Genomic DNA, 57,671 nt, shown 5'->3' on the forward strand with positions numbered 1-57,671 from the left:
CGATAGCCATCACTCGGTCCAAAGCCTTACCCCGCCCTTAAGCAATATCACTGCGGCTGAACTCCTCCCCGAGAAAATCGATCAACGTGCGCACCGAAGGCAACAGGCCCCGACGCGAGGGGAAGATCGCATGGATGACACCGCTTTTCGGTGCCCAGCCCGGCACCAGTTCCACCAGTTGCCCGGCAGCGATTTCATCGCGCACCACCACACTGGGCAGGTGCACGATGCCGATCCCGGCAACCGCCGCATGGCGCAAGGCCAACAGGTCATCGGTGACCATGCGCGGTGCATGCCGGATCATCGCGGTGCTGCCATCGGCCCCGAACAGTTCCCACTGATATTCGCGCTGCGCCGCGCCCCAGTGCAGGCTCGGCAAGCCGCTGAGGTCGGCCGGGGAGGCCGGTGTCGACAGGCGCGATAAAAAGGCCGGGCTGCCGACCACGCTCTGGGTGCTGTTGCCCAGCACCTTCATCACCATGTCGGTGTTTTCCAGCGGGGGGAAACGTACCCGCAGGGCAATGTCGAAGCCCTCATGGATCAAGTCGACCCGGCGGTTGGTGCTCTCGATGAACAACTCCACCAGCGGGTACTTGAGCATGTAGCGGGTCAGCATCGGCCCGACCCAGGAATTGAGCAGCGCCGTCGGGCAACTGACACGCACCAGGCCCTGAGGCTCGGAGCGATTGCGTTCGATCAGTTCGGCGGCGCTTTCCGCCTCCACCCGCATGGCCAGGCAGCGCTGGTAATAGGCCTGGCCGATTTCCGTCAATGAGCAATGCCGACTGGTGCGGTGCAGCAGGCGCACGCCGAGACGTTCTTCAAGCTCGGCAATGCGTCGGCTGAGCTTGGACTTGGGCATGTCCAGTGCCCGGCCGGCCGCGGCGAAACCGTGATGCTCCACCACTTGGGTGAAGTAGTAGAGGGTGTTGAGGTCTTCCACCATCGTTCTCCAGATAGAACGCTAAAGCTGATTTTTGCAGTCTAGCGCAGCAAAGGTCACGGTTTTAAGCTTTGTCCATGGCTTCACTCACCTCACCAGGAGACACCATGAAAAACATCATCGGTATCTACACCAGTCCACGGACCCATTGGGTTGGCGACGGTTTTCCGGTTCGCACGCTGTTTTCCTACGACAACCTGGGCAAACACATCAGCCCGTTCCTGATGCTGGATCATGCCGGCCCCGCTGAATTCACCCCGACCACCGAACGGCGTGGCGTTGGTCGGCATCCTCATCGTGGCTTCGAAACCGTGACTATCGTTTACAAGGGCGAACTGGAGCACCGGGACTCCACCGGCAGTGGCGGCAAGATCGGCCCTGGCGATGTGCAATGGATGACCGCAGCCTCGGGGATCCTGCATGAAGAGTTTCACTCCGAAGGTTTCGCCAAGAGCGGCGGCACCCTGGAGATGGTGCAACTGTGGGTCAACCTGCCGGCCAGGGACAAAATGGCCGACCCCGGCTACCAGACGATTCTCGACCGTGACATCCCGACCATCCCCTTGAAGGACAACGCCGGCAGCCTGCGCCTGATCGCCGGCGAGTTCGATGGTCACAAAGGCCCGGCGCGCACCTTCACCCCAGTCGACGTGTGGGACATTCGTTTGAATGCCGGCAAGTTGCTCACCCTTGACCTGCATGAAGGACGCAATACCGCCCTGGTGGTTTTGCGTGGCACGGTTCAGGTCAACGGCCTGGAATCGGTGCGCCAGGGGCAATTGGCCCTGTTCGACCGCAAGGGCGATCAGGTGAGCCTCGAAGCCAGCGAAGACGCGGTGGTGTTGTTGCTCAGCGGTGAGCCGATTGACGAGCCGATCGTCGGTCACGGGCCGTTCGTGATGAACACCGAGCAAGAAATCCACCAGGCCTTCGCCGACTTCCAGTCCGGTCGCTTCGGCCGGATGCACGCTTAATTCGCAGCGCTTTAACACCCGACTCTACACAGGATGAGTAGGCCGGTTTTCAGGCCAGGGATGGCTATTGCCCAAAAGAAAGAGGAAACGCACATGAGCACTGTCTACGCGGCCAACTTCAACGGCCAGAAACCGACCATCGACCCCAACGACAGCGCAATGCTGTTGATCGATCACCAGAGCGGGCTGTTCCAGATCGTCAAGGACATGGACGTGCCCCAATTGCGCGCCAACGCCATTGCCCTGGCCAAGGCCGCGACCCTGCTCAAGATGCCGGTGATCACCACCGCTTCCGTTCCCCAGGGGCCGAACGGGCCGTTGATCCCGGAAATCCACGAGGCCGCGCCCCATGCGCAGTACGTGGCGCGCAAAGGTGAAATCAACGCCTGGGACAACCCGGAGTTTCACGCGGCGGTCAAAGCCACCGGCAAGAAAACCCTGGTGATCGCCGGCACCTTGACCAGCGTGTGCCTGGCGTTCCCGTCCATCGCCGCCGTGCATGAGGGCTACAAGGTGTTTGCCGTGGTCGATGCCTCCGGCAACCACTCGAAACTGGCCACTGATCTGACCGTTGCCCGTCTGGCCCAGGCCGGGGTGGTGCCGATCGACATCATGGCTACGCTCTCTGAGCTGCAAGGCTCGTGGAACCGCCCGGACGCCGAGCAGTGGGCCGCTGTCTACGCCCAGGCCATGCCGCATTATCAATTGCTGATCGAGAGCTACCTCAAGGCCCAGCAAGTGGCGAACGAACACGAAGCGCTGGACTCCCAGCGCTAACCGGTTACCCCACGCCGATTTCCAATCGGCATCGATAACATGCGAGGACTACTGCAATGACTTCTTCCTACAAGCGTCTGGACAAGGACAACGCCGCGGTTTTGATGGTCGATCATCAGGCGGGCCTGTTGTCTCTGGTGCGCGACATCGATCCGGATCGATTCAAGAACAACGTGCTGGCGCTGGCTGACCTGGCCAAGTACTTCAAGCTGCCGACCATCCTCACCACCAGTTTCGAAACCGGTCCCAACGGACCGCTGGTGCCCGAACTCAAGGCACTCTTTCCGGACGCGCCGTACATCGCTCGCCCGGGCCAGATCAACGCCTGGGACAACGAAGATTTCGTCAAGGCGATCAAGGCCACTGGCAAGAAACAACTGATCATCGCCGGTGTGGTGACGGAGGTGTGCGTGGCGTTCCCGGCGCTTTCGGCGCTGGCCGAAGGTTTTGACGTGTTCGTGGTCACCGACGCGTCCGGCACCTTCAACGAACTGACCCGCGAATCGGCGTGGCACCGTATGACCGCTCAGGGCGCGCAACTGATGACCTGGTTCGGCCTGGCCTGTGAACTGCACCGCGACTGGCGCAACGACATCGAAGGGTTGGGCACGCTGTTCTCCAACCATATTCCGGATTACCGCAACCTGATGACCAGCTACAGCACACTGGCCAACAGCAAGTAACTTCGGCATCACTCATCCCCCCTGTGGGAGCGAGCTTGCTCGCGATAGCGGCCTGACAGTCAGTACATCAGTGACTGTTTTGCCGCCATCGTCGGAACGCCGCCCGGAGCAAGCTCGCTCCCACATTGGTTTTGTGGTGTTTTTGGGAGGGTGTTCATCCCGCCAAATCAAATGCTCCTACACTGAGGCCAATCCATGCGATCTTCGCGTTATTGGCCCTGGCTGGAGTTGCTTGATGCTGTCATTGCTCACCGAACACCCGCTGATTTGCGCGATGGCGCTGATCCTGATCGATCTTGGGTTGTGGTACTTGCTCAGTGCACTTGGCAGCGCCTGGCGGCTATTGGTACGGGTGGTGATTTTTTCGTTGTTCAGCCTGCTGTTGTTCAACGAAGGCTTGAACCCGATGGAGCCGCCGCCCTGGGCTGACAACGTACCCTTGCATCTGGCGGCCACCGGCTTGCAGATCGGCTGGTGGTTGTTCGGCGCGCGGACCCTGACCGTGCTGATCGGCGCGGTGATGATGCAACGGGTCGGGCACACCGGGCGATTGCTTCAGGATCTGCTCGGTGCGGTGATTTTCCTGATCGCGGTCATTGCCGCCCTGGCCTATGTGCTCGATCTGCCGGTCAAGGGCGTGCTGGCGACGTCCGGTGCGTTGGCGATCATCGTCGGGCTGGCCTTGCAAAGTACCCTCAGTGACGTGTTTTCCGGGATCGTCCTGAACACCACCAAGCCCTATCAACTCGATGACTACATCTCCATCGATGGCATGGAGGGCCGGGTCACCGACATCGACTGGCGTGCCACGCGCCTGCAGACCTCCCAGGGTTGCATGGCGGTGATTCCCAACTCCCTGGCAGCCAAGGCCAAGATCATCAATTTCAGTCGGCCGAGCGATATGTTCGGCATTTCCGTCTCGCTGGAAGTGAGCCCCCACGCGCGGCCGAACACGGTGATCGATGCTTTGGAGCGGGCCATTCAAGGTTGTCGTGCGTTGCTCGATAAACCGTCGCCAAGCGTTGGCCTGAAAACCGCTAGCAACACCGGAGTGGTCTACGAAATCAGCGGCTTTGTCGCGTCGATGGACGAGAAACGTTCAGTGCGCAACCAGCTGTACGATCTGGCCTATCGGCACTTGCAGGCATCCGGGGTCAGTTTGTTGTCGAGCGTGGAGCCCAGTCCGCCGGTCAACTCGACTCGCAAACGCGCGTTGCTCGACAGCTCGCCGATTTTCTCCACCTTGCGCCAGGAAGAGAAAGACACCTTCAGCCAGAACATGACCCTGCAAACCTTTCGCGCCGGGGAGGTGATCCTGGAAGCGGGGCAGGTCAGCGATCACTTGTTCATTATCGAATCCGGCGTGATCTCGGTGACCTTGATGCGTCATGGAGCGCCATTTGAATCCGGCCGCATGGGGCCGGGCGAAGTGATCGGCGAGGCTGGCATCCTGGAAGACAGTTCGGTGCCCGCCGCGTTTGCGGCGAAAACTCCGTGCGCGCTTTACCGCATTGAAAAGGAATACCTCAAGCCGTGCCTGGCTGCCCGTCACGACATCAACGATGCCATGAAGACCTTGCTGGATTTCCGTTTGCACAAGGCGCAGACACTGACGCAGGAGGTGCCGGTGGTCGTACAGAAGAAAGGGTTTTTGCGCTGGTTGCTCAAGCGGGCGTGAGGGCGTGTGACGAGCCGCTACGAGGATTGCGAGCAAGCATATTTCGGTTCAGTGGAGTGTAGTGTGATAGTACGATATTTCCTTTATAACCGCGTATGTAGTGTTTTGCGATGCATGTAAATTATTGATCTAAGAAACTGTCATTTCTGTCAGTATGCTGTGCTGCTGATCGTGTGTAGATTCATTTCAGATATTTTTCTGACAGGGTGAATGCTATGTATGATCAAAGTGTTTTCTCGGTTGTATTGCCATACTTCAGTCTAGAGCGTCCTGACTGGTTCATTAATGCAGGTCTGGATAAGGGGCGTCGTCACGATCGGAAAACATTGAGTATTATAATTGCGCCCGGGGCGACGATTCGATTTCGACAGAAAGCTCCAGGCTCCAGTGTCGGCCATGTGTTGAGTTTGCTCAATGATGACAGCAGAACTGAACTGCAAGCAGAAATAAATAACGAATGGCGCGAGTTGGTTTCAAGTGTACCTTCGGTACCATTTGTGAGTACGCGGTATACGGATAGCGCAGGTGAGTTGACTGAGGTTGAGGTTGAAGTAAAAGGAGGGTGGAGTTTTCTTCCGATCTATACGCAGGGAGTGGCGGATTCAGAGTTTATTGGGTTGTGGGATTCGTTAGATGCTGAATATGCATTGTTTAATTGCAAGTATGCGAATATTTTAATTCCAAAAAAAGACAAAGAGGTTGTAAGAAATTTGCAAGTGGAGCGTGGCTTGCAGAGCGTGACCGATTACTATGAGACTGTGTTCGAATATTTTAATGGTCTCGTAGGTATTTCATTTGACTCGGCAACGCCAGAGAATAAAAATATCCCCAATCGCTATTTTATGAAGGCTGATAAAACTGGTGCAGGTGCTGCTTATTATGGCGAAAGCTGGACCGCCGAATCCTCGGACTCCGTGGCTGCATTCTGGCTTGATCCTGAAGCTACAAACTGGGGTTGTTTACATGAGATAACTCATGGTTATCAAGGTAAATTCTTCGGGTATAGTTCGGTAAGTATGGGTGAGATCTGGAACAATGTTCTGTCTCATTTGTTTCAGGAAAAATTTATGGGGGACGCTGTTTATCGCGAGGGGTGGCTGTTTAGTCCGGGGGTGGTTAAGGAGGAAAAAGTCTACGAAGATGCCCGGCGCGTATTTGCTCAAGGACTTGATACAGTTGGAAGTGATGGGCATTTAATAATGTTTTTTTATCTGCTAATCGTCTGGAGAATGGGCGAGCGTGGCGTTGCCGAGTTTTATAAGCGCTATCGTCGACTCAGTAACGAAGCTGGGTTTAACCCTCAAGACTACCCGACTATGGATTTGTTGAGCAGTGTGGTGGCCGACATCGGAAACTCGGATATTTCTGCGTTTATGGAATACGTTAAGGCACCTCTTTCCAGGCGGCAATTTTTCGAGAACGCATTTAGTGGTTCAACACCCGTTTATCCGCTCTATTTGATTGCTCCATATTTAGTGAAGCCACTTCAGGAAATGCTCGGGGTCAGGAGTCCGTTGCATTTGATAAGTACAAGTCAGTTGTTGATTGCGGGGATGAAAGGGGGAGTTATATTTAATTTCAATGCGGATATTTTTGATAAGGTTTTCGGAAAGATTTTTGTTTTAAGTTCGGGTAGCGATAAGGTCAGGGTTGTAAGAATTGATGCAAGACAGATTTATTTGCGAGATTTGCCGGTGGGGATTTACAGGTTGCATCTACCGTTTGGCGGAGAGGGGACATATCAAGGGGCAATATCATATGTGGTGGTCTCACCAGTAACTAAAGTAGTTGATTGTATTTATGATGAAAAGATGGGTAGCGGCCTTGTTGATCAGAGCTTGTATTTAAGGGGATTGGGTTCTACAGTTTTTTTGTAGTGTTCAGGTAAATCTATCTGCAGGTCGTCTGATAATTGACGTAGTGCAAAAAAAACCACATGCCTATTTTGTCGGCGTTGTTTATGCTGCGCTGACGGTTAAAAATGCGCAAGGTAATGTTGTTTTTAATTTGCAAATGGTGGGCGATAATACCGAGTTGCTTCATCGTGAGTTGGCGATTTCTCCGGGTTTTACTATCGAAATAATGCACAAGGAAATGGGGGTTGATGTGTCAAATAGTTCGGCCTCTGCGGTGTTTGATGTTAGCGCTGTGAATAATGTTCTTAAAATCACTGAGCGCGGTCTTGTCAATGCGGTTATAGCCACCGACGCCGGTGAGAACTTGAAGGTAGAGATGGAGCGAGTGGCTGCAATTTTTGAACGCTCTCCTCATCTTGTTCTTCGTGACGATTTTCCATTGAAAGAGGATTTTAAAAAGGCGATAAATTTGTTTGCGGGGCCAGTGCGGGAGGAACTACTAGAACGCTATAAGAAAATTGAATTTATTCGTCCCGCAGTTAATGATGGTGTCGGTGGGTCGAGAGTTACCTGGTCACTAAATGGCATTTCAGATCAATCAATCGGCTACGTAAAATTTGATTTCAATGATAGCACAGTTAAATTTGAAGTCTTTCAGATCATCCCTCACCCATATTTTGCTTCTGTGTACTTGTCTGTAGTGTTGACCTCGGCCAGTGGTGAAATCCGTTATCTTCGCGAGCTCCGTGGCGATGTTTTGGCGGAATCGGAGTCGATAGTGTTGCCGTTGAATTTTGGCGATACCGTCAGTGTCATGCACAGGGAGCCTTCGCGTAGCAATATCGAGGCGGACGGCAACGGTCGATGGATTCAAACGGGACTTGTACAGCATGCGATCCACAATGAGCCGCGTAGATTGAGTCTGGCCAGCTACTGGCCGAAGGTTGCGGCGGAGTCCTGAGCCAGATGTTGCCAAAGATTGTGGGCAGTTGCAGTTTCTCCTGACGTAGTGTTTCTGGGCCGACAATCGATGGTCCTTCCGCGGATTACGAGCGGGCTCGCACAACGAACGCGTGAACAATGCAGAGTTGATGTGTGCGAGCCCGCTCGCGAAAGCGATATAGGCGGTGCTGCAAATACAGGCTCCATCAGAACCCACAGTTACCGAAACCACATCAATCTGACCGCCTAAGATCCTCGGCTCGACCGACAACCAATACCGCGTCATGCGGCTGATGTTCAACGGCCGAGTGTCGCTGAGCAGGCGCAGGCTGGCGTCAGTATCACGCAAAGCTGCAGCCGGTCGTGGTGTTCGCTGTAAAGGTTATGGACTTGCTGGTTTAAAGGTTGGTCGGCGGACGACATGGCGAGCAGATACTCAAATCGGGCATCCTTGGCCTGAGTGCAATTAAGAAATGATCGCAATCCAGTGGTCGTGACCTAGTGCCGGAAATTCTCATTTCACACTTTTTCACGCCTGCCGTCAGTGGCCTCCTCGACTTCTGAAAGATTGGCTATTTGTGTATACCGGTCGGGGGACTAACGTAGTGACACACCCACCTGCCCTGGAGCACGCCATGCAACCCCGTATCGATTTCTACACTGCCTCCCCTGATGCCCTCAAAGCGATGATCGCCCTGGAAACAGCGGTGTCGAAGCTGCCGCTGGAAAAAAACCTGATCGAACTGGTCAAGCTGCGCACCTCGCAAATCAACGGCTGCGCCTTCTGCCTGGACATGCACAGCGCCGATGCACGCAAGGGCGGTGAGTCCGAGCGTCGCCTGGCGACACTGTCGGCCTGGCGCGAAACGCCGTTCTTCACCGAGCGTGAACGCGCCGCACTGGCCTGGACCGAATCCCTGACCCTGATCAGCCAGACCCATGCCCCGGACGAAGACTATGAACTGGCTACCGCGCAGTTCGATGCCAAGGAATTGGTCGACCTGACCGTCGCCATCACGACCATCAACGCCTGGAACCGCCTGGCCATCGGCTTTCGCAAAATGCCTCAGGCCTGACCCGAACAAGCCTCAATGAGCATCGGCACTCGGCGCGGCCGGTGGTTGTACCTTGCGCATCAAAGGCACCATCGCCGTGGCGATAATGAAGCAGACCATGATCATCAAGAACGCGTCGCCATAGGTTTGCGTCTGGGCTTCGCGGTAGGTCAGCAACCATAGTTGATGCAGGCTGGCGGTGACCCCGGCATCACCGCTCTGGCCGAGGGCCGCGAAGTTGTTGCCGACCTGGGACAGCCATTGGTTGAGCGCCTCGTTGGTGCTGTTGAGGTTCTCCGCCAACCGGGTGAAATGCAGGTTGGTGCGGTCGTTGAGGATGGTCGCGCACGCGGCGATGCCGATGGCCCCGCCCAGGTTGCGCATCAGGTTGAACAACCCTGACGCATGCTTGAGCCGTGCCGGCGCCAGGCCGCCGAGGGTCAAGGTCACCGCCGGCGGCACCGCCAATTGCTGGGCAATCCCGCGCAAGGCTTGCGGCAGCATCAACTCCTTGGCCCCCCAGTCATGGGTGATCGGGCTGAAATCCCACATCGACAAGGCGAACAGCCCAAGACCGAACATCATGATCCAGCGCAGGTCGACGCGATTGGCCAGAAAGGCATACAGCGGAATCGCCATGATCTGGAACACTCCGGTGGAGAAAACCGCCAGACCAATGTCCAGCGCTCCGTAGCCACGCACCCGACCGAGGAATAGCGGCGTCAGGTAAATGGTGGCGAACAGGCCGATGCCGGTGACGAACGAGAAGAAACAACCGAGGGCGAAATTGCGGTCCTTCAAGGCGCGCAGATCGACAATCGGGTTGGCCACATGCAAGGTCCGGCCGATGAACGCCAGCCCGGCCAGGCCACTGATCCACGCGGTGGTCAGGATCGTGCGGTCGCTGAACCAGTTCCAGCGCGGGCCTTCTTCGAGGGTGTATTCCAGGCAGCCGAGGAACAGCGCCAAAAACACCATGCTCAAGTAATCCGCGCCTTTGAGCAGCGACAGTTCCGGCTGGTCGATTTTTACCAGCATCGGCACGGCCACGGCGACGAAGATGCCGGGGACCAGGTTGATGTAGAACAGCCAGTGCCAGGACGATATGTCGGTGATCCAGCCGCCGATCACCGGCCCCAGGGTCGGTGCCAGGGACGCCACTGCGCCGATGGTCGCGGCGGCGATCACTCGTTGTTTGCCGGTGAAGAACACGAAGGCCGTGGTGAACACCAGCGGGATCATCGAACCGCCCAGAAACCCTTGCAGGGCGCGGAAGGCGATCATGCTCTGGATGTTCCAGGCTATGCCGCACAGCAGGCTGGCCAGGGTGAAACCCACCGCCGATGCGCAGAACAGCCAGCGCGTCGAGAACACCCGCGACAGCCAACCGGACAGCGGGATCACGATGATTTCGGCGATCAGGTAGCTGGTTTGTACCCACGCGGTTTCGTCGGTGCCGGCGGAAAGCCCGCCGCCGATGTCACGCAACGAAGCCGAGACAATCTGGATGTCCAGCAGGGCAATGAACATGCCGATGCACATGCTGGCGAAGGCGAAAACCTTGGTCGCCGTCGCCATGTTCGCGGCATTGAACGGTTGCGCCGGGGCGGCGAGGGCACGGCTCATGGCGCGCTGGCCACGGCTGGCGCTTGAGGTTCCTTGCGCGTGTCCACTTCAGCGGTGACCGACAACCCGGGACGCAAGTGGCCGAGCACACTGTCGGCGGGGTCGAGGTGAATCCGCACCGGCACCCGCTGCACGATCTTGGTGAAGTTGCCGGTGGCGTTTTCCGGTGGCAACACACTGAATTGCGAACCGCTGGCGGGGGCGAGGCTGTCCAGGTGACCGTGGAATTCCTGCCCCGACAGCACGTCGGCACGGATCACCACCCGTTGCCCCGGCACCATGTGCGCCAGTTGGTCTTCCTTGAAGTTGGCATCGACCCACAGACCGCTGGTCGGCACCACCGAGAGCAATTGCGAGCCGGCCTGGGCATAGGCGCCGACCCGTGCCCGGCGATTGCCGATCACACCGTCAACCGGTGCCTTCAGTTCGGTGTAGCCGACATTCAAATGCGCCAGGTCGCGCTCAGCCTTGGCCTGGATCAAGGCGGCCCGGGCTTGTTGTTTCTGGGTGTCGATCACATTCAACTGGCGTTGCGCGGCCAGCAATTCAGCCTGGGCGCGGTTGCTTTGGGCCTGGGCCGTCTTGAACGTGGTATTGGCCCGCTGGGCACTTTCAACCGAGACGGCGTTGGTGATCACCAGTTTTTTGTAGCGGGCATCGTCATCCCGCGAACGGACGGCTTCGGCACCGGCGGCGTCGATGCCGGCACGGGCCTGGCCGATGACGGCCTGTTGCAGTTGCTCGGTGGCGTCGAGGTTGGCGAGCAGGGCCTGCTGGGCGGCCACTGCGCCTTCGGCCTTGGCCAGGTGGGCGCGGTAATCGCGGGAATCGAGACGGATCAGCACGTCGCCGGCCTTGACCTTCTGATTATCGGTCACCAGCACTTCGTCGATGTAGCCCGCCACTTTCGGCCCGATCACCGTCACATCGCCGCCGATGTAGGCGTCGTCGGTTTCCTCGATGAAACGTCCGGCAGTCCACCAATGCGTGCCATACACACCGGCCAGCACCAGTGCCGCGATGCCCAGTGTTGGCAACAGCAGGCGTTTGAGCAGGGGAGGTTTGGCGGCAGTCACCGGGGCAGCCAGGTCGGGTTCAACGGTGGGCATGCTGGTCATGGAGGATTACCTGTGGGTGCGGCAGTTAATTATGATGATCATAATATGACGAATGTAATATTTTGTGGCAAATGGTTTTTGCTGCCAGTCGTCAGGTGGTTTGTTCGGCGAGAATGGGATTTTATTTGCGCTAGAGAACCCCTGTGGGAGCGAGCTTGCTCGCGATAGCGGCCGTCCAGTCAACAATGACGGTGCCTGACACGCCGCAATCGTCGGAACGCCGCTCGGAGCAGGCTCGCTCCCACAGGGATTCGCTACTGGTCTGCTGGAATGAAAAAGGCCGGTGATCTGCGCGATCACCGGCCTTTTTTACAGCTATTGCTTAGACGCGCTCGAAAATCGCCGCAATCCCCTGGCCACCACCGATGCACATGGTCACCAGCGCGTAACGGCCGCCGGTGCGGTGCAGTTCGTGGATGGCCTTGGTGGCGATGATTGCGCCGGTCGCGCCCACCGGGTGGCCCAGGGCGATACCCGATCCGTTCGGGTTGACCTTGGCCGGGTCGAGGTCCAGTTCCTGGCTGACGGCGCAGGCCTGGGCCGCGAAGGCGATGTTGGCTTCGATTACGTCCAGGTCGGCGACGGTCAGGCCGGCGCGCTTGAGCGCCAGGCGGGTGGCCGGAATCGGGCCCAGGCCCATGAATTCCGGTTCGACGCCGGCGTGGGCGTAGCTGACCAGGCGGGCGAGGGGTTTCAGGTTATTGGCCTGGACCGCGTTGCCACTGGCCATGACCAGTGCGGCGGCGCCGTCGTTCAGACCCGAGGCGTTGCCGGCGGTGACCGAACCGTCCTTCTTGAACGCCGGCTTCATTGCTGCCAGCTGTTCCAGGGACGTGGCGCGCGGATGTTCGTCGACGCTGAACAGTTTGACGCCTTTGCGATCCTGGATCTCCACGGTCGCGATCTGCTCGCTGAAGTAGCCGTTGGCAATCGCGTGGGCCGCGCGTTGCTGGTCTTCGAAAGCCAGGGCGTCCTGCATTTCGCGGGTGATGCCGTTGCGCGCGGCGACGTTCTCGGCGGTGATGCCCATGTGGATACCATGGAAGGGGTCATGCAGGATGCCGAGCATGTAGTCGATGACTTGGGCGTTGCCCATGCGCGAACCCCAACGGGCGGCCGGCATCAGGTACGGGCCACGGCTCATGGATTCGGCACCGGCACCGACGACGATGTCGGCATCGCCGAGCATCAGGGTCTGGGCGGCGTTGATGATCGCTTGCAGGCCCGAACCGCAGAGGCGGTTGACGTTGTAGGCCGGGGTTTCCTTCGGGATGCCGGCGTTCATCGCCGCGACGCGGGAGATGTAGGCATCGCGGGTTTCGGTCGGGATCACGTTGCCCATCACCAGATGGCCAACGTGCGCCGGGTCCACGGCGGCTCGCTCCAGGGCGGCTTTCACGGCGGTGGTCGCGAGGTCGGCCAGCGGCACGTCCTTGAGCGAACCACCGAAGGTACCGATGGCGGTACGGGCGGCGCTGACGACGTAGATTTCTGGAGTGTTCATGGCTGGTTTCCTTTCGGTGGATTCTTATCTGTACTGCGATTGAGCAGGGCGTTCAAGGCGGTTTTCGCCTCGTCGGTATTCAGGCGTTGAATGAACAGCGTGTTTTCTTCGCGCAGAGTGGCTTCCAGTTCGGCCAGGCAAGCCTGTTTCATCAGCAGCCGGGACTGGCGCAAGGCTTGCTGGGGCATGGCCAGAAAGCGCTGGGCGATTTTTTTCGCCGCCGCCAGGCATTGTTCGCCGTCATCGAAGGCTTCGTTGGCCAGGCCCCAGGCCACCGCTTCGTTGCCGTCCAGGCCGTTGCCCAACAGGAGCAGGCTCGCGGCACGGGCATGGCCGAGCCGGCGTGGCAGCAACAGGCTGGCGCCAAATTCGGGGCACAGGCCGATGTTGACGAACGGCATGCGCAGCTTGGCGTTGCGGGTGACCAGTACTTGATCGCAATGCAGCAGCAATGTGGTGCCAATACCGATGGCCGCACCGCAGACTGCCGCGATCAGCGGTTTTTGCAGGCGCGTGACGACCTTCATCAGGTGGAACGCCGGGGCGTCCAGATGAGTCGGCGGGTGCTGGAGGAAATCCACCAGGTCATTGCCGCTGGTAAAGCACGCCGGGCCACCGGTGATGATGATCACGCCGGTCTGCGGGTCTTCGTCGGCGGCCAGCAACAGCTCGGCCAGTTGCGTGTACATGGCGTTGTTCAGCGCATTGAGCTTGTCCGGGCGGTCGATGGTCAGCGTCAACACGCCGTCGCGTTGCTCGTGTTTGATCAGGTCGGTCATCGCAGGCTCTGCAGGGTCGGTTCAGGGCTGCCACTTTAAGCGCCGGACAAACCCCGGATCTATGGCAAAACGGGTCAACTGTACTGCCGCTTTTTGCCATGCCGGTATGCCCAAAAAGCGACACACACCCATTCGGGGTATGGCCGCGCCCGGCGAATCCACCAATAGTGGGGGCATCCGCTCATCCAGAGCCGAACTCGCTATAAGGTGCATTTGCTATGGGCAAGACGCTGCTTAAGGTGATTTCCAGTCTGTTTGTTGTACCGCTGACATTGAATGCCTACGCCGCTCAAGTGGACGACAGCCATACGCTGAGGTTGTACAACTGGGCGGATTACATCGGTGAAAAAACCGTGGCCGACTTCGAAAAGGCCACCGGCATCAAGGTCATCTACGACACCTTCGATGCCTACGAAACGGTGCAGGCCAAATTGCTCACCGGCCACTCCGGTTATGACCTGATCGTGTTGAACGCGTCCCTGGCGCCACCGCTGATCAAGGCCAAGGTGTTCCAGCCGCTGGACAAGAAACTGCTGCCGGGCTGGACCAACCTGGACCCGAAAGTCCTGGAGGATCTGCAAGGGTACGATCCGGGCACCACGTACTCGGCGCCTTATACCTGGGGTAGCAACGGCGTCACCTACAACGTCGACAAGATCAAGGAACGCATGCCCGACGCACCGATCGGTTCGCTGGCGATGATCTTCGATCCGAAGATCGTCTCGCGCTTCGCCGACTGCGGCGTGACCCTGCTCGATGCCCCGACCGAAGTCATTCCCATGGCCCTGAAGTACCTGGGACGTGATCCGAGAAGCGCCGCACCGGAAGATCTGAAAGCCGCCCAGGACTTGCTGTTGTCCGTGCGGCCGTACATCCGCAAGTTCGACTCGGTCAATTACCTGACCAGCCTGCCCAATGGCGATGTGTGCATGGCCATGACCTGGTCCGGCGACTACGCCACCGCCATGGCCCGCGCCGCAGAAGCCAAGAAGAAGATCGACCTGGCCTACTTCATCCCCAAGGAAGGTTCGCTGATCTGGTTCGACAACCTGTACATCCCGGCCGACGCGCCCCACGTCGCCAATGCCCACAAGTTTCTCGAGTACCTGATGCAGCCGCAGGTGATGGCGGACGTGAGCGACTTCATCAATTACGCCAACAGCAACGCCGCGGCCACGCCGTTGTTGAGCGCCGATGTGCGCAACAACCCGGCGATTTACCCCGACGCGCAAACTCGCGAGCGGCTGTTTCCGCAGAAGACCCAGAACGCCAAGGACATGCGGGCGATTACCCGGGTCTGGAGCACCGTGAAAAGCGGCATCTGATTTGTTCGAACGTTAGTCAATTCGGTTAGAGGTTTATTTATGGCGACGCCAACACGCACCGTTTTTTCCCCTGCGGACGAGTCCCGGCTGGTCAAGGCCGACAAGGCTCACCATATGCACGGCTATCACGTGTTCGACGAACACGCCGAACAGGGCTCGCTGAACATCGTCGCTGGCGATGGCGCCTACATCTACGACACCCAGGGCAACCGCTTTCTCGATGCGGTGGGCGGCATGTGGTGCACCAACATCGGCCTGGGTCGTGAGGAAATGGCCGAGGCCATCGCCGACCAGGTGCGTCAGCTGGCCTATTCGAACCCGTTTTCCGACATGTCGAACAACGTGGCGATCCAGTTGTGCGAAAAACTCGCCAGCCTGGCCCCCGGCGACCTTGACCATGTGTTCCTGACCACCGGCGGCTCCACCGCCGTGGACACTGCGTACCGGCTGATCCAGTACTACCAGAACTGCCGAGGAAAACCCGAGAAGAAGCACATCATCGCGCGGTTCAACGCCTATCATGGCTCCACCACCCTGACCATGTCGATCGGCAACAAGGCCGCCGACCGGGTGCCGGAGTTCGACTACGCCAACCCGCTGATCCACCACGTCTCCAACCCGAATCCGTACCGCGCGCCCGATGGCATGGACGAGGCGCAGTTCCTCGAGTTCCTGGTCAAGGAATTCGAAGACAAGATCCTCTCGATTGGCGCGGACAAGGTTGCCGGTTTTTTCGCCGAGCCGATCATGGGCTCCGGCGGGGTGATCATTCCGCCCCGGGGCTATCTCAAACGCATGTGGGACGTCTGCCAGCGCTACGACATCCTGTTCGTCGCCGACGAAGTGGTCACTTCGTTCGGGCGCCTGGGCAAGTTCTTTGCCTCTTATGAGGTGTTCGACGTGCAGCCCGACATCATCACCACTGCCAAGGGCCTGACCTCGGCCTACCTGCCGCTGGGCGCGTGCATCTTTTCCGAGCGCATCTGGAAAGTCATCGCCGAGCCGGGCAAGGGCCGCTGCTTCACCCACGGCTTCACCTACAGCGGGCATCCGGTGTGCTGCACGGCGGCGCTGAAGAACATCGAAATCATCGAGCGGGAAAACCTGCTGGCCCATGTCGACACGGTGGGGGCTTATCTGGAGGAGCGCCTGGCCACCCTGCGGGACTTGCCGTTGGTGGGGGATGTGCGCTGCCAGAAACTCATGGCCTGCGTGGAGTTCGTCGCCGATAAACGCACCAAGGCGCTGTTCCCCGACGAGATCAACATCGGCGAGAAAATCCACGTGCGGGCCCAGGCCCGGGGCTTGCTGGTGCGGCCGATCATGCACCTCAATGTCATGTCGCCACCGTTGATCCTGACGTCTGCCCAGGTCGATGAAATCGTCGAGACCTTGCGCACATGCATTCTGGAAGTGGCCGCCGAGCTTGAAGCGAGCGGACAGTACGCGGGCCAATGATTTCGTCAGTCAGGCTGTTACCAAGGGCGTGTCCAGCCGCTAGACTGCGGGGCATGAGCAAACCAGACGACGATACGCTGATCGCGGTGCCCTTCGGGGCATTGCACAAATGGCATGGGGGAATGCGCGAGGCATTCGCCCATATCGATGAGCCTGACGCCTTGCAACACCTGGCGTCGGCGTTGGCGCAACTGGTGTCCGTCGAGTCGATGATGATCAGCCTGGAGCGCAAGGACCGCGCGCCCCAGTTGCTGCATCAGCGCGGGATTGCGCAGGAGTATCAGGTCTCGATTCTGGAGCGCTATTTTGCCGGGGGTTATTTGCTCGACCCGTTCTGCCTGGCGGTGGAGCAGGGGTTGGCGCAAGGCTTCTATCACCTTGAGGAAATTGCCCCGGACAACTTCTTCGACAGTGACTACTACAAATCCTATTACCTGAAGGCGGGCTGCTCGGAAGACAGCTACTACATTGTCGATATCGGCAATGACACGAAGATTTCCGTCAGCCTCTATCAGGGTTTCGGCGGTGAATGCCTGAGCGCCGAACAGCTGAATCTGCTGCGCGCCGTGGAACCGCTGGTGCGTGAATTCATCAGCGAATTCAGTCAACGGGGCATGCTGCGCAGTCGCGAGATCCAGTGCGATAAAGACCAGGGCATGCGCGATGATCTCAAGCACCGGGTGCAGTCGGCGTTCGAGCATTTCGGCAGCGACTTGCTCACTGAACGAGAGCGGCAAGTGGCGCATATGGTGTTGCGCGGGCATTCGGTGAAATCCACGGCCAGCCAGATGAACATCTCACCGGAAACCGTGCGCATGCACCGCAAGAACCTGTACCTGAAACTGGAGGTGGGTTCGCAGTCGGAGTTGTTTGCGCTGTTTATCGAGTGGTTGCGCAGGCACTGAGAATTTCAGCTCGGCACAAATCAAATGTGGGAGCGGGCTTGCTCGCGAAGAACGTCCAGACGACGCGTTCTGTCAGACCGCCCGCGTTATCGTTGGCCTCCATCGCGAGCAGGCTCGCTCCTACAGGGTTGGTCAGCGTGCCCGCAACCGTCGCCCGACCACATCCAGCACATCACAGCCATCGCGCAACGGGATGGCGCAGAGCAATGAAAAGTCGCTGAGGATGAAGGATTCGCACTCGATCGAGCCGCGCATGGACAGGTTTTCCAGCACTTGGGTGACGGCGCGGATTCGGTAGTTGGCGGCGTCCATCAGGATGTCGAGCGGTGCGTGGGTGTCGACGAAGAGGGTGGGCATTTCACTGCAATTGCTGGTGAGTGCCATGAAGCGATTGTTGGGGTGTGGGGTTGGTTTTTCGTAGGGTGGATCGGGATGAATGGTTTTCATGCTTTCTAACTCTAGGAAAGGAAAATCGAAGCTACCGAAAGCCTTCCTACGGGCTGGGGTGGCAGCCATGTACGGGGTAGGAATATCGAGTCCCTAGCACCTCGACCACGCCGAAGCGTGCCCGTACATAGCCGCCGCAGCTGATCTTACGGACGCATTTCAACGGCCGCAAACCAGGTAATTGGCGCCAACGTGGTACTAGGGAAACTGGAGGTTCCTACACCCCGCCACTGAATTTCAGTGACCACCAAAGACTATCGATTGAGCACCTTTCAAACCAGTTCATGCGGATCGCCGCAATTCGAAGGAAATCTCCGAAGACCTTGCCCGGAAATGTCCTAGGACCTGTGGAACTTGTATCCGCAAAACGGGGGGAGTGAGTTGTGGGTGAGGCACAACGGGCATGACCGAAGCCTAGGAAAAACAGAAATGTCCTACGCCAATTGACGCCTGAATCACCTCAACCCTGTGGGACCCAGTGAGCACAAAATTGAAGTTCGGCAGAGAACGAACTGTGGGAGCGAGCTTGCTCGCGATGGGGGACTGTCAGGCACTATTGATGTTGACTGACACTCCCTCATCGCGAGCAAGCTCGCTCCCACAGGGGGTGGCGGTTGACCACGAGATCTGTGGTCAACCGGGGTTTCTGATCAATCTTCGCGTTTGACCACCAGGGTCAGAATGTCATAACTGGCCACCAGTTCACCCAACTGGTTGGTCACTTCCACATCCCACGCCACCACCCCTTGCGGGATGCCCTGCGGGCTCTTCTTGCCCTGGTCGATCTTGCGTTTGCAAGTCAGGCGCGCCTGGATGGTGTCGCCGATGCCCACCGGGTTGATGAAGCGCAAGGTGTCCAGGCCATAGTTGGCCAGTACCGGCCCCGGAGCGGGGGAAACAAACAGCCCGGCCGCCGCCGAAAGCACGAAGTAACCGTGGGCGATGCGCTTGCCGAACTGCGATTCCTTGGCTGCGATCTCGTCGAAGTGCATGTAGAAGTGGTCGCCCGACAGGCAGCCGAAGTTCACCAGATCTGCTTCGGTGACGGTGCGGCGGTGGGTCAGCAGCGACTCGCCGATCTGCAGGTCCTGGAAATGGCGACGGAACGGATGCACGTCGGTTTCGATGACCTTGGCCCCGCGCACGTACTCGCCGGTGACCGCCGCCAGCATGGTCGGCGAACCTTGTACCGCCGCGCGTTGCAGGTAGTGTTTCACCGCGCGCAGGCCGCCGAGTTCTTCACCGCCACCGGCACGCCCCGGGCCGCCGTGCTTGAGTTGTGGCAGCGGCGAGCCGTGACCGGTGGATTCGCCGGCAGAGTGGCGATCCAGTACCAGCAAGCGGCCGTGCCAGGCAGCCGCGACCGGGATGGCCTTGGCGGCGATTTGCGGATCCTTGGTCACCAGGCTGGCCACCAGGCTGCCTTTGCCGCGCGCGGCCAGGGCCAATGCTTCGTCGAGATCGTCGTAGGCCATCAGCGTGCTGACCGGACCGAACGCTTCGATATCGTGGGCGCCGCCCTCGGCATGGGGGTCGCGGGCCTGCAACAGGGTCGGGGCGAAGAACGCGCCCTTGTCGACGTTTTCACCACGGGGTTCGAAACCGTCGCAGGCACCAAACAGCATATCGCTGCTCTGCAACAGGCTTTCCAGACGCTCAGCCACGTCTTTCTGCTGATCGTGAGACGCCAGTGCGCCCATGCGTACGCCTTCCACCGACGGGTCGCCGACCACCACTTTGGCCAGGCGATCACGCAGGCGCGTAGCTACGGCATCAATGTGCTTGGCCGGGACGATGGCGCGGCGGATGGCGGTGCATTTCTGCCCGGCCTTGGTGGTCATTTCCCGGGCGACTTCCTTGATGAACAGCTCGAACTCTTCGTCGTCCGGGGTTACGTCCGGGGCGAGGATCGCGCAGTTCAGGGAGTCGGCTTCGGCATTGAACGGCACCGAATTGCGGATCAGGTTCGGGTTGACCCGCAGCTTGGCTGCGGTGTCGGCGGAACCGGTGAAGGTCACCACGTCCTGGCCTTGCAGGCGGTCGAGCAGGTCGCCGGTGCTGCCGATGATCAGTTGCAGGCTGCCCGCCGGCAGCAGGCCGGATTCGTCCATCAGGCGCACCACGGCTTCGGTCAGGTAGCTGGTGGCGCTGGCCGGCTTGACGATGCACGGCATGCCGGCGAGGAAGCTCGGGGCGAATTTTTCCAGCATGCCCCAGATCGGGAAGTTGAACGCGTTGATGTGCACCGCCAGGCCGCCGCGAGGCACCAGAATGTGCGTGCCGGCGAAGGTGCCCATTTTGCTCAGCTGCATCGCCGGGCCTTCGTGGACGATGTTGCCCGACGGCAGCTCGCGGGAGCCGAGGCTGGCGTAGGTGAACAGCGTGCTGTTGCCGCCTTCGATGTCGATCCAGCTGTCGGCGCGGGTCGCGCCGCTGTGGTGGGAAATCGCGTAGAGCTGTTCCTTGCGCTCGCTCAGGTACAGGGCCAGGGCCTTGAGACGCTGGGCGCGCTGCTGGAAGTCCAGCGCCATCAAGCCGCTGATGCCCTGGCGACGGCCGTGCTCGATGGCTTCGGCGAAGTCCGGACGCTCTTCGTGGGTGCGGGCGATTTCATGGCCGTCGATGGCGCTGCGCAGGACCTGCGCGCCGTGTTGGCCGATCCATCGACCGGCGATGAAGCTTTGCAGGGTGGGGGCATGCAGTGCAGGTGAAGGGGACATCACGATTGCTCCTGGTTATGAAGGGTTGTGGCGCGGTGGCGGCCGCGCCTTTCGGAATTACCAAAGCGCCAGGGTGTAACCGACGATCAGCCGGTTCTCATCGAGGGCGGTAGTCAAGCCATTACCGGAACGGAAGGTCACGTTGCGCCAGCGCAGGCTGACGTTCTTGAACACACCGCTCTGGACGACGTAGCTGATATCGGTGTCGCGCTCCCATTCGCGACCGTTGTCGACGGTGCCTGCCTTGACGTGGCGACCGTCGGTGTAGCGGGTCATGAAGGTCAGGCCGGGAATGCCTTGGGCCGCGAAGTCATAGTCGTAACGCAGTTGCCAGGAGTCCTCGTCGGCGCGGGTGAAGGTGTTGAACGTCACCAGGTTGACCACGTATGGATCGCCGCCGTTGAGGAACGGAAAGGCGCTGTCGCCGGACAATTGCTGGTAGGCGGCACTGACCTTATGGGCGCCGTGGGACACCGTGAACATGCCGTTGAAGTTGCGGTTGTCGATGCGCCCGGCCCGCTCGGCGCCGTCACCGCGGCTGTCGAAATAACGCAGGTCGCTGCGCAGGTTGAAGTCGTTGCCCAACGGTTGCGTATGCACCAGTCCGGCGAATTGCTGGCGATAGATCTGTTCCAACTTGCCGTAGTAGTAGCTCACATTCAGTTGCGGGCTGAACGCGTAGGTGCCGCCGCCGAAGTCGAAGTGATCGCTGGTGGCGGCGCCGAAGCCGATGTCATCGTTGCTGGAGGAGTCCCGCAGGTTGGCCTTGGTCAGGCGTCCGGCATTCACCGTCAGGCCGTCGATTTCCTGGCTGGTCAGCAAGCCACCTTCAAATGTCGAACCCAACAGGCGTGTGTCGTTGTAAGTCGCTACTGGCAACAAGGGCTGCAGGGTGCCGAGTTTCAACACGCTTTTGGATACTTTCAATTTACCGGTCAGGCCCAGTTCGCTGTACTCGTCGTCGGGCTCATGGCTCTGCGGGCCAAACGGCAGCAGCCCGGTGCCACGGCGGTCGGGACTGGAGTCGAGCTTGATCCCCAGCTCCCCCAGCGCGTCGAGACCGAAACCGAAGGTGCCGTCGGTGAAGCCGGACTCGATGCGCGCAGTGAATCCCTGGGCCCATTCTTCGGCTTTGGATTGCGGCGCGTTGTCCTGACGGAAATCGCGATTGATGTAGTGGTTGCGCATATCAATGCGGGCCTTGCTGTCGCCGATGAAGTCGGCCATGGCGCTGGGGGCGATCATGGGTAGACTCAATGCGGCGGCCAGTGAAAACAGTGATTCACAAGACGTGGTACGTGCGGGTTTCATTATTTTTATTCCCTGCCAACTGATCGGTCGTCGTTTAGTGTTTGCTGGCGCCAGTGGCACCGATGCCGGTCATCGAGCGGATGAACTGCGCCAGATAACGGCCACGCTCAAGGGCTGCACGGGGCGAGGTGTCGGTGACGGAAAACAGCCATGCACTAAAGAACGCCAGGCTCATGGAAAACAGCGCCGGGTTGGAGTACGGGAACAGCGCCTTGTCGTGATGCATCACGTTGACCCACACCGCCGGGCTCAGCACCAGCAGGACAATCGCCGAGACCAGTCCGGACAGACTGCCGAGGACTGCGCCGCGGGTGGTCAGGCCTTTCCAGTACATCGAAAGGAACAGCACCGGGAAATTCACCGATGCGGCGATGGCCAGCACCAGACCGGAGAGGAAGGCAATGTTCTGCGACTCGAACAGCAGGCCGAGGACGATCGCCAGCACACCGATGCACAGGGTGGCGATTCGCGACACGCGCATTTCCTGTTGCTCGCTGGCCTGGCCTTTGCGCATCACGCAGGCATACAGGTCATGGGACACCGCAGAGGCGCCGGACAGCGCCAGCCCGGCAACCACCGCCAGGATGGTGGCGAAGGCGACCGCCGAGATGAAGCCGAGGAACAGGTTGCCGCCTACCGCGTGGGCCAGGTGCACCGCGACCATGTTGCCGCCGCCGATGATCGCGCCGCTGGCGTCACGAAACGCCGGATCGGTGCCGACCATGACGATGGCGCCGAAGCCGACGATGATCAGCAGCAAGTAGAAGTAGCCGATGAAACCGGTGGCGTAGAACACGCTTTTACGCGCTTCCTTGGCATCGCTGACGGTGAAGAAACGCATCAGGATGTGCGGCAGGCCGGCGGTGCCGAACATCATGCCCAGCCCCAGGGAAATCGCATCGATCGGGTTGGACAGCAAGCCGCCGGGGGCCATGATTGCGTTGCCCTTGGCATGCACGGCGGTGGCACCGGCAAACATCGCCTCAGTGCTGAAGCCGAAGTGCTTGAGCACCATGAACGCCATGAAGCTGGTGCCGAACAGCAGCATCACCGCCTTGATGATCTGCACCCAGGTGGTAGCGAGCATGCCGCCGAAGGTCACGTAGAACACCATCAACACGCCGACCAGCATCACTGCATAGAGGTAGTCGATGCCGAACAACAGTTCGATCAGCTTGCCGGCGCCGACCATCTGCGCCACCAGGTACATCAGGGCTACGGTCAGGGTGCCGAAGGCCGAGGTCAGGCGCACCGGGGTCTGTTCCAGGCGATAGGACACCACGTCGGCAAAGGTGTATTTGCCCAGGTTGCGCAGGCGCTCGGCAATCAGGAACAGGATGATCGGCCAGCCGGCCAGCACGCCCAGAGCGTAGAGCAAACCGTCGTAGCCATTGAGGAACATCATCGCGGAAATGCCGAGGAACGAGGCTGCCGAGATCATGTCGCCGGCAATCGCCAGACCGTTCTGGAAGCCGGTCATGCCGCCGCCAGCGGTATAAAAATCGCTGGTGGAGCGGGTACGCAGTGCCGCCCAGCGTGTCACGCCAAGGGTGAACAACACGAACACCAGGAACATGCCGATGGCGTTCCAGTTCAACGGTCGGGATGCGCTGTCGGCGGCCATCGCAACATCAGTGACAGCCGCCAGCGGCAGCAGGAACAGTGCAAAAAGGCGGTTCATCGGGCGCACTCCTGCTTGAGTTTTTCATTCAGCGGATCGATCACGTTGTTGGCGCGATAGACATAGAAACCGGTCAGCGCAAAGGCCAGCCCGACGATGACGACACCCACCAGCATGCCCACGGTGGTCACGCCGCCGCTCAGGGATTGGCCGAGGGTAGAAGGGGAGAAAGCCACCAGCAGCACGAAGCCGTAATAGATCACCAGCATGGCCAGGCTCAGTGACCAGTACAGCTTCTGTTTGCGACGAACCAGCTGGATGAAATCCGGGTGCTGGCCGATGAGTTCTATGTCTTGGGGTGTCATGACGCGCGCTCCTTTGTTGTTTTTGTTGTGGGTGAAACGTTGTATTCGTGCCGAATCACCGGCCCCCTGTGGGAGCGAGCTTGCTCGCGATGAGGCCATTACATTCAGCATTGATGGTGGCTGACCCACCGCTATCGCGAGCAAGCTCGCTCCCACAGGGTTTTGCGTGAGGCGGTTTCAGAGCTGATCGAAATCCAGCACCACCTTGTCGCTGATCGGAAAGGCCTGGCACGACAGCACGTAGCCGGCGGCCACTTCGTAGTCTTCCAGGGCGTGGTTGCTGTCCATTTCCACTTCACCTTCGATGACCTTGCACTTGCAGGTCGAGCACACGCCGGCCTTGCACGAGTAGGGCAGTTCGGCCCCTTGGGCGTTGCCCGCATCGAGAATGCTCTGGCTGTTGCGCGGCAGGTCGAACGCCAGGGCGCGGCCATCGCTGATGACGGTGATCTGGCTGACCGCTGAATCCACTTGGCGCGCCGCCTCACGGGCTTCGCGTTTTTGCTGGCTGCCGGCGGCGGCGAACAGTTCGAAGTGAATGCGCTCGGGCGCCATGCCCTTGGCCTTGAGGCTGTCGCGCACGGTCTCGGTCATTTCCTGCGGGCCGCAGATGAATGCTGCGTCGAGGGCTTTGATATCGAGCCAGCGGCTGAACAGTTGCTCGCATTTCTCGGCGTTGATCCGGCCGTTGTACAGGTCGACATCCTGCTGCTCGCGGCTGAACACGAAGATCAGGTTCAGGCGTTGCAGGTAGCGGTTTTTCAGGTCTTCGAGCTGTTCGCGGAACAGCGCACCGGAGCTTGAGCGGTTGCCGTACAACAGGGTGACGCGGCTGTGGGGCTCGGTTTCCAGGGTGGTCTTGATGATCGACAGGATCGGCGTGATGCCGCTGCCTGCCGCCACGGCCAGGTAGTTGCCATGGCGCGCCGGGTCGAGTTCGACGCAGAAATGCCCGGCGGGCGGCATCACTTCCAGGGTGTGCCCGGCTTTCAGCTGTTCGTTGGCAAATGCCGAGAAGCGTCCGCCGGTAACACGCTTGACGGCGATGCGCAGCTCACCGTCGTTGACCCCGGTGCAGATCGAGTAGGAGCGGCGTACTTCTTCGCCGTCCAGTTGGGTGCGCATCACCAGGTGCTGGCCCTGGGTGAAGTGGAAGCTGTCCTGCAAGTGCTGCGGAATCTCGAAGGCGATGGACACCGCGTCACGGGTCTCGGCGCGCACGTCCTTGATGGTCAGGCTGTGAAATTTGCTCATTGTTGTTCTCCAGCTGGGACGGCCGATTCGCCGCTCAGATGCACTTGAAATAGTCGAACGGTTCCCGGCAATCGACGCAGCGGTACAGGGCCTTGCAGGCGGTGGAGCCGAACTCGCTGAGGACCTCGGTGTGGGCGCTGCCGCATTGCGGGCACACAACCTGCGGGTTCTCGCCGAGCAGGCTGCGCTTGCTGGTGCTGCCCTCGGGTGGCGCGATGCCGTAGGCCCGCAGGCGCTCGCGACCGCTGTCGCTGATCCAGTCGGTGGTCCAGGCCGGGGTCAACTTGCGCTCCAATTGCGGCGCCTTGAATCCGGCGAGTTCCAGGGCTTCGCGGATGTCGCTTTCGATCACTTCGGTGGCCGGGCAACCGGAGTAGGTCGGCGTGACCACCACGTGAAGGTGACCGGCCTGCCAGTCGAGATCGCGGACGATGCCGAGGTCGACCACGCTGACCACTGGCACTTCCGGGTCCATGACTTCGGACAGGATCGCCCACGCGGCAGCCAGGTCGGTCGGTTGAGCCGGCCGGGCGCCGAGGTCGCTGGCGATCAGCTCACCAGGTTGCATCGGGGTACGCTCGTGGCAGGCACTGCATTTCGGCCAGCAGAATCCCTAAGTGTTCGGTGTGCAGGCCCTTGCGTGCATTCAGGTAGAAATAGCTCGGCGCCGCTGGAACGGGCAGGGTGGCGCTGCTGAATATCTGCTCGACCTTTGTCTGCCACTGGGTGGCGACGCTGGCGATGTCCGGGGTGATGCCGGCGGCGCACAGACGCTGTTCGCTGTCATCGGCGGCGATCAGTTCAACGGTGAAGCGCCAGACCTCTGGAATCGCGGCGAGCATGCGCCGATTGCTTTCCTCGGTGCCGTCGCCCATACGCTCGATCCATTCGCCGGAGCGGCGCAGGTGATAGGTCACTTCCTTCACGGATTTGGCGGCAATCCCGGCGATACGCTCGTCGCTGGACTGGCTCAGGCCCTGCAGCACCGGCAAATGCCAGGCGTCATAGAGGAACTGCTTGAGCATGGTTATCGCGAAGTCGCCGTTGGGTTGTTCCACCAGCAGCAGGTTGCGATAGGCGCGCTCGTCACGACGAAACGCCAGGTGATCGGCATCACGACCGTCGTCCAGCAGTTCGGCGGCGTACTCCAGCCAGTTGCGCGCCTGGCCCACCAGGTCGAGGCCGACGTTCATCAGCGCTAGTTCTTCTTCCAGCGCCGGGGCCTTGCCGCACCATTGGCACAGGCGCTGGCCCTGGATCAGGGCGCTGTCGCCGAGGCGCAGCAGGTATTCGATCAGATCGGTCTTGTTATTCATGGTCGACCTCACATGTGCCCGACTTCGGCCGGCAGCTCGTAGAAGCTGGCGTGGCGGTAGACCTTGTCGTCCGACGGATCGAACAGCGGGTCTTTTTCATCCGGCGACGAGGCGGTGATCAACGCCGAAGGCACGACCCACAGGCTCACGCCTTCGCTGCGACGGGTGTAGAGCTCGCGCGCGTTTTCGATGGCCATGGTGGTGTCGGCGGCGTGCACGCTACCGACATGCTTGTGGTTCAGACCGTGCTTGCTGCGCACGAAGACTTCGAAGAGGGTCCACTCGGACATTTCAGTTACTCCACATCAGGTGGCCGGATCAGGCGGCGTTCTTGTTTTGTTTTTTGCGGGCGTGGGCGACGGCGGCTTCACGAACCCAGGCGCCGTCTTCGATCGCCTTGCGGCGGGTGGCGACGCGTTCCTGGTTGCACGGGCCGTTGCCCTTGAGCACTTCGTAGAATTCGTTCCACTGGATTTCGCCGAAGTCGTAGTGGCCGCGCTCGGCGTTCCACTTCAGGTCCGGGTCGGGGCAGGTGCAGCCCAATAGCTCAAGCTGCGGGATGGTCTGGTCGATGAAGCGCTGGCGCAGTTCGTCGTTGCTCTGGCGCTTGATTTTCCAGGCCATGGACTGGGCGCTGTTCGGCGAATGTTCGTCGCTTGGGCCAAACATCATCAGCGACGGCCACCACAGGCGGTTGATCGCGTCCTGGACCATGTCTTTTTGCGCCTGGTTACCGTGGCGCATCATGGTCAGGAGGATTTCGTAGCCCTGGCGCTGGTGGAAACTCTCTTCCTTGCAGATGCGGATCATCGCCCGGGAATACGGGCCGTAGGAGGTGCGCTGCAGCACCACCTGGTTGACGATCGCCGCGCCATCCACCAGCCAGCCCACCGCGCCCATGTCGGCCCAGTTCAGCGTCGGGTAATTGAAGATGCTCGAGTACTTGGCCTTGCCGCTGTGCAGCTTGGCGATTTCTTCATCGCGGTCGGCGCCCAGGGTTTCCATGGCGCTGTACAGGTAGAGGCCGTGGCCGGCTTCGTCCTGGATCTTGGCCATCAGTTGCAGTTTGCGTTTGAGGCTTGGCGCGCGGGTGACCCAGTTGCCTTCGGGCAGCATGCCGACGATTTCGGAGTGGGCGTGCTGGGAAATCTGCCGGATCAGGGTCTGGCGGTAGGCATCTGGCATCCAGTTCTTGGCTTCGATCTTGATTTCTGAATCGATTTTTTCCTGGAAGGCGCGTTCCTGTTCGGACATTTCCGAGAGGTCCTTGATGCGCTTTACGCCGGTTTCTACGAGCTGTGCGTACATTTTTGAGTTCCCGCCTTGAATCTGTTCTGGGGCATGGAGAACTTTATAAGCGATACAGAATTTAATATCAAACACAAAATGACGTGTCGTAATTGTTTTTTGTATCGCTTTGGGATGAATGGGGAGGGAGGTCGGCGTACATATCCATTTCTTTGGTAACGGCCACTGGCGGTTTCGCCCTTACGGCGACTCACTTTTTTTTCAAACGCCAAAAAAAGTAAGCAAAAAAAGGCTCGCCCCGAGCGTCCGGCCCCTCGCTAAGGCTCGGCGTTCCTTCGCTCCGGCATTCATCCGGGGGCATTGCCCTCCGGTTTGCTTCGCTGCACCTACATGCAATGTGTTCGACTGCGTCGAACGGCGCTGCGCGCCAATCCCCGGATGAATACCTCCACTCAGCCTCCCGAAGGGGCGGGTGGATCAAGATCAAGAGCTGCAGGCGAGCTAACGCTCGGCCTGATGAGTGGTGAAGAGCGTTTGTGTACGCCGATCTGCCTTTGCTCTTCTGTGGGAGCGAGCTTGCTCGCGATGGCGGCCTGACAGCCGACCTGGTTTTTGCAGATGTCCCCAACCCCTGTGGGAGCGGGCTTGCCCGCGAAGGCGGCCTGCCAGCCGACCAATTTCTTGCAGACCTACCCGGATCAACTGTAGGAGCGAGCCTGCTCGCGAAGGCGGTCCGACAGCCGACCTGATTCTGGCGGATGTACCTCGACCCTGTGGGAGCGGGCTTGCCCGCGAAGGCGGCCTGCCAGCCGACCAATCCCTTGCAGACCTACCCGGATCAACTGTAGGAGCGAGCCTGCTCGCGAAGACGGCCTGCCAGCCGACCGAAATCTTGCAGATGTACTCGATACCTGTGGGAGCGAGCTTGCTCGCGATAGCGACCTGCCAGTCGACCAGGTACATCACAGCCGAACGAACCCAGCAAACAGGCCGGCCGGTAGGCCGCCTCGGGCGCTGTTGCGGTGTACGCCCCCTCGTGAGGCCAAGTGGAGGTTCTGCGCAGTGGGCAACCCGGCATGGATGCCGGGTTAGCCGCCCCCGGCCATGGATGGCCGATGGCGGCGGGCCCACGGAGCAGGACCGGATCGAGGGCATGCCGAGCCACAGCGAGACACCGAATGTCAGGGGCAAGAGCCCTTGGTTACTTGGGGCTTTTCCAAGTGACCCGCCGTAAGGGCGGAACCCTAAGTGGCCGTTACCGCAGTAATGGATATGTACACCCGTAAAAAACACGTCGCCTGACACAAACCCATCGCGAGCAAGCTCGCTCCCACAGGAATAGTGATCGGCGCCAGAGTCGGTAAAGCCCTGGCAAACCGGCATGGATGCCGGGTTAGCCGCCCCCGGCCATGGATGGCCGATGGCGGCGGGCCCACGGAGCAGGACCGGATCGAGGGCATGCCGAGCCACAGCGAGGCACCGAACGTCAGGGGCAAGAGCCCTTGGTTACTTGGGGCTTTTCCAAGTGACCCGCCGTAAGGGCGGAACCCTAAGTGGCCGTTACCGCAGCAATGGATATGTACACCCTCAAAAATCCATGTCGCCTGACACAAAGCCATCGCGAGCAAGCTCGCTCCCACAGGAATAGTGATCGGCGCCAGAGTCGGTAAAGCCCTGGCAAAAAAAAGCCCCGCAAAAAGCGGGGCCATAAAGGGTGCAGCAGTCATGCTTTCGGACGTTTATCCACCACGTGGCAAGCCTTGCCCTCGGATCGCTTGATCGAATGGAACGGCTGCAAAACGATCCGCGAACTGATCCCGATGTACGTCTTGATATGCCGGCTCAATTCCCCGCAAACAGCCTTCTGCTGTTCATCGCCCAGGTGCTGGTGCTCAGCCTTGAGCTCGACATGCACATCAACGCTGTCCAGGTTGCCATTGCGATACAGATGAATCTCATAACACTCGGCAAGTTGTTTGACTTTCAGAACCTGCTCCTCGATCTGCGTCGGAAACACGTTAACGCCACGGATGATCAGCATGTCATCGCTGCGCCCGGTGATCTTGTCGATGCGCCGCATCGGCCGCGCCGTACCCGGCAGCAGGCGCGTCAGGTCGCGGGTGCGGTAGCGGATCATCGGCAGGGCTTCTTTGCTGAGCGAGGTGAACACCAGTTCGCCCATCTGCCCGTCCGGCAGTACTTCGCCGGTGACCGGGTCGATGATTTCCGGGTAGAAGTGGTCTTCCCAGATGGTCGGGCCGTCCTTGGTTTCGGCGCATTCCATGGCCACGCCCGGGCCCATGATTTCCGAGAGGCCGTAGATGTCCAGGGCGGTGATGCCCATACGTGCCTCGATGGCGCTGCGCAGTTCGGCGGTCCACGGCTCGGCGCCGAAGATGCCCAGGCGCAGGGCCAGTTTGTGCGGGTCGATGCCCTGGCGCTCGATTTCATCGGCGATGTTGAGCATGTAGGACGGCGTGACCATGATGATGTCCGGCTGGAAATCCTTGATCAGCTGCACCTGTTTTTCGGTCTGGCCACCGGACATCGGGATCACCGTACAGCCCAGGCGTTCGGCGCCGTAGTGCGCGCCGAGGCCGCCGGTGAACAGGCCGTAGCCGTAGGAAATGTGTACTTTGTCGCCACGATGGCCACCAGCGGCGCGGATCGAGCGGGCCACCACATTGGCCCAGGTGTCGATGTCATTCTGGGTGTAGCCGACCACGGTCGGTTTGCCGGTGGTGCCGCTGGACGCGTGCAGGCGCACGATGTCGTGCATCGGCACGGCAAACATGCCGTAGGGGTAGTTGTCCCGCAGGTCGGACTTGGTGGTGAAAGGGAATTTCGCCAGGTCGTCCAGGGACTTGATGTCGTCGGGGTGCACGCCCAGCGCATCGAAGCGCTGACGGTACAGCGGCACGTTGTTGTAGGCGTGGTTCAGGCTCCAGCGCAGGCGCTCCAGCTGATGCTGGCGCAGCTCGTCGATGCTGGCGGTTTCCAGCGGGTCCAGCACAGGGTTCAGCACGGCTTGGGCAATTGGCATGTTCATGTGTTCACTCGAATTGTTTTTGTGTTCCAGCCCTTTTGCACAAGGGCTTTGAGTGCATGCCCCAAGGATACCTCTCGGCTCCCCGGGAATCGCGATTCTTTAGTGGGATAGACGCTCGATGATCAGCGCGATCCCCTGGCCGACACCGATGCACATGGTGCACAGGGCGTAGCGGCCGTTCCGTTCTTCAAGCTCATGCAGGGCGGTGGTGACCAAGCGTGCGCCGCTCATGCCCAACGGGTGGCCCAGGGCGATGGCGCCGCCGTTGGGGTTGACCCGCGGATCGGTGTCGTTCAGGCCCAGTTCGCGCAGCACCGCCAGGCCCTGTGCGGCGAAGGCTTCGTTGAGCTCGATCACGTCCATGTCGGCCAGGCTCAGGTTGGCCACCTCCAGCACCTTGCGGGTGGCTGGCACCGGGCCGATGCCCATGATCCGTGGTTCAACGCCAGCCGTGGCCATGGCCACGACCCGGCCACGGGCGGTCAGGCCGTGGCGTTTGGCGGCTTCCGGGCTGGCCAGCAGCAGCGCGCAGGCACCGTCGTTGACCCCGGAAGCGTTGCCGGCGGTGATGCTGCCGCCTTCGCGGAACGGCGTGCCCAGTTTGGCGAGCTGCTCAAGGGTAGTGTCGCCGCGTGGGTGTTCGTCGTGCTCGACCACCTTGGTCGGGCCTTTGCGCTGGGGGATTTCCACCGCGACGATCTCTTTGGCCAGACGCCCGCTGGCCTGGGCAGCGGCAGCGCGTTGCTGGCTGCGCAGGGCGAAGGCGTCCTGGTCGGCCCGGGAGATGTTGAACTGTTCGGCGACGTTCTCTGCCGTTTCCGGCATGGAATCGATGCCGTAGGTCTTTTTCATCAGCGGATTGACGAAGCGCCAGCCGATGGTGGTGTCGAAGACCTCGGCTGCACGTGAAAACGCCTGCTCGGCCTTGCCCATCACCAGTGGCGCGCGGGACATGGATTCAACGCCACCGACCAGCATCAGCCCGGTTTCGCCACTGCGAATGGCGCGGGCGGCGGTGCCGATGGCGTCCAGCCCGGAACCGCACAGGCGATTGAGGGTGGTGCCCGGCACGCTCACCGGCAACCCGGCCAGCAGTGCCGACATGCGCGCGACGTTGCGGTTGTCTTCGCCGGCCTGGTTGGCGCAGCCGTAGATCACGTCGTCGACGCTGTTCCAGTCCACTTGCGGGTGGCGGCGCAGCAGCTCGCGCAGCGGCACCGCGCCGAGGTCGTCGGCGCGCACGCTGCTCAGGACACCGGCGTAACGGCCAATCGGGGTCCGGACTGCGTCGATGATCAGGGCGTCATTCATTCGGGTTCTCCTGCGTCAGCACCGGGCCGCGCACTTTGTAGGATTTGCCATGGAACAGGGCGATCAACTGGCCCTGCTGGTTTTCGATGCGCACGTCGTAGTTGCCGGTGCGACCCGAACGGCTCTGCTCGATGCAGTCGGCGTTCAGCGTGTCACCCAGGCGCGCCGGGGCGATGTAGTCGATGCTGCAACCGATGGCCACGGTGGCTTCGTTGTAACTGTTGCAGGCAAAGGCGAATGCCGAATCGGCGAGGGCGAACAGGTAGCCGCCGTGGCAGGTGCCGTGACCCTGGATCATGTCGGCCCGCACCGTCATGCCTACTCGTGCGCAACCGGGGCCGGCCGAGAGCAGGCGCATGCCCATGGCCTGGCTGGCGGCGTCGCGCTGGAACAGCGATTGCGCGCATTCACTGGCCAGGGTCATGGCTTCATGGTTAGTCATGGAATGTTCTCCCTTCGGCGACGCGGCGGCGCAGCAACAGCGACGGCCGGTAGCGTTCTTCGCCATAACTGGCTTGCAGGTTTTCCAGCGTTTCAAGAATGTGCGACAGGCCAATGGCATCGGCCCAGGCCAGCGGCCCCTGTGGATAATTGACCCCGGCGCGCATGGCCAGATCGATGTCGGTGGCAGAGGCCACGCCTTGCAGCAGGGCGTCGGCGGCTTCGTTGGCGAGCATGGCCACGGTGCGCAGGACGGCAAGGGCCGGGCTGTCGCTGAGCAGGCTGACCATGAGGCCGGCCCGTTGCAGCAGGGCAACGCCTTGTTCGAGGGCCAGCGGATCAATGCCTGCCGCATGGCTGATAGCGATGCGTTTGGCGTTGCCGTAATCGAACGCCAGATCCAGCAGGATCAGGTTGCGCAGCCCGTCTTCCCGGGCACGCTGACAGGCCATGCGGCCATCGCTCAGGGCCAGCACCGCGTCACCCACTCGCAGCAATCCGCGGCCGTCGCGCCGGATGACTTCGACACCTTGCTCGCTCAAGCGCGCCAGCAAACCCTGGGCGATGCCAAGGTCACCTTCGGCGATACAAGTCTCGACGCTTGCGTTGCTGCTGATTTCACCTGCTTGCGGGCGTTCGGCGCCTTGGGCGTAGCTGTAGAAACCCTGTCCGCTTTTACGTCCCAGACGCCCGCCATCCACCAGTTCTTTCTGGATCAGCGACGGCAGGAAGCGTGTGTCCTGGTAATAAGCGTCGAACACCGAGCAGGTCACGGCGTAGTTGACGTCATGGCCGATCAAGTCGGTCAGTTCGAACGCGCCCATGGCAAAGCCGCCGGCCTCGCGCATCAACGCATCCAGGGTTGGGCAGTCGGCCGCGCCTTCCTGCAGCATCCGCAGGCTTTCGGCATAGAACGGCCGGGCCACGCGGTTGACGATGAAGCCCGGTGTGGAGCGGGTGTGCACCGGTTTTTTGCCCCAGGCCCTGGCGGTGTCGTACAGGCACTCGGCGAGTGCCGGATCGCTGGCCAGGCCGCAGACGACTTCCACCAGCGCCATCACCGGTGCCGGGTTGAAGAAGTGCAGGCCGAGCAGGCGCTGTGGATGATCAAGCTGCGCGGCGATGCTGGTGATCGACAGCGACGAGGTGTTGCTGGCGAGGATGCAATGCTCGCCGCAGATGCCTTCCAGCTGACGGAACAGCGCGCGTTTGACCTCAAGGTTCTCGACGATGGCTTCGATGATCAGATCGCAGGCGGCCAGGGTTTCGATGGCTTCTACCGCTTGCAGGCGTGCAATCGTCGCGCTGCGCGACTCGGCCGACAGCTTGCCGTTCTCGACTCGCTTGCCCAGTTGTCGGTCGATGCCTTCAATCGCTTGGGCGGCTGCGCCGGGACGATTGTCCAGCAGCAAGACCGGATGGCCGGCCTGGGCCGCCACCTGGGCGATACCGGCACCCATGGCCCCGGCGCCGATCACGGCGATGCGTGCAGATGTGTTCAATGCGGTCATGGCTCAGCGTCCCTTGAAAACTGGGGTGCGTTTTTCCATGAAGGCGCCGACACCTTCGCGGTAGTCCTCGCTGCGCCCGGCCAGACGTTGCAGGTCTTTCTCCAGCTCGAGCTGTTCGTCAAAACTGTTGCTCATGCTGGCGTTCAGGCTGCGTTTGATCAGCGCCAGACCGTAGGTCGGTTGTGTGGCGAGGTGGCGGGCCAGCTTCAGGGCTTCATTGCGCAGTTCGGCGTCTTCCACACACTGGTAAATCAAGCCCCATTGCTCGGCTTGTTCGGCGCTAAGGCGGTTGCCCAGTAGTGCCAAAGCCTTGGCCCGGGCCATGCCCACAAGACGCGGCAGGGTCCAGGTGCCGCCTGAATCAGGGATCAGGCCAATCTTGCAGAACGCCTGGATGAAACTGGCCGAACGCGCCGCCAGCACCAGGTCGCAGGCCAGCGGAATGTTGGCGCCAGCGCCGGCGGCCACGCCGTTGACCGCGCAGATCACCGGCAGCGGCAGGTCGCGCAACTGGCGGATCAGCGGGTTGTAGAACTTCTCGATGGACTCGCCCAGATCCGGCACGGCGCTGCCTGGCGCGACATTGCGGTCGCTCAGGTCCTGCCCGGCGCAGAAGCCGCGACCTTCACCGGTCAGCAGCAATACGCGCACGTCAGGGTTCTGCCGCACTTGCTTGAGTGCTTCTTTCACTTCGCCATGCATCTGGGTGTTGAAGCTGTTGAGCTGGTCCGGCCGATTGAGGCTGAGCAGGGCGACGCCGGCGTCGATGGAAAACAGGATGTGTTCGAAGTTCATGGTCTTGGCGCTCTCTCGGAGGTCATTCGAATTCGTTGCGGATTACTGGCCGGTGAAGGTCGGCGAGCGCTTTTCCTGGAAGGCCGCAATGCCCTCGTCGCGGTCGCGGGTGCCGGCCAGCACGGTGAAGGCGTGACGCTCGAAACGCAGGCCGCTGGCCAGGTCCGTGTCCATGGCCTTGAGCAGCGCCTCCTTGGCCAGGCGCACCGCCAGTGGCGCCTTGGCCGCAATGCTGCGAGCGATGTGCAGGGCGCGATCGACGGTAAATTCCGGCTGGGTCACTTCGCTGACCAGACCGACGCGCTGGGCCTGACGGGCGTCGATCGGCTCGCCCGTCAGCACCATTTGCATGGCCATGGATTTGCCGACGGCGCGCAGCAGACGTTGGGTACCACCGGCGCCGGGCATGATCCCGAGGTTGATTTCCGGTTGGCCGAAGCGGGCGTCAATGCCTGCAATGATGATGTCGGCGTGCATCGCCAGTTCGCAGCCGCCGCCGAGGGCGAAGCCGTTGACCGCGGCGATCAGCGGTTTGCTGAAGCGAGTAATGGCTTGCCACGAGGCCTGGCGCGGGTCGTCGAGGATGCCGACCAGATCGCGCTCGGCCATTTCCTTGATGTCGGCACCGGCGGCGAAGGCTTTGCGGCTGCCGGTGAGCACCACGGCGCGGGTGTCGGGGTCGGCTTGCGCGATGTTCAGTTCAGCGGCCAGTTCGCCCAGCAACTCGGTGGTCAGGGCGTTCAGGGCTTGCGGGCGCTGCAGGGTAATCAGGCGGACGCCAGGCTCGATCAATTCGACGGCAAGGGTCAGAGGCATGGCGGATGCTCTCACGGTGCACGCTCGGCGGGGTGCCGGCTCGTTATTGGATCGGCCGCAGGGGCCGGTTTTGCCCAAGTATAGCTATAACGTGATACGTAAATGCAATACGAAAATTGATTTAATGTGTCTTATTGGTGTGCGTTTGGATTTTCAATCTTCCCGCTGAAGGGGTGCTGATGGCGGGTTTTGCCTAGAAAACATTGGGTTTTATAGTGATTTTTGAGGCGTGCTGGCATTCGTCGGAAAGGTGTATTTCAAGTGATACGGTTTTTAGTCTTTGTGCTGTTAAAAGTGATGTGATACAAAATGAGTCACTATTTGCATCGCTTTGTGAAGGAAGCTTCCATGACCTGCTACAGCCTTGATGGCCTGACTCCGGTGGTTGATCCGAGCGCTTATGTGCATCCGTCCGCCGTATTGATCGGTGACGTGATCATCGGCCCCCATTGCTATGTCGGTCCGCTGGCCAGCCTGCGCGGGGATTTCGGGCGGATCGTGCTCGAGGAGGGCGCCAACCTGCAGGACACCTGCGTGATGCACGGTTTCCCCGACAGCGACACCGTGGTCGAGCGCAATGGCCACATCGGCCACGGTGCGGTGCTGCACGGTTGCCGGATTGGCGCCGATGCGCTGGTGGGCATGAATGCGGTGGTGATGGACAACGCCCGGATCGGTCCGCGTTCATTCGTTTCGGCGGCGGCGTTCGTCAAGGCCGGTTTCGAATGCCCGGAGCAGTCGCTGGTCATGGGCGCACCGGCCAGCGTCAAGCGCAGCCTCAGCGATCAGGAAGTGGCGTGGAAGCAGGCGGGCACACGTGAGTATCAGGAGTTGGCCAAGCGTTGCCTTACGCAGATGCAGGTCTGCGAACCGCTGGCCGAGCCGGAAGCTGATCGCCCGCGCATCAGCGACAGGGGGTTGCGGCCCAAGGGCAGTTCCCAGTGAATACAAATCCCTTTGTAGGAGCGAGCTTGCTCGCGATGGACGTCAACGATGACGCGGGCTGTCTGAATGCCCGTGTTGTCCGGACGTTTTTCGCGAGCAGGCTCGCTCCTACAGGTGGATGCGATTAACAGGCAGAGTTTCGGTATATTCCTTTTCTTTTTTTACACGGAACGCCCATGTCGTCCCTGACTCCCTTGAACCATCTGATTACCCGCTTCCAGGAGCAGACGCCGATCCGCGCCAGTTCCTTGATCATCACGTTGTACGGGGATGCCATCGAACCCCATGGCGGCACCGTCTGGCTGGGCAGCCTGATTCAATTGCTCGAGCCCATCGGCATCAACGAGCGGCTGATTCGCACCTCGATTTTTCGCCTGACCAAAGAAGGCTGGCTGACCGCCGAGAAGGTCGGTCGCCGCAGTTACTACAGCCTGACCGGCACCGGTCGCCGGCGTTTCGACAAGGCCTTCAAGCGGGTCTACAGCACCACGATGCCGGCCTGGGATGGCTCCTGGTGCCTGGTGATGCTCTCGCAGCTGACCCAGGACAAACGCAAACAGGTGCGTGAAGAACTGGAGTGGCAAGGTTTCGGCGCGATTTCGCCGGTGGTGTTGGCCTGTCCGCGCAGCGACCGTTCCGACGTCAATGCGACCCTGCTCGACCTCGGCGCGCAGGAAGACACCATTGTCTTCGAAACCACCGCCCAGGACGTACTGGCCTCCAAGGCCCTGCGTCTGCAGGTGCGCGAGAGCTGGAACATCGAGGAGCTGGCCGCGCACTACAGCGAGTTCATCCAGCTGTTCCGGCCGCTGTGGCAAGCCCTGCGCGAGCAGGAAAACCTGCAACCGGCCGACTGCTTCCTGGCGCGGGTGCTGCTGATTCACGAGTACCGCAAGCTGCTGCTGCGCGACCCGCAACTACCGGACGAGTTGCTGCCCGGCGATTGGGAAGGCCGCGCCGCCCGCCAGTTGTGCCGCAACATTTACCGTTTGATCTACGCCAAGGCCGAAGAATGGCTGAACGCTGCACTGGAAACGGCCGACGGCCCGTTGCCGGATGTGGGTGAAAGCTTCTATCGGCGTTTTGGCGGACTGAAATAGCACGTCATTGTTCAGGGAGTGGTGCGGTTCAGGAGACTCGAAGCATCCGATGTCGTGTGGATTGACGTAGACAATAAAAATAAGCCTGCGTGAGGCCTGACATGATTTCCACAACAGCACAGCGCCATGATGGGTTCGACCAGTGGATCCATCAGATCAACCAGATCTGTGGCGCCTTCAACGCACAACCCCTGGGCAGCGAGTTTGCCGGGCGCATCCGCGAATACCAGAGCGATGCGCTCAAACTCAGTTTCGTCGACGTGTGCCAGGCGCGTTTGTACCGTACGCCCCAGGAAGTCGCGGCGGGCGAGGGCGGCAAGTATTTTGCGGTGTTCCAACTCGACGGCACGGCGGGCATGGCCCAAGGCGACGACAAGGTCTTGCTGTCCCCCGGCGACATCACGCTGATCGATGCTTCGCGGCCCAGCGACTTCACTTATGGCGAAAACTCTCGGCAGTTGTCGCTGATCCTGCCCTATCAACTGGTCGAGCAAACCCTGCGTTTCAATCAGGTCAAGTGCGGCCACCGGATTGCCGCAACCTCGCCCATCGCGATGCTCTCGCACCGGTTGATCCTCGATGCCACCCGCCAGCAGCACCTGACCCGACAGGAAAGCGAAGCGACCCTGGAGGCGATTGTCAGTCTGCTGCGCCCGGCGATCAGCCAGGCCGACGATTGCACCGATGCACATGAGCGGATCTTTCGCAAGACGCTCACCTGCATCGACGAAAACATTCGCTCCGAAGACTTGTGCCCGGAATGGCTGGCGCGGGAAGTCGGCATGTCCACCCGTGGCCTGTACCGGATGTTTGCCAAGAAAGGGCTGGTGGTCGCGCGCTACATCAAGAACCGCCGCCTGGACCTGTGCGCCGAATCCCTGCGCCAATCGGGCAAGGAGGAGAAGTTGTCGGTGCTGGGGTATTCGTGGGGGTTTTCCGATTCGAGCTACTTCTCCACCGCGTTCAAGTCGCGCTTCGGCATTGCGCCGGGGGAGTATCGCAAGCGGCATGCTTGATCGTCTGCATGAACACCGCTTGACCCTGTGGGAGCGAGCTTGCTCGCGATTGCGGAGTTTCAGTTAACATTTAAGTCGACTGACACTCCGTCATCGCGAGCAAGCTCGCTCCCACAGGTATTGCGTTCGACCTGGTTACTTCGGTGAGCTGAGGTTCAACGTCGGCGTTTCATCGAAGAAATTCCACGGCTTCAAGAGCACATGCACCCATTCGGTCGGCATGATCGGCCACTCTTCGGCGCGGGCGATGTGGGTGGTGCCAGTGGTCAGCCAGACCACGTCGTCGGTGTTCTCGATGGAGTGGTTGTCCTGGGTGAACTGCCCCAGGCCCGAGTCCTTGTCCGAGCGGTTCGGGTATTTGCCTTCCGGGTACTTTTCCTCCGGGTTGTATTGCGTCACCCATAGCTGCTTGTCCATGAAACTCAGGCGGTGGTAGAGCCATTCGTCCTTGCCGAAGTTGGCACCCTTGGCCACCGGGTGCGTGCCGCCGGCATAAGGGATCAGCTGATAGGAAACCGGGTTGCCGACCTTGTTCTCCTTGCTGAAGTTGGTCAGCAGGCGCACGGTCGACGGGTCGAACTTCTGCGCCGCTTGCTGCTCGTTTCCGACCACTTTGGTCTCGGTCTGCATGGTGCTGGTGCGCGGCCCGCCACGGTCGTTGGGCAACACCACCGGGTTCACTTCCACCAGCGAATTTTGCTCGCCGTCCACGTCCATATCGAGGCGGAAGTTGTAAATGTGCTGGTGCGTGGTGCCGACGATGTTGTGGTCGAGCAGGGTGCCGTAGCGCGTGTCTTCCCTGGCGGTGTCTTCGTGCATGGTTTTCGAATTCACGCCTTTGACCGCTTCGATACCGGTGGCGCCGGCGTCGATGCCGATGGTGCCGTTCTGCTGGAAGACCCAGTCGAAGATATAGTCGTAGTTGCCCACGGTGCTGATCCAGCGCACTACCAGCTCACGGCGCTCGGTGCTGAGGTTGGGCTGGCCCATTTCCTGGTGTTTGTATTCCGGGCCGGCGTAGCGTTCGAACACCGCGATGGCGCGCGGGATTGCGGTCGGTGCGCCGGTGTAGTCGGCGATGGTGGCGTCCAGCAGCACGGCGTTTTGCGGGGCGTCTTTGCCACGGGCAATCGGCGAGGTCAGGGTGCCCATGCCGTAGTCGCCGGAGTCGAGGTAGGCCTTGAAGTACCAACCGACGTCCGGGTCGCCGTAAGGCACGATCATGCCGCCCAGCGAGCCTTCGTACATGATCTTGCGTTTCTTGCCTTTGTCGTCGTAGGTGACGGTGGACAGGATCGGCCCGACCCGCGAATCGAGGCGAACATGGAAGTCCCAGTTCTGCCAGTGAATGCTGTTGCCGCTGATGGTGTAGTTCTTGCCCTCGGGCTCGATGATTTCCAGCGGTTTGACTGCGACGCCCTGGCGTCCGCGACCGTCATACGGCGTCGGATTCATCGGCACCGGAATGAGCGCTTCGTCTTCGATCTTGATCAGCTTCTTCTGTTCCAGGTCGACAATCGCCACCAGGCCTTCAATCGGGTGCGCCCAGTAGTTGCCGTCACCGGTGTTGAGGTAGCTGACGATTTTCAGCAGGCGCTTGTCCTGCGCCAGGCCGTCCTTGCCGTCGAAGAAACCGACAGTCAGCGGCGTGGCCACGACTTTTTTCACGTCGTTGATGCCGCGCTTGGCCAGGGCCTGGGCGTATTCCGGGCTGGTTTCCACAGCCGTCTGCACCGTTGCGAAATCGTCCAGCAGTACCATGCCGTGGGCGCCTTCGATCGGCTTCCAGGACTTGAGTTCTTTCGTGTCGAGGTCGACCAGGGCTTCGATCACGTGCTTGCCGTCGAGCACCACGATTGAGGCCTCACGCGGCTGGGCGACGTTTTGCCCGGTGAGGACGAAGTTCCACACCTGATTCTTCGGCGGCTCCTTGACCGAGACTTCGGTGAAGCGGAAGCCAGGCTTGTAGTTTTCCGATTTCTTGACGATGTCCACGGCCGTGGTGATTTCAGCCGCGCTCAGGGGGTTGAGCGGGTTGGGGCGGGTCTCGACGACGAAGGTCTTGTCCAGCCCGGACTGGAACACCTGGTTGATAAAGTCCTTGGACATGAACGCCGTATGGTCCTTGAACACCACCGGCACCGTTAGCTCGATACGCTTGCCGTTGAGCATCGCCACTTTGCTGTCGGGCTTTACCTTGAGGTAGACCCCGTCCTTGGCAATGGTGAACAGGTTGGCGTAATCGTCCCATTTCACCGTGGCGCCAAATTCCTCAAGACCCGCTTGCAGCGGCACCATTTCGGCGTGACCGCCGTGGGCCTGGGCATTACCCGCCCAGAACGGCAGGCCGAGGGTGCTCAGGGTGATGGCCAGGGCGAGGCGGGCCAGCGGTGTTCTCTTGGGCGATGCTTTGGGGCTGAACATGTGTGAATTCCTGGGTGAAAGCCGGGTACGGGCATTTCTGCACTTTGTTACAACCAGTCAATGGCTGCATTTGAATGCCTGCCAGATTTCTTTGGTTCCGTGCCGCAATTGAGCTTTCCTGACGAAATGCACAATGGCAAGGGGATAAAGTGCCCTGTGTGGCGGACGCAAACCATTGCTTCAAGTTAATAGGAAGCATTACTATTCACGCCCCGTCTCCACAGCACACCGCAATGACCCTCAAGCTGCCCCGCAGACACGGCTTTTTCGAGCATTACGAAGAGTTGGTTGGCACCTGGACCCGTCGCCTGAGGAATCGTCAGCAGGCCGAGGATCTGGCCCACGATACCTTCGTGCGGGTGCTTGAGTCCGATTCGGCGGTGGTGCAGCAGCCCCGGGCGTATTTGCACCAGACCGCGCGCAACATTGCCGTGGATGGTTATCGGCGTGAGGACCGGCGGGGCGCCATGGAGTCAGAGGCGATCGATCTCAGTGAGTCGCCGACCGGCGACCCGGAGCATTTCATGCACGCGATCCAGCTGGCTGATTCCATCGAACGGGCGCTCACCGAGCTGCCGGTCAACTGCCGCAAGGTGTTTGTCTGGCAGAAAATCGAGGGCCTGACCCAGGCCGAAATCGCCGAACGCCTGGGGCTGTCCAAGAACATGGTGGAAAAGTATATGATCCGCACGCTTCGGCATCTGCGCGATCGCCTGGACGGGTTGCAGTCATGACCGGCCGCGCCTTCTCCTCCCCAGCCAAACAGGAACTTCCATGATGGATACTCGTGATTGTGCGTGCGGGCAAACAGCGGTTCGCGATGACGCGGCGCAGTGGTTTGTGCGTTTGCAGGAGCCTGTTGCCGATGTCGAAGTGCGGCGTCAGTTTCAACTCTGGCTGGAGCAGCACCCCCAGCACCGCAACGAATTCGAAGTGCTCCAGGGCTTGTGGAGCGCCGCTGACCTGGTGCCGACGGCGCGCTTGCGGGCCCTGTGTGAAACCCCGCCAGCCCTGAAAAAACGTCGTCCCGTGCTACGTTACGCGGTGGCTGCCAGCGTGTTGGCGGTAGCGCTCGGCCTGGGTTTGTTCAGCGGCCTGAATCATCCGGCGCCTTATATCGCCGAGTTTTCAACGGCCCTGAATGAGCGACGCCAGGTGGCGTTGCCCGATGGCTCGGTGGTCGATCTGGACAGCCGCAGCCGGATTCAGGTGCGCTTTGAAAAGGATCGCCGCAACGTTGAGCTGACCGAAGGCGAAGCGATGTTCAGCGTCGAGCATGACACCAGCCGGCCTTTCGTGGTCGCGGCGGGCAGCGGCAAGGTCACGGTCACCGGCACCCGATTCGACGTACGTCATGGCGCCAGCGAAACCCGGGTGGTGGTGGAGCAGGGCAGCGTCAAGGTTCAAGGTCGCGACGCCGCCGATAACGATTTCATCAATCTGACGGCAGGCCTTGGCACCCACGTCGATGCCCAGGGCAAAGTTGCCGCCGCCTATGCCGTCAACCCGGCGGAAATGACCGCCTGGCGCAACGGCAAACTGGTGTTCAACAATGCCAGCCTGGCCGATGTCGCCGAGCAGGTCTCGCGCTATCGCGAGAAGCCACTCAAGGTCGCCAGTGCAGCGGTGGGCGATCTGCGCCTGACCAGCGTGTTCAAATCCGACAACACCGATGCGCTGCTCAAGGCCTTGCCGAGCATCCTCCCCGTGGCCGTGCGCACCCTTGGCGATGGCAGCCAGGAAATAATTTCAAAATAAAATTCAGGTTTTTTTCGAGTTCATCGTCTTCCTGTTCAACTGCAACTGGTTTGCATTAACAAGCGCACACTCTTGCGATCCACAGGATTACGTTCGACGTGAAAAACTCCACCGCTAAAAACAACAAACTCCCCTGGTTACCGCTGGCCCTCGCGCTGGCGGTCAACGTTGCGCTGCCCCAGGCCTTTGCCGCCGATGCCATCCGCATCCCGGCGCAACCCTTGGGACAGGCCCTGAGTCAGTTGGGCCAGCAAACCTCGCTTCAGGTGTTCTTCAGCCCTGAACTGGTCGCCGGCAAGCAGGCTCCGGCGGTGGATGGCAACCTTTCCCCGGAAGACGCGCTGCGCCAGTTGCTGCAAGGCAGCGGCCTGCAATACCAGATCGATGAAGGTTCGGTGACGCTGATGCCGGCACCAGCATCGGCGGCCAGCGGTCCACTGGAACTGGGCGTGACTGACATCAAGGTCGTCGGTAACTGGCTCGGCGACGCCGATGCCGCCGTGGTGCAGAACCACCCCGGGGCACGAACCGTGATCCGCCGCGAAGCCATGGTCGAGCAGGGCGCGATGAACGTCGGCGACGTACTCAAACGTGTCCCGGGCGTGCAGGTGCAGGACGCCAACGGTACCGGTGGCAGCGACATTTCCCTCAACGTCGGCGTGCGCGGCCTGACTTCGCGCCTGTCGCCTCGCTCCACCGTGCTGATCGACGGCATCCCGGCGGCGTTCGCGCCTTACGGTCAGCCGCAACTGTCCATGGCGCCGATTTCCTCGGGCAACCTCGACAGCATCGACGTGGTGCGCGGTGCCGGTTCCGTACGCTACGGACCACAAAACGTGGGCGGCGTGATCAACTTCGTGACCCGCGCGATCCCGGAACAGGCCTCCGCGGAAATCGGCACGACCCTGGAAACCTCGCAGCACGGTGGCTGGAAGCACATCGACACGGCATTCATGGGCGGCACCGCCGACAACGGCATGGGCGTGGCGCTGTTGTATTCCGGCGTGAACGGCAACGGTTACCGTGAAAGCAACAACGGTAACGACATCGACGACGTGATCCTCAAGACCCATTGGGCGCCGACCGATGTCGACGATTTCAGCCTCAACTTCCACTACTACGACGCCAAGGCCGACATGCCCGGCGGCCTGACCCAGGCGCAGTACGACGCCGACCCGTTCCAGTCCGTGCGCGACCACGACAACTTCAGCGGTCGCCGCAAGGATGTGTCGTTCAAGTGGGTGCGGCAGATCGACGATCGCACCCAGGCCGAAGTGCTGACCTACTACACCGACAGTTTCCGTGGCAGCAACATCGCCTCCCGTGACCTGAAGACACTCAACTCCTACCCGCGCACCTACTACACCTACGGTATCGAACCACGGGTGTCTCACGTCTTCGATGTGGGCCCTACCACCCAGGAAGTCAGCGTCGGTTATCGCTACCTGAAAGAGGCCATGCACGAAGAGGCCAGCCGTGTGGCGCTGGTCAACAATGAGCCGGTCGTGCGTCCGGGGGCGGACGGCCATGTCTATCAGGACCGTACCGGTGGAACCGAGGCCAATTCGGTCTACGTCGACAACAAGATTGACGTTGGCAACTGGACTGTCACGCCAGGCATTCGCTTCGAGCACATCAGCACCGATTGGCACGATCGCCCGGTACTCGATAACGCCGGTAAACGGGTGCCGGAGAAAAAACGCAGCATCGAGAGCAATGAGCCGCTGCCGGCCCTGAGCGTGATGTATCACATGTCCGATGCCTGGAAGTTGTTCGCCAACTACGAAACCTCGTTCGGCGCGCTGCAGTATTTCCAGCTGGGGCAGGGCGGTATCGGTAATGAGCCCGCCAACGGCCTGGAGCCGGAAAAGGCCAAGACCTACGAAATCGGTACGCGCTACAACGATGACGTGTGGGGCGGTGAAGTGACGCTGTTCTACATCGACTTCGACGACGAACTGCAATACATCAGCAATGACGTGGGCTGGACCAACCTCGGCGCGACCAAGCACCAGGGTATCGAAGCGTCGGTGCACTACGACATGGCTGCGCTGAACCCGATGCTGGACGGCCTGACCGCCAACGCCGGTTTCACCTACACCCGCGCCACCTACGAAGGTGAGATCCCGGGCTTCAAGGGCCGTGACCTACCGTTCTACTCCCGCCAGGTGGCCACCGCCGGCCTGCGTTACGACGTCAACCGCTGGACTTACAACCTCGATGCGTTCGCCCAGTCCAAGCAGCGTTCGCCGGGCACCGGCGTGAACGCCGATGGCAGCTTCAACGGCGACTACATCACTGAAGGTACCGCTGATGGCCAGTTCGGTGATATCCCGGGTTACGTGCTCTGGAACGCACGTGCCGGCTATGACTTCGGCCCGCAAGTGTCGAACCTGAAACTGGGGGCGGGGGTGAAGAACATCTTCGACAAGCAGTACTTCACCCGTTCCAGCGACAACAACTCGGGCATGTATGTCGGTGCGCCGCGCACGTTCTTTGTGCAGGCCAGTGTCGGGTTCTGATAGACCGAGGTGAATTCATCGCGAGCAAGCTCGCTCCCACAGGTTCCGTGTGATCCCTGTGGGAGCGAGCTTGCTCGCGATGCTTTTCAGACCTTCAACACTCTCCCGCCAATGGCCACCGCCACCAGCAACACCGCCATCAGGGCAAAGGCGAAACTCAAGCTGCTGCCATGGGCGACGAAGCCGATGACGGCGGGGCCTGCCAGGATGCCCGCATAACCCAGGGTGGTAATGGCCGGCACGGCGATGCTTTCGGGCATGACCGTCTGCTTGCCGACTGCGGTGTACAGCACCGGCACAATGTTCGAGCAACCGGCACCCAGCAACGCATAACCCACCAGCGCCGCCTCCCAGCTCGGTGCGAACGTTGCCAGAAACAAACCTGCGGCGGCGGTCAGCCCGCCGGACACAATCACCCGCGTCGCGCCCAACCGCCGTACGATTTTGTCACCGGTCAAACGCCCGGCCGTCATGGTCAAGGCAAACGCCGCATAACCGAGCCCCGCATACGCGGTGTCGATGCCACGTTCCTGTGTCAGGAACACCGCGCTCCAGTCCAGCGCCGCACCTTCGGCGAGGAACACGATGAAGCACATGCCGCCAATGAACAGGACGATGCCATGGGGCACGGCAAACGCCGGTCCCGAACTCTCGCTGCCGTAGGGCAACAGATGCGGCACGGCCTTGGCCAGCGCGATCAGCAGCAACACGATCACCACCAGCGTGGCCCCCAGGGGGGAGATCCCCAGGCCAAGCAATCCGCTGACGCCTGCCGCGCCGACAATCCCTCCCAGGCTGAACAGGCCATGGAACCCCGACATCATGTTTTTGCCGCTGGCGCGCTCGACGATCACTGCTTGCAGGTTGACCGTCGAATCCACGGTGCCGAGCCCCGCGCCGAACATGAACAATGCGGCGATCAGCGCCGGAATCGACGACACCGTCGCCAGCAGCGGCAGGGCGGCACAGATCAGCAGGGTCCCGCCGGCCGTCACCCGCCGGCAGCCGAAACGTGTGGACAGGATCCCGGCCAGCGGCATCGCCAGGATAGAACCTACCCCCAGGCACAGCAGCAACAATCCCAGGGTGCCTTCATCCAGTCCGGCCCGGGCCTTGGCATAGGGCACCAGCGGTGCCCACGCGGCGATGCCGACCCCGGCGATGAAAAAGGCGATGCGCGTGGACATCTGTTCCAGGCGCCCGGGAACGAAGGTGGTTTGGCTGTTGAGGCTGGTCATGACAATCCTTGGCAAAAAGCGTCGCGTCCTCAACGGACAGTGATCGGCCTGTGAGGGTTCGATCAGTGCCCGGAAAGTTTTACGGTCAAACAGGGCGATATGGTTGCACAGCGCCGGTGTTTTTCGCGATATGTTGAGCCATTCCAATGACACACGGAGGGCGCCATGGCGCAGAGGTACGATGCACGGGGCAACATTTACATCGTGGTAACGCCCGAAGAACTGCGCCGTCAGGGCATCGACCTGCCCGACCAGGCCAGCCAGGCAGCGCAAACCCTTGAAGCCTGGGCGCTGGCCGCGATCGAGGCTTGCTGCAGCTGGGCTCCAGGCACTCAACCGTCCGGTAGCAAGGATCATCGCAGCGACGGTTTGCTGGTCGGACCGTTTCAGTCGTCGCCTCCCTTTGATCTGTTGATCGTCAACACCGACGGTACCCTGGCCGAGCGCAGTGGCAACGGGCTGACGATTTTTTCCCAGGCCCTCAGTGATCAAGGGCTGTTGCCGCAGAACGAAGCCTGTCTGCTCAGGGTTCACCACGACAAGGCTGATTCGCCTTCGCCGGGGCAGACTTCAGTGAAAGCCGCAGAGGTCGGGGGCGTGAAGGGTTTTTGGCTCGATCTGGGTCAGCCGGGGTTCGGGCCGTCGGCGGTCAGTGCTCACGGGGTTGAAGCGACGATCTTCAATGGTCGCGAACTCAGCCACGTTGAACAATTGTCGGCACTCAATAGTGCGTGGTCGCACAGCCAGTTCGCGCGGGTCGGCAATCCCCATTGCGTGACGCTGGTGGAAAGTGCCGAGGACCTGCCGAGCAACGAGCAGATGCGCGAGCCGGCGCTGGGTGAGGGGCTGACGCGAATCGCCTACGCCATACCGGTCGGCGCAGGCAAGCCTTGTCCGGCGGGAATCAACCTGCAATGGGCAATGCGCGTATCCGAAGGACACATCGCCGCGCGGGTATTCGAGCGGGGCGAGGGGCCGACGGCGTCGTCGGGGACCAGCGCCAGTGCGGTGGCCTGTGCGGCCTGGCGGGCAGGTTGGGTCAACGCCGGGGAGGTGAAGGTGACGATGCCGGGTGGCACGGCGCCGATCTTGCTGGCGGAAGAGTTGGGGGAGTTGAGTCGGGTCAGCCTGTTTGGTACGGCTCGAATGATCGATTGATTGTTAGATTGCCTTCGCGAGCAAGCTCGCTCCCACAGTGTTTTATGTCGTTCACAAAACCTGTAGGAGCGAGCCTGCTCGCGATGGGGCCAGTCCAGTCAGCGCAAGTTTCAGTCCAGCCCACTGAACTCCACCACCGGCATCGTCCGCTTCATCAAGACCTTGCCATCGCGCACCGAGTACAGCGGCAACCCCTGGCTGCGGATCATTTCGTAATCACTCTCCGCCGACAGAATCAGCAGGTTCGCCGGCCGTCCGCGCTCCAGGCCATAGCGATCGCCGAGGTTCATGGCTCGGGCGCTATTGTCCGTCACCAGGTCCAGCGCACTTTGCAGGTTGCGATAACCGAGCATGTGGCAGATGTGCAGGCCGGCTTCGAGCACCCGCAGAATGTTGCCGTTGCCCAGCGGGTACCACGGATCGACGATGGAGTCCTGGCCGAAGCACACGTTCATGCCTGCTTCCAGCAACTCGTTGACCCGGGTCACGCCCCGGCGTTTCGGGAAACTGTCGAAGCGACCTTGCAGGTGGATGCTTTCGGTGGGGCAGGAGACAAAGCTGATCCCCGAATGCCCGAGCAAGCGAAACAGTTTGGCGCAGTAGGCGTTGTCGTAGGAGCCCATGGCCGTGGTGTGGCTGGCCGTGACCCGCGAGCCCATGTCGCGGCTGCGGGCCTCTTCGGCGAGCACTTCGAGAAAGCGTGAATGCGGGTCGTCGGTTTCGTCGCAATGCACATCCACCAGGCAACCGCTGCGTTCGGCCAGGTCCATGAGAAACTTCACCGAGCTGACGCCCTGATCGCGGGTGTATTCGAAATGCGGAATGCCACCTACCACGTCGGCGCCCATGCGGATCGCTTCTTCCATCAATTCGCGACCATTGCGGTAGGACTCGATGCCTTCCTGAGGGAATGCGACGATTTGCAGGTCGACCAGGTGCCGGCTTTCCTCGCGTACTTCGAGCATCGCCTTGAGCGCGGTCAGTTGCGGGTCGGTGACGTCGACGTGGGTGCGCACATGCTGGATGCCGTGGGCGGCGAGGGTCTGGATGGTTTTCTTTGCCCGGGCCTTGGTGTCTTCCTGGGTGATGGTCGCCTTGCGTTCGCCCCAGCACTCGATGCCTTCGAACAGCGTGCCGCTCATGTTCCAGCGCGGCTCGCCGGCGGTCAGGGTTGCGTCGAGGTGGATGTGCGGCTCGACAAAAGGCGGTACCACCAGGTTGCCCCCGGCATCCAGATCGTCAGGGCCCAGGGTCGGGGCTTCGATCTGGCGGCCGATGCTGCTGATCAGGCCGTTTTCCAGGTTCAACTCATGCAGGCCTTCCTGGTTGCGCAGACGGGCATTGATGATGTGCATCGGGCAGATCCTTTTGGCGAATCGTTTAGGCAATGCTCTTACGTTAGCTCGCCAGCGGCGATTCCCGCCAGTGACATTGATCACCACCGTTCAAATGTGGGAGCGGGTTTGTTCTGGAGGATTACTGCAGGGGCAAAAACCGCAGCAGCGCCGCGACTACCGCTTCGGGCGCGTCTTCCTGAACCAGATGACCGGCGTTGGGAATCGGATAAAACCGCGATCCGGGAATCATCTGCTGCAAGGCCCGCCCGCGTTCGATGGGAATCCACTGGTCATCTTCACCCCAGAGAATCTGTACCGGGCATCGGATCGTCGAGTACAGGCCCTCGGCCTCGCAGGTATAGCGCTCGTTCATCTGCGCGATCTGCCGGTAGAACGCCGCTTGCCCCGGCTCTCCCAGCCACGGCTGAACATAGGGGGCGAGTTCGTGGTCCGGGATTTTCCGCTTGATCGCCCCGCGGATGTAAGCCGGCACAATCGCTTGCTGGATGTAATCGGGCAGTCCGCTGAAGGCGGCTTCATGCTGGCGCACATGCTGCACGAACGGCGAACCCCAGGGCGTGAGCGCCACCGGGTCGATCAGTGTCAGGCTGCGGTAATCCTTGCCGTTTAGCAGGTGCGTTCGCAGGGCTGTGGCACCGCCAAAGTCATGGGCCACCACGTCGGGGCGATCCAGGCCCCAATGATCCAGCAACTGCGTCAGCAATTCGTTCTGCACACCCAGGGACACGTCACCATCAACTTTCTCGGATTGCCCGTAGCCCAGCAAATCGAAATAGTGCACCCGGTGCGTGGTGATGAAGTGCGGGGCAATCCGGTGCCAGACATAGGAGGAGAAGGGCGTGCCATGCACGAACACCAGCGGCGGGCCGTCGCCGCGCACGGCGTAGCGCACGGAGTGCCCTTTGAAGCGATAGGTCTGGGGCAGTGGCCAGTCAGTCATAGGTGTGTCCTCTTGGCGGGTGCGAGGCAAAAAGCATAGGCATAAAAAAACAGCCGATGAAGGCTGTTTTCTTTTTCTCTGACAAAACGCTGTTCCATTGTGGGAGTGAGCTTGCTCGCGATGGCGTTGTGTCAGTCACATCGATGTTGAATGTGGCGCCGTCATCGCGAGCGAGCTCGCTCCCACAGGGTTCTGCATTTGTCTGCCGGCTTATTCGCCGCGATAGATGCAACCGCTGGTGCAGGTCTCGTGGATACGGATCGCGCTGAGTTCCGGCAGCAGCGGCTTCAACTCCTGCCAGATAAACTTGGCCAGCACTTCGCTGGTCGGGTTTTCCAGGCCAGGAATGTCGTTCAGGTAGTTGTGGTCCAGACGCTCGTACAGCGGCTTGAAGATCTCTTTGATTTCCGAAAAATCGCGGATCCAGCCGGTGTGCGGGTCGAGGTCGCCGCTCAGGTGGATTGCCACTTTGAACGAGTGACCGTGCAGGCGCCCGCACTTGTGGCCGTCCGGTACGTGGGGCAGGCGGTGGGCGGATTCGAAGGTAAACTCTTTGAAAATTTCCACAGTATCTTCAGCTCTGTTCAGGTGGCGTTCGCCGCAGCGATTCGGGCAGGTGGCGAGTTTACCAGTTTGTCCTGACTAAAGGGTCAGCAAGCGCTCGCCCAGGCGACCGTTGGCGGCCAGTTCGAGGAATTCGTCGCCCAGGCGGCGGCTTTCGTCCATGGTCGTGCGCCAGTATTTCTGCCGGCTCGGGGCGTCTCCCATGAAACGCTTGAAGTCGTTACGGTCCGGCAGTTTGCCGTAGGGCAGGCGCGCCAGGTATTCCTTCGACGGCGCCAGCAACAGCACGTTCTGCAAGCGAACCGGGCAGGCGCGGCGCCACGGCAGGGTCTTGTCGAACCAGCCGGGAATCACCCGGTCGGTGAAATGCGGGTAAAGCACGATGTCGTTGCCGCTGTAGGGCAGGTCCAGGTGGTAATCCAGCAGACCGCCGTCGCGGAAGGTCCCGGTGCCGGCGCCCGGCAGGTCGCGCACGCCTTGCATCACCATCGGGATCGAGCCCGAGGCCAGCAGGGCCTGGCGCAAGTTGCCGGCATTGAGGGTGACGAAGCGAGACGGGAAGTCATTCAAGGCATTGACTGGCGGCGCCAGGCGCGGGTCGTGGATGATCAGGCGTTCGAAGTGTCGTGCCAGCCGCGCCCGGCCGCGCAGGTTGTCGGCGATGACCGATGACAGGCCCAACCCGAGGCGGCCGCGATGATCGTCGGCCAGCAGGCCGTGGCTTTTGACCACCATGATGTTCAGGCGGTAATGGTTGTTGTCGAGGATCGAGGCATCGCGACCGTCGAGCAGGTCATTGAGCATGCGCTGTGAGCTCTGGCTGATCTGCGCCATGGTCACGCCCTTGGCAAAGTGTTGCTCGGTGTAGAGCTGTCCGAGACGCCGGATGCCCTCGGCGGCGTCCGGCAGGCAGGCGCTGGCGAAGCGCCAGGAACCCACCGATGCGCCAATCAGCGAGCGTTCCCGCGGTGCCGCCGGCAGCCACTCGCCGAACAGCGCCAGGTCCAGACCCTGAATCCCCAGCGCCTTCGGACCGCCAGCCGCGCCAGGCAAGGTGCCGACGTCGGCGGCGTTCAAGCCGCTGTCACGAATGCGCGCAAAGGCACCTGGACCGGCCTTGAGGGTCAGGGAGGGGAACTTGATGTGGATGGCGGTCATTAAAGTCTCGATGTCGGGCCGACAGAAATTATAAACACGATCACTGTAGGAGCGAGCCTGCTCGCGATAGCGGTGTTGCAGTCACATCATTGTTGGATGTGCCGCCGCCATCGCGAGCAAGCTCGCTCCCACAAAGGAGGGCGGTGTTGCCAATGATGGCAATTCAGTTTCAATTAAGTTCATCCGGTTAAGGTGGCGCCCACAGGCAGTACCTGAAGAAATACGGAGACACCCATGAAAACCCTGACCGCCCTGTTCACCGCGTCGATCCTCGGCATGACCGCAAGCCTCGCCCACGCCCGGGAACTTGGCCCGGATGAAGCGCTGAGATTGCGCGACGCTGGTACCATTGTGTCGTTCGAGACACTCAATGCCAACGCGGTGGCCAGGCATCCGGGTTCCACCGTCAGTGAAACCGAGCTGGAACAGCGTTATGGCAAATACCTGTACAAGGTCGAGCTGCGCGATCCTCAGGGCATCGACTGGGATGTGGAATTAGACGCTGTCAGCGGGCAGGTTCTCAAGGATCATCAGGATTCGTAATGAAGGTGTTTTTATTCAAGCGATGCACCGGTAGCCGGATGGCGCTGTTGCTTCTGGCATTTTGCTCGGCAGTGTTGGCCCGCGACCTGGATCAGGATGAGGCCCTGAGCCTGCGTCAACAGGGCGTGATCCTGCCGCTGGAGCAACTGCTGCAGCAGGCGATGGGTCACTACCCCGGTGCGAAGCTGCTGGAAGCCGAGCTCGAAGAAAAACACGACGTCTACATTTATGAAGTCGAGCTGCTGACCCCTGAGGGCGTGGTCCGCGAACTGGGCATCGACGCCACCACCGGCCGTTTACTCAAAGACAAGGAAGACTGATCCATGCGTTTGCTCCTGGTGGAAGACCATGTGCCCCTGGCCGACGAACTGCTGGCCGGCCTCAATCGCCAGGGGTATGCGGTGGACTGGCTGGCCGATGGTCGCGATGCGGTGCATCAGGGCAGCACCGAGCCTTACGACCTGATCGTCCTCGACCTCGGTTTGCCCGGCGTGCCGGGGCTTGAGGTGCTGGCGCAATGGCGCGCGGCGGGGCTGGCCACGCCGGTGCTGATCCTGACGGCCCGAGACTCTTGGGCCGAACGCATCGAAGGCCTCAAGGCCGGCGCCGACGACTACCTGACCAAGCCATTCCATCCCGAAGAGTTGTTTTTGCGCATCCAGGCGTTGTTGCGCCGCTCCCATGGCCAGGTCAACCAGCCAACGCTCAAGGCTGCCGGGTTGCATCTGGACGAAGGTCGCCAGTGCGTTGTGCGCGACGGTGCGGACATTCAACTGACCGCCGCGGAGTTTCGCCTGTTGCGTTATTTCATGCTGCACCCCGAGCAGATCCTCTCCAAAAGCCACCTCGCCGAACACCTCTACGACGGTGAAACCGAACGCGATTCCAATGTGCTGGAAGTCCACGTCAACCACTTGCGCCGCAAGCTCGGCAAAAGTGTGATTGAAACCCGTCGCGGCCAGGGTTATCTGTTCGGCGGGCAAGCCCGGTGAGATCGATCCAGCGCCGCTTGAGCCTGGGCCTGATCAGCGTGATGGTGGTCGTTGGCCTGGTGCTGGCGCAAACCAGCCTGTGGCTGTTCGAATTGGGGTTGCAGCGCTACCTCGAAGCCGGGTTGCGCAATGACAGCGAGAACCTGCTGGCGGCACTGGTGCGCGGGCCGCAAGGCTTGCAACTGGATGAGCGACGCCTGTCACCGGCTTATCAACGGCCGTTCTCCGGGCATTATTTCCGCATCGATTTCGCCGACGGTCATTGGCGTTCCCGTTCTTTATGGGATCAGGAACTGCCGGTGCTCGATCACCCCGGCCTGCATGGCAACTTGCAACTGGGTCCGGAAGGGCAACAGTTACTGGTGCTGCGTACGGACTATCGACGTTCGGGGTTGCCGATCTCCATCAGCGTCGCCGAGGACTACACGCCAATTCGCGAAAGCTTCCGGCGCATGCAACAGCTCGGGTTTGGCCTCGGTTTGACGGCGCTGCTGCTGATTCTGCTGCTGCAACGGATTACCGTGCGCCGGGCCTTGCGTCCGCTGGAGCAGGCCCGCGAGCAGATTGCGCAGCTTCAGCAGGGCCAGCGTTCGCAACTCGATGATCAGGTGCCGGTGGAACTGGAACCACTGGTGGCGCAGATCAACCATTTGCTGGCCCATACCGAGGACAGCCTCAAGCGCTCACGCAATGCCCTGGGCAACCTCGGCCACGCCTTGAAAACTCCGCTGGCGGTGCTGTTGAGCCTGGCTTCAAGCGAGCAACTCGACGCGCACCCGCAATTGCGCAAGGTCCTCAAGGAGCAACTGGAGCAAGTCCAGCAACGGCTCAATCGGGAACTCAATCGTGCGCGGTTGTCCGGCGATGCGTTGCCGGGCGCACTGTTTGATTGCGATGCGCAACTCCCCGGGTTGCTGGCCACCCTGAACATGATCCATGGCGAACACCTGGCGCTGAGCTACCGCGCACCCACCGGCCTGCAATTGCCCTGGGATCGCGAAGACCTGCTGGAACTGTTGGGCAATCTGCTGGATAACGCCTGCAAGTGGGCGGATGCCGAGGTTCGCCTGAGTGTGGCCGAGACTGCAGAGGGCTTTGAACTCAACGTGGAAGATGACGGCCCGGGCATTCCCGAAGAGCGTCGCGATCAGGTGTTCGGCCGAGGAACGCGGCTGGATGAGCAAACCCATGGGCATGGTTTGGGGCTGGGCATCGTGCGCGACATTGTCGATAGCTGGGGTGGCAAACTGTCGTTGCTGGAAAGCGAATGGGGCGGGCTGAAGGTCGTCATCGAGTTGCCTAAACATACTTGAAGTCACACCAGGAACCCTGTGGGAGCGAGCTTGCTCGCGATGGCAATCTGTCTGACACATTGATGTTGAATGTGCTGACGCTATCGCGAGCAAGCTCGCTCCCACAGTGGTTTTTCATGGCCGCCGATTATGAGTACACCCGGTTCCACAGGGTGAGGTGTCAGGTTTATGTGTGATGAATCTCCCGATCCTTGGTTTCCGGCATGAAGAAAATACCCAGCACCGCCGTCATCACCGCGATGACAATCGGATACCACAGCCCGTAGTAGATATCCCCCGTGGCCGCCACCATGGCGAACGCCACCGTCGGCAGGAAGCCACCAAACCAGCCATTGCCGATGTGGTAGGGAAGCGACATCGAGGTGTAGCGAATGCGTGCCGGGAACAGTTCCACCAGCCAGGCGGCAATCGGCCCGTAGACCATGGTCACGTAGATCACCAGGATCGTCAGCAGTAGCAACACCATCGGGTAGTTGGTCTTGGCCGGGTCGGCCTTTTCGGGGTAGCCGGCGTCCTTGAGGGCGGTGGCGAGGGTGGCGGCAAAGGCGTCGTTCTTGGCCTTGAAGTCGGCGGCCGGCATGCCAGTACCCTCGAAGCTCTCGATCACTTTATCGCCAATGCGCACCTGCGCAACGGCGCCCGGCTCGGCGTCCGCGTTCTTGTAAGGGATGGCCCTTTTGGCCAGCACGGTCTTGGCCAAGTCACAGGAACTGGTGAATTTGGCCTTGCCCACCGGGTCGAACTGGAACGAACACTGGGCGGGATTGGCGACGACCGTGACCGGATTCTTCTCCTGCGCGATGAACACGTCGGGGTTACCGTATTGGGTCAGCGCGTGGAAGATCGGGAAGTAAGTCAGTGCCGCGATGATACAGCCCGCCATGATGATGCCCTTGCGCCCGATACGGTCGGACAGGCTGCCGAAAATGACGAAGAACGGCGTGCCGATCAACAGGGAGCCGGCAATCAGCAGGTTCGCGGTTTGCGGTTCGATCTTCAGCGTCTGCAACAGGAAGAACAGCGCATAGAATTGCCCGGTGTACCAGACCACCGCCTGGCCGGCGGTGCCGCCGAGCAGGGCCATGATCACGATCTTCAGGTTCTCCCAGCGTGCGAAAGATTCAGTCAGCGGCGCCTTGGAAGACTTGCCTTCGGCCTTCATTTTCACAAACACCGGCGACTCGTTGAGCTGCAAGCGGATGTACACCGAGATAATCAGCAGCAGGATCGACAGCAGGAACGGAATCCGCCAGCCCCAGGCTTCGAAGGCTTCAGTGCCCAGCGCGGTACGGCAGGCGAGGATCACCAGCAGTGATAGAAACAGGCCGAGGGTGGCTGTCGTCTGAATCCACGAGGTGAAGTAGCCGCGTTTGCCCTTGGGGGCATGTTCGGCCACGTAGGTCGCTGCGCCGCCGTACTCACCGCCCAGCGCCAGGCCTTGCAACAGGCGCAGGCTGATCAGGATGATCGGCGCGGCGACGCCGATGGTCGCATAGCCGGGCAGCAAACCCACCACGGCCGTGGAAATACCCATGATCACGATGGTGATGAGGAACGTGTGCTTGCGCCCGATCATGTCGCCCAACCGGCCGAACACGATGGCGCCGAAGGGCCGCACGGCAAAGCCTGCGGCGAAGGCGAGCAGGGCGAAGATGAAGGACGTCGTTTCGTTGACACCGGCGAAGAAGTGCTTGGCGATGATCGCCGCGAGGGAGCCGTACAGGTAGAAGTCGTACCATTCGAACACGGTGCCCAGGGACGAGGCGAAGATGACCTTGCGCTCCTCCCGGGTGAGCCCGCGGTTGGGCGTGCTGCCCGTGGTTGCATTGTCGATTGCTGCCATGAGTATTCTCCGTCTTGCTCTTGTTGTAGGCCGGAGTTCCCACCAACACTTACCGTACCCAGGCCCTGGGGCTGAAGTCATTGGATTACGTGGTTTGCATTCAGATTGACGCCCGAAGGCGCTGCAAGGTTCCATGAAGCATAATCGGCATGCGGCAGATATCCACTTGCCATCATTTGATTGAGCAGCACGGAAGAATAAATGTGGGAGCGAGCTTGCTCGCGATGGCGGTGGCACATTCAATATCAATGTGTCTGATAATCCGTCATCGCGAGCAAGCTCGCTCCCACAGGTATTTTGTTCGGCCAGCAGGGTTCAGACGCGGAACTGATCCATCAGGTTCTGCTGCTGGTTCGCCAGGCTATTGAGCGACTGGCTGACCCGCGCCGATTCATTGGCCTGGCCCGACAGCGACTCGGTCACGTCGCGGATGGTCGCCACGTTGTTGTTGATCTCCTCGGCCACCGCGCTTTGCTCTTCGGCGGCACTGGCGATCTGCATATTCATGTCGTTGATCACGGTCACCGCGTCACCGATCTGGCGCAGCGCCGTCACGGCCTGGCCAACCTGCTCGACACTGCCCTGGGCCTGACGATGGCTGTTGTTCATCGAACCCACCACCTCCTGGGTGCCGTTTTGCAGTTGTTCGATCACCAGACGGGTTTCTTCCACGGACTCCTGGGTACGCCGCGCCAGGTTGCGCACTTCATCGGCCACCACGGCAAACCCGCGCCCGGCCTCACCGGCACGGGCCGCTTCGATCGCGGCGTTGAGGGCCAGCAGGTTGGTCTGCTCGGCAATCGCACGGATCACTTCCAGTACGGTGCCGATCTTCTCGCTGTTGGCGGCCAGACCTTCGACCTGAACCATGGCCGCGCTCATGTCGGCGGCGAGGTTGTCGATGCTGGCGGTGGTGCGGTCGATCACGGTCAGGCCCTGACGGGTCGCCTGATCGGCATCGCGGGCGGCGT

50 protein-coding genes and 1 pseudogene (1 of these 51 only partly in view) are annotated in these 57,671 nt (G+C 60.8%); 21 read left to right on the forward strand and 30 right to left on the reverse strand.

Features of this window, described 5'->3' with window-relative positions:
- Positions 1–37: 37 nt before the first annotated feature.
- On the reverse strand, positions 38–946 hold the full coding sequence (locus KW840_RS24580; protein ID WP_057713960.1) for a LysR family transcriptional regulator: 909 nt from the start codon (positions 944–946) through the stop codon (positions 38–40).
- 104 nt (positions 947–1,050) lie between these two features.
- Here KW840_RS24580 and KW840_RS24585 point away from each other — a divergent pair, with 104 nt between their 5' ends.
- From KW840_RS24585 to KW840_RS24610, 6 genes are all read left to right on the forward strand, one after another.
- Positions 1,051–1,917, forward strand: coding sequence for a pirin family protein (locus KW840_RS24585; protein WP_057713961.1), 867 nt, complete (start codon positions 1,051–1,053; stop codon positions 1,915–1,917).
- 93 nt (positions 1,918–2,010) lie between these two features.
- Positions 2,011–2,694, forward strand: a complete 684-nt coding sequence (locus KW840_RS24590; protein WP_007977982.1) for an isochorismatase family protein — start codon at positions 2,011–2,013, stop codon at positions 2,692–2,694.
- 56 nt (positions 2,695–2,750) lie between these two features.
- Positions 2,751–3,377, forward strand: coding sequence for an isochorismate family cysteine hydrolase YcaC (gene ycaC, locus KW840_RS24595; protein ID WP_057713962.1), 627 nt, complete (start codon positions 2,751–2,753; stop codon positions 3,375–3,377).
- Positions 3,378–3,612: 235 nt separating this feature from the next.
- Positions 3,613–5,055, forward strand: coding sequence for a mechanosensitive ion channel domain-containing protein (locus KW840_RS24600; protein WP_218498082.1), 1,443 nt, complete (start codon positions 3,613–3,615; stop codon positions 5,053–5,055).
- Positions 5,056–5,270: 215 nt separating this feature from the next.
- Positions 5,271–6,932 carry a M60 family metallopeptidase gene (locus tag KW840_RS24605; RefSeq protein ID WP_218498083.1) on the forward strand — a complete coding sequence of 554 codons (1,662 nt, stop codon included), beginning with the start codon at positions 5,271–5,273 and terminating at the stop codon, positions 6,930–6,932.
- 43 nt (positions 6,933–6,975) lie between these two features.
- On the forward strand, positions 6,976–7,872 hold the full coding sequence (locus KW840_RS24610; RefSeq protein WP_218498084.1) for a putative mucin/carbohydrate-binding domain-containing protein: 897 nt from the start codon (positions 6,976–6,978) through the stop codon (positions 7,870–7,872).
- A 231-nt stretch (positions 7,873–8,103) separates the two neighbouring features.
- Here the strand turns inward: KW840_RS24610 and KW840_RS28715 are convergent.
- A pseudogene (locus tag KW840_RS28715) lies at positions 8,104–8,211 on the reverse strand (iron dicitrate transport regulator FecR); the annotation flags it as partial.
- A 277-nt stretch (positions 8,212–8,488) separates the two neighbouring features.
- Here KW840_RS28715 and KW840_RS24615 point away from each other — a divergent pair.
- On the forward strand, positions 8,489–8,929 hold the full coding sequence (locus KW840_RS24615) for a carboxymuconolactone decarboxylase family protein (RefSeq protein ID WP_218498085.1): 441 nt from the start codon (positions 8,489–8,491) through the stop codon (positions 8,927–8,929).
- A 12-nt stretch (positions 8,930–8,941) separates the two neighbouring features.
- Here the strand turns inward: KW840_RS24615 and KW840_RS24620 are convergent, their stop codons facing one another.
- The 4 genes from KW840_RS24620 to KW840_RS24635 form a co-directional block, all read right to left on the reverse strand.
- Positions 8,942–10,534, reverse strand: coding sequence for a DHA2 family efflux MFS transporter permease subunit (locus KW840_RS24620; RefSeq protein WP_057713965.1), 1,593 nt, complete (start codon positions 10,532–10,534; stop codon positions 8,942–8,944).
- The gene (locus KW840_RS24625) at positions 10,531–11,652 is read right to left on the reverse strand and encodes an HlyD family secretion protein (RefSeq protein WP_218498086.1); all 1,122 of its coding nucleotides are present in this window, start codon (positions 11,650–11,652) and stop codon (positions 10,531–10,533) included. Before KW840_RS24625 ends, KW840_RS24620 begins: the two co-directional genes overlap by 4 nt.
- Positions 11,653–11,974: 322 nt before the next feature.
- Positions 11,975–13,156 (reverse strand): acetyl-CoA C-acyltransferase family protein, encoded by a 1,182-nt coding sequence (locus KW840_RS24630; protein WP_218498087.1) that lies wholly within the window; start codon positions 13,154–13,156, stop codon positions 11,975–11,977.
- Entirely contained in the window at positions 13,153–13,935 is a 783-nt protein-coding gene (locus KW840_RS24635) for an enoyl-CoA hydratase-related protein (protein ID WP_150814183.1), read from the reverse strand. The genes KW840_RS24630 and KW840_RS24635 overlap by 4 nt, the downstream gene beginning before the upstream one ends.
- A gap of 218 nt (positions 13,936–14,153) precedes the next feature.
- On the opposite strand from KW840_RS24635, the gene KW840_RS24640 reads away from it, so the two are divergent.
- Genes KW840_RS24640 through KW840_RS24650 form a run of 3 tightly spaced genes read left to right on the forward strand, consistent with a single transcriptional unit; the run spans position 14,154 to position 17,623 of the window.
- Complete coding sequence (locus KW840_RS24640) at positions 14,154–15,260, forward strand: polyamine ABC transporter substrate-binding protein (protein ID WP_057713969.1); 1,107 nt, start codon at positions 14,154–14,156, stop codon at positions 15,258–15,260.
- 39 nt (positions 15,261–15,299) lie between these two features.
- Entirely contained in the window at positions 15,300–16,718 is a 1,419-nt protein-coding gene (locus KW840_RS24645; RefSeq protein WP_218498088.1) for an aminotransferase, read from the forward strand.
- Positions 16,715–17,623: a LuxR C-terminal-related transcriptional regulator gene (locus KW840_RS24650; protein ID WP_057713971.1), complete on the forward strand. Its 909-nt coding sequence runs from the start codon at positions 16,715–16,717 to the stop codon at positions 17,621–17,623. The genes KW840_RS24645 and KW840_RS24650 overlap by 4 nt, the downstream gene beginning before the upstream one ends.
- A 132-nt stretch (positions 17,624–17,755) precedes the next feature.
- Here the strand turns inward: KW840_RS24650 and KW840_RS24655 are convergent, their stop codons facing one another.
- The 16 genes from KW840_RS24655 to paaF form a co-directional block, all read right to left on the reverse strand.
- A complete protein-coding gene (locus KW840_RS24655) occupies positions 17,756–18,070 on the reverse strand; it encodes a hypothetical protein (protein WP_218498089.1) in 315 nt (104 codons plus the stop codon).
- Between the two features lie 650 nt (positions 18,071–18,720).
- Positions 18,721–20,790 carry a phenylacetic acid degradation bifunctional protein PaaZ gene (gene paaZ / locus KW840_RS24660; RefSeq protein WP_218498090.1) on the reverse strand — a complete coding sequence of 690 codons (2,070 nt, stop codon included), beginning with the start codon at positions 20,788–20,790 and terminating at the stop codon, positions 18,721–18,723.
- A 57-nt stretch (positions 20,791–20,847) separates the two neighbouring features.
- Positions 20,848–22,101, reverse strand: coding sequence for an OprD family porin (locus KW840_RS24665; protein ID WP_218498091.1), 1,254 nt, complete (start codon positions 22,099–22,101; stop codon positions 20,848–20,850).
- Between the two features lie 34 nt (positions 22,102–22,135).
- Positions 22,136–23,782: a cation acetate symporter gene (locus KW840_RS24670; RefSeq protein ID WP_218498092.1), complete on the reverse strand. Its 1,647-nt coding sequence runs from the start codon at positions 23,780–23,782 to the stop codon at positions 22,136–22,138.
- Positions 23,779–24,087: a DUF485 domain-containing protein gene (locus KW840_RS24675; RefSeq protein WP_218498093.1), complete on the reverse strand. Its 309-nt coding sequence runs from the start codon at positions 24,085–24,087 to the stop codon at positions 23,779–23,781. The genes KW840_RS24670 and KW840_RS24675 overlap by 4 nt, the downstream gene beginning before the upstream one ends.
- 177 nt (positions 24,088–24,264) lie before the next feature.
- Positions 24,265–25,341, reverse strand: coding sequence for a 1,2-phenylacetyl-CoA epoxidase subunit PaaE (paaE, locus tag KW840_RS24680; RefSeq protein WP_218498094.1), 1,077 nt, complete (start codon positions 25,339–25,341; stop codon positions 24,265–24,267).
- A 34-nt stretch (positions 25,342–25,375) separates the two neighbouring features.
- The gene (paaD, locus tag KW840_RS24685; protein ID WP_218498095.1) at positions 25,376–25,909 is read right to left on the reverse strand and encodes a 1,2-phenylacetyl-CoA epoxidase subunit PaaD; all 534 of its coding nucleotides are present in this window, start codon (positions 25,907–25,909) and stop codon (positions 25,376–25,378) included.
- Entirely contained in the window at positions 25,896–26,657 is a 762-nt protein-coding gene (paaC, locus tag KW840_RS24690) for a 1,2-phenylacetyl-CoA epoxidase subunit PaaC (protein WP_218498096.1), read from the reverse strand. Before paaC ends, paaD begins: the two co-directional genes overlap by 14 nt.
- Before the next feature lie 8 nt (positions 26,658–26,665).
- Positions 26,666–26,947, reverse strand: coding sequence for a 1,2-phenylacetyl-CoA epoxidase subunit PaaB (gene paaB, locus KW840_RS24695; RefSeq protein ID WP_007943393.1), 282 nt, complete (start codon positions 26,945–26,947; stop codon positions 26,666–26,668).
- Positions 26,948–26,975: 28 nt separating this feature from the next.
- Positions 26,976–27,965 carry a 1,2-phenylacetyl-CoA epoxidase subunit PaaA gene (paaA, locus tag KW840_RS24700; protein ID WP_057713980.1) on the reverse strand — a complete coding sequence of 330 codons (990 nt, stop codon included), beginning with the start codon at positions 27,963–27,965 and terminating at the stop codon, positions 26,976–26,978.
- Positions 27,966–29,628: 1,663 nt separating this feature from the next.
- Complete coding sequence (gene paaK, locus KW840_RS24705; RefSeq protein WP_057713982.1) at positions 29,629–30,954, reverse strand: phenylacetate--CoA ligase PaaK; 1,326 nt, start codon at positions 30,952–30,954, stop codon at positions 29,629–29,631.
- Between the two features lie 99 nt (positions 30,955–31,053).
- Positions 31,054–32,265 (reverse strand): 3-oxoadipyl-CoA thiolase, encoded by a 1,212-nt coding sequence (gene pcaF, locus KW840_RS24710; RefSeq protein ID WP_218498097.1) that lies wholly within the window; start codon positions 32,263–32,265, stop codon positions 31,054–31,056.
- Positions 32,258–32,707 (reverse strand): hydroxyphenylacetyl-CoA thioesterase PaaI, encoded by a 450-nt coding sequence (gene paaI, locus KW840_RS24715; RefSeq protein ID WP_102672798.1) that lies wholly within the window; start codon positions 32,705–32,707, stop codon positions 32,258–32,260. The genes pcaF and paaI overlap by 8 nt, the downstream gene beginning before the upstream one ends.
- Positions 32,700–34,217, reverse strand: coding sequence for a 3-hydroxyacyl-CoA dehydrogenase PaaH (gene paaH / locus KW840_RS24720; protein WP_218498098.1), 1,518 nt, complete (start codon positions 34,215–34,217; stop codon positions 32,700–32,702). The genes paaI and paaH overlap by 8 nt, the downstream gene beginning before the upstream one ends.
- Positions 34,218–34,220: 3 nt before the next feature.
- On the reverse strand, positions 34,221–35,012 hold the full coding sequence (paaG, locus tag KW840_RS24725) for a 2-(1,2-epoxy-1,2-dihydrophenyl)acetyl-CoA isomerase PaaG (protein ID WP_218498099.1): 792 nt from the start codon (positions 35,010–35,012) through the stop codon (positions 34,221–34,223).
- Positions 35,013–35,054: 42 nt separating this feature from the next.
- Entirely contained in the window at positions 35,055–35,828 is a 774-nt protein-coding gene (gene paaF, locus KW840_RS24730) for a 2,3-dehydroadipyl-CoA hydratase PaaF (protein ID WP_218498100.1), read from the reverse strand.
- A gap of 348 nt (positions 35,829–36,176) precedes the next feature.
- On the opposite strand from paaF, the gene paaY reads away from it, so the two are divergent.
- The 3 genes from paaY (at position 36,177) to feaR (ending at position 38,889) form a co-directional block, all read left to right on the forward strand.
- Entirely contained in the window at positions 36,177–36,773 is a 597-nt protein-coding gene (gene paaY / locus KW840_RS24735) for a phenylacetic acid degradation protein PaaY (protein ID WP_218498101.1), read from the forward strand.
- A 176-nt stretch (positions 36,774–36,949) separates the two neighbouring features.
- Positions 36,950–37,873 carry a phenylacetic acid degradation operon negative regulatory protein PaaX gene (gene paaX / locus KW840_RS24740; protein WP_007972019.1) on the forward strand — a complete coding sequence of 308 codons (924 nt, stop codon included), beginning with the start codon at positions 36,950–36,952 and terminating at the stop codon, positions 37,871–37,873.
- Between the two features lie 101 nt (positions 37,874–37,974).
- Complete coding sequence (gene feaR / locus KW840_RS24745; protein WP_057713989.1) at positions 37,975–38,889, forward strand: transcriptional regulator FeaR; 915 nt, start codon at positions 37,975–37,977, stop codon at positions 38,887–38,889.
- 135 nt (positions 38,890–39,024) lie between these two features.
- On the opposite strand, the gene tynA is transcribed toward feaR, so the two are convergent.
- A complete protein-coding gene (gene tynA, locus KW840_RS24750) occupies positions 39,025–41,313 on the reverse strand; it encodes a primary-amine oxidase (protein WP_218498102.1) in 2,289 nt (762 codons plus the stop codon).
- 233 nt (positions 41,314–41,546) lie between these two features.
- Here tynA and KW840_RS24755 point away from each other — a divergent pair, with 233 nt between their 5' ends.
- The 3 genes from KW840_RS24755 (at position 41,547) to KW840_RS24765 (ending at position 45,593) form a co-directional block, all read left to right on the forward strand.
- The gene (locus tag KW840_RS24755) at positions 41,547–42,047 is read left to right on the forward strand and encodes a sigma-70 family RNA polymerase sigma factor (RefSeq protein WP_057713991.1); all 501 of its coding nucleotides are present in this window, start codon (positions 41,547–41,549) and stop codon (positions 42,045–42,047) included.
- 40 nt (positions 42,048–42,087) lie between these two features.
- A complete protein-coding gene (locus tag KW840_RS24760; RefSeq protein WP_218498103.1) occupies positions 42,088–43,071 on the forward strand; it encodes a FecR family protein in 984 nt (327 codons plus the stop codon).
- A 98-nt stretch (positions 43,072–43,169) separates the two neighbouring features.
- Positions 43,170–45,593 carry a TonB-dependent receptor gene (locus tag KW840_RS24765; protein ID WP_154863640.1) on the forward strand — a complete coding sequence of 808 codons (2,424 nt, stop codon included), beginning with the start codon at positions 43,170–43,172 and terminating at the stop codon, positions 45,591–45,593.
- A gap of 86 nt (positions 45,594–45,679) precedes the next feature.
- Here the strand turns inward: KW840_RS24765 and KW840_RS24770 are convergent, their stop codons facing one another.
- Positions 45,680–46,831, reverse strand: coding sequence for an MFS transporter (locus KW840_RS24770; protein ID WP_057713994.1), 1,152 nt, complete (start codon positions 46,829–46,831; stop codon positions 45,680–45,682).
- A gap of 165 nt (positions 46,832–46,996) precedes the next feature.
- Between KW840_RS24770 and KW840_RS24775 the strand changes: the two genes are divergently transcribed.
- Positions 46,997–47,989 carry a diaminopimelate epimerase gene (locus tag KW840_RS24775; RefSeq protein ID WP_218498104.1) on the forward strand — a complete coding sequence of 331 codons (993 nt, stop codon included), beginning with the start codon at positions 46,997–46,999 and terminating at the stop codon, positions 47,987–47,989.
- Positions 47,990–48,099: 110 nt separating this feature from the next.
- Here KW840_RS24775 and codA read toward each other — a convergent pair whose 3' ends face one another.
- The 4 genes from codA to KW840_RS24795 all read right to left on the reverse strand — a co-directional run bounded on the left by codA (position 48,100) and on the right by KW840_RS24795 (position 52,009).
- Positions 48,100–49,344, reverse strand: coding sequence for a cytosine deaminase (gene codA / locus KW840_RS24780; RefSeq protein ID WP_057713996.1), 1,245 nt, complete (start codon positions 49,342–49,344; stop codon positions 48,100–48,102).
- A 121-nt stretch (positions 49,345–49,465) separates the two neighbouring features.
- Positions 49,466–50,287: an alpha/beta fold hydrolase gene (locus tag KW840_RS24785; RefSeq protein ID WP_218498105.1), complete on the reverse strand. Its 822-nt coding sequence runs from the start codon at positions 50,285–50,287 to the stop codon at positions 49,466–49,468.
- A 210-nt stretch (positions 50,288–50,497) separates the two neighbouring features.
- Complete coding sequence (gene queD, locus KW840_RS24790; RefSeq protein WP_008021670.1) at positions 50,498–50,854, reverse strand: 6-carboxytetrahydropterin synthase QueD; 357 nt, start codon at positions 50,852–50,854, stop codon at positions 50,498–50,500.
- 75 nt (positions 50,855–50,929) lie between these two features.
- On the reverse strand, positions 50,930–52,009 hold the full coding sequence (locus KW840_RS24795; RefSeq protein ID WP_218498106.1) for a patatin-like phospholipase family protein: 1,080 nt from the start codon (positions 52,007–52,009) through the stop codon (positions 50,930–50,932).
- 234 nt (positions 52,010–52,243) lie between these two features.
- On the opposite strand from KW840_RS24795, the gene KW840_RS24800 reads away from it, so the two are divergent.
- From KW840_RS24800 to KW840_RS24815, 4 genes are read left to right on the forward strand one after another with little or no spacing between them, the layout of a single operon-like run.
- Complete coding sequence (locus tag KW840_RS24800; RefSeq protein WP_090456824.1) at positions 52,244–52,552, forward strand: PepSY domain-containing protein; 309 nt, start codon at positions 52,244–52,246, stop codon at positions 52,550–52,552.
- Positions 52,552–52,872 (forward strand): PepSY domain-containing protein, encoded by a 321-nt coding sequence (locus KW840_RS24805; protein ID WP_057714000.1) that lies wholly within the window; start codon positions 52,552–52,554, stop codon positions 52,870–52,872. Before KW840_RS24800 ends, KW840_RS24805 begins: the two co-directional genes overlap by 1 nt.
- A gap of 3 nt (positions 52,873–52,875) precedes the next feature.
- A complete protein-coding gene (locus tag KW840_RS24810; RefSeq protein WP_218498107.1) occupies positions 52,876–53,544 on the forward strand; it encodes a response regulator transcription factor in 669 nt (222 codons plus the stop codon).
- On the forward strand, positions 53,541–54,857 hold the full coding sequence (locus KW840_RS24815) for a sensor histidine kinase (RefSeq protein ID WP_057714002.1): 1,317 nt from the start codon (positions 53,541–53,543) through the stop codon (positions 54,855–54,857). Before KW840_RS24810 ends, KW840_RS24815 begins: the two co-directional genes overlap by 4 nt.
- Positions 54,858–55,023: 166 nt before the next feature.
- Here the strand turns inward: KW840_RS24815 and KW840_RS24820 are convergent, their stop codons facing one another.
- A complete protein-coding gene (locus KW840_RS24820; protein WP_218498108.1) occupies positions 55,024–56,700 on the reverse strand; it encodes an MFS transporter in 1,677 nt (558 codons plus the stop codon).
- Positions 56,701–57,015: 315 nt separating this feature from the next.
- A protein-coding gene (locus KW840_RS29080) for a methyl-accepting chemotaxis protein (RefSeq protein ID WP_371318489.1) crosses the window boundary here: on the reverse strand, positions 57,016–57,671 show its 3' portion. 100 nt of this gene lie beyond the right edge of the window; only the last 656 of its 756 coding nucleotides appear in the window; its start codon lies off the right edge, out of view; the stop codon is at positions 57,016–57,018.

The sequence above is a fragment of the Pseudomonas sp. PDM30 genome (assembly GCF_019218985.1).
Lineage (GTDB): Bacteria > Pseudomonadota > Gammaproteobacteria > Pseudomonadales > Pseudomonadaceae > Aquipseudomonas > Aquipseudomonas jessenii.

Coding starts and splice junctions, on each gene's coding strand:
- KW840_RS24755 (WP_057713991.1), top strand. CDS start 41,547: ATGACCCTCAAGCTGCCCCGCAGACACGGCTTTTTCGAGCATTACGAA.
- KW840_RS24655 (WP_218498089.1), bottom strand. CDS start 18,070: ATGAAAACCATTCATCCCGATCCACCCTACGAAAAACCAACCCCACAC.
- KW840_RS24675 (WP_218498093.1), bottom strand. CDS start 24,087: ATGACACCCCAAGACATAGAACTCATCGGCCAGCACCCGGATTTCATC.
- paaB (WP_007943393.1), bottom strand. CDS start 26,947: ATGTCCGAGTGGACCCTCTTCGAAGTCTTCGTGCGCAGCAAGCACGGT.
- KW840_RS24615 (WP_218498085.1), top strand. CDS start 8,489: ATGCAACCCCGTATCGATTTCTACACTGCCTCCCCTGATGCCCTCAAA.
- KW840_RS24585 (WP_057713961.1), top strand. CDS start 1,051: ATGAAAAACATCATCGGTATCTACACCAGTCCACGGACCCATTGGGTT.
- tynA (WP_218498102.1), bottom strand. CDS start 41,313: ATGTTCAGCCCCAAAGCATCGCCCAAGAGAACACCGCTGGCCCGCCTC.
- pcaF (WP_218498097.1), bottom strand. CDS start 32,265: ATGAATGACGCCCTGATCATCGACGCAGTCCGGACCCCGATTGGCCGT.
- KW840_RS24820 (WP_218498108.1), bottom strand. CDS start 56,700: ATGGCAGCAATCGACAATGCAACCACGGGCAGCACGCCCAACCGCGGG.
- paaF (WP_218498100.1), bottom strand. CDS start 35,828: ATGCCTCTGACCCTTGCCGTCGAATTGATCGAGCCTGGCGTCCGCCTG.
- KW840_RS24810 (WP_218498107.1), top strand. CDS start 52,876: ATGCGTTTGCTCCTGGTGGAAGACCATGTGCCCCTGGCCGACGAACTG.
- KW840_RS24760 (WP_218498103.1), top strand. CDS start 42,088: ATGATGGATACTCGTGATTGTGCGTGCGGGCAAACAGCGGTTCGCGAT.
- KW840_RS24805 (WP_057714000.1), top strand. CDS start 52,552: ATGAAGGTGTTTTTATTCAAGCGATGCACCGGTAGCCGGATGGCGCTG.
- KW840_RS24600 (WP_218498082.1), top strand. CDS start 3,613: ATGCTGTCATTGCTCACCGAACACCCGCTGATTTGCGCGATGGCGCTG.
- KW840_RS24650 (WP_057713971.1), top strand. CDS start 16,715: ATGATTTCGTCAGTCAGGCTGTTACCAAGGGCGTGTCCAGCCGCTAGA.
- KW840_RS24665 (WP_218498091.1), bottom strand. CDS start 22,101: ATGAAACCCGCACGTACCACGTCTTGTGAATCACTGTTTTCACTGGCC.
- KW840_RS24645 (WP_218498088.1), top strand. CDS start 15,300: ATGGCGACGCCAACACGCACCGTTTTTTCCCCTGCGGACGAGTCCCGG.
- paaY (WP_218498101.1), top strand. CDS start 36,177: ATGACCTGCTACAGCCTTGATGGCCTGACTCCGGTGGTTGATCCGAGC.
- paaX (WP_007972019.1), top strand. CDS start 36,950: ATGTCGTCCCTGACTCCCTTGAACCATCTGATTACCCGCTTCCAGGAG.
- codA (WP_057713996.1), bottom strand. CDS start 49,344: ATGCACATCATCAATGCCCGTCTGCGCAACCAGGAAGGCCTGCATGAG.
- KW840_RS24630 (WP_218498087.1), bottom strand. CDS start 13,156: ATGAACACTCCAGAAATCTACGTCGTCAGCGCCGCCCGTACCGCCATC.
- KW840_RS24800 (WP_090456824.1), top strand. CDS start 52,244: ATGAAAACCCTGACCGCCCTGTTCACCGCGTCGATCCTCGGCATGACC.
- paaA (WP_057713980.1), bottom strand. CDS start 27,965: ATGTACGCACAGCTCGTAGAAACCGGCGTAAAGCGCATCAAGGACCTC.
- KW840_RS24770 (WP_057713994.1), bottom strand. CDS start 46,831: ATGACCAGCCTCAACAGCCAAACCACCTTCGTTCCCGGGCGCCTGGAA.
- paaH (WP_218498098.1), bottom strand. CDS start 34,217: ATGACCGCATTGAACACATCTGCACGCATCGCCGTGATCGGCGCCGGG.
- paaI (WP_102672798.1), bottom strand. CDS start 32,707: ATGACTAACCATGAAGCCATGACCCTGGCCAGTGAATGCGCGCAATCG.
- paaE (WP_218498094.1), bottom strand. CDS start 25,341: ATGAGCAAATTTCACAGCCTGACCATCAAGGACGTGCGCGCCGAGACC.
- paaZ (WP_218498090.1), bottom strand. CDS start 20,790: ATGTCCCCTTCACCTGCACTGCATGCCCCCACCCTGCAAAGCTTCATC.
- paaK (WP_057713982.1), bottom strand. CDS start 30,954: ATGAACATGCCAATTGCCCAAGCCGTGCTGAACCCTGTGCTGGACCCG.
- feaR (WP_057713989.1), top strand. CDS start 37,975: ATGATTTCCACAACAGCACAGCGCCATGATGGGTTCGACCAGTGGATC.
- paaG (WP_218498099.1), bottom strand. CDS start 35,012: ATGAACTTCGAACACATCCTGTTTTCCATCGACGCCGGCGTCGCCCTG.
- KW840_RS24795 (WP_218498106.1), bottom strand. CDS start 52,009: ATGACCGCCATCCACATCAAGTTCCCCTCCCTGACCCTCAAGGCCGGT.
- KW840_RS24605 (WP_218498083.1), top strand. CDS start 5,271: ATGTATGATCAAAGTGTTTTCTCGGTTGTATTGCCATACTTCAGTCTA.
- KW840_RS24775 (WP_218498104.1), top strand. CDS start 46,997: ATGGCGCAGAGGTACGATGCACGGGGCAACATTTACATCGTGGTAACG.
- KW840_RS24625 (WP_218498086.1), bottom strand. CDS start 11,652: ATGACCAGCATGCCCACCGTTGAACCCGACCTGGCTGCCCCGGTGACT.
- KW840_RS24620 (WP_057713965.1), bottom strand. CDS start 10,534: ATGAGCCGTGCCCTCGCCGCCCCGGCGCAACCGTTCAATGCCGCGAAC.
- KW840_RS24640 (WP_057713969.1), top strand. CDS start 14,154: ATGGGCAAGACGCTGCTTAAGGTGATTTCCAGTCTGTTTGTTGTACCG.
- KW840_RS24670 (WP_218498092.1), bottom strand. CDS start 23,782: ATGAACCGCCTTTTTGCACTGTTCCTGCTGCCGCTGGCGGCTGTCACT.
- paaD (WP_218498095.1), bottom strand. CDS start 25,909: ATGCAACCTGGTGAGCTGATCGCCAGCGACCTCGGCGCCCGGCCGGCT.
- paaC (WP_218498096.1), bottom strand. CDS start 26,657: ATGAATAACAAGACCGATCTGATCGAATACCTGCTGCGCCTCGGCGAC.
- KW840_RS24590 (WP_007977982.1), top strand. CDS start 2,011: ATGAGCACTGTCTACGCGGCCAACTTCAACGGCCAGAAACCGACCATC.
- KW840_RS24635 (WP_150814183.1), bottom strand. CDS start 13,935: ATGACCGACCTGATCAAACACGAGCAACGCGACGGCGTGTTGACGCTG.
- ycaC (WP_057713962.1), top strand. CDS start 2,751: ATGACTTCTTCCTACAAGCGTCTGGACAAGGACAACGCCGCGGTTTTG.
- KW840_RS24785 (WP_218498105.1), bottom strand. CDS start 50,287: ATGACTGACTGGCCACTGCCCCAGACCTATCGCTTCAAAGGGCACTCC.
- KW840_RS24580 (WP_057713960.1), bottom strand. CDS start 946: ATGGTGGAAGACCTCAACACCCTCTACTACTTCACCCAAGTGGTGGAG.